48 protein-coding genes (1 of these 48 cut by a window edge) are annotated in these 57,671 nt (G+C 36.8%); 21 read left to right on the forward strand and 27 right to left on the reverse strand.

The window, feature by feature from the left end:
* The first annotated feature begins 157 nt into the window (after positions 1-157).
* On the forward strand, positions 158-1,012 hold the full coding sequence (gene rpoH, locus KO509_RS02515) for an RNA polymerase sigma factor RpoH (protein WP_215971712.1): 855 nt from the start codon (positions 158-160) through the stop codon (positions 1,010-1,012).
* Between the two features lie 373 nt (positions 1,013-1,385).
* Here the strand turns inward: rpoH and yghU are convergent, their stop codons facing one another.
* Together yghU and KO509_RS02525 are read right to left on the reverse strand one after the other, a co-directional pair.
* Positions 1,386-2,243, reverse strand: a complete 858-nt coding sequence (gene yghU, locus KO509_RS02520; protein WP_215971713.1) for a glutathione-dependent disulfide-bond oxidoreductase — start codon at positions 2,241-2,243, stop codon at positions 1,386-1,388.
* A 36-nt stretch (positions 2,244-2,279) separates the two neighbouring features.
* On the reverse strand, positions 2,280-2,831 hold the full coding sequence (locus KO509_RS02525) for a carboxymuconolactone decarboxylase family protein (RefSeq protein WP_215971714.1): 552 nt from the start codon (positions 2,829-2,831) through the stop codon (positions 2,280-2,282).
* Between the two features lie 379 nt (positions 2,832-3,210).
* Between KO509_RS02525 and KO509_RS02530 the strand changes: the two genes are divergently transcribed.
* Positions 3,211-5,133, forward strand: a complete 1,923-nt coding sequence (locus KO509_RS02530; RefSeq protein WP_215971715.1) for a class I SAM-dependent methyltransferase — start codon at positions 3,211-3,213, stop codon at positions 5,131-5,133.
* A 45-nt stretch (positions 5,134-5,178) separates the two neighbouring features.
* Here KO509_RS02530 and KO509_RS02535 read toward each other — a convergent pair whose 3' ends face one another.
* The 3 genes from KO509_RS02535 to KO509_RS02545 form a co-directional block, all read right to left on the reverse strand.
* Positions 5,179-8,379, reverse strand: a complete 3,201-nt coding sequence (locus tag KO509_RS02535; protein ID WP_215971716.1) for a DEAD/DEAH box helicase — start codon at positions 8,377-8,379, stop codon at positions 5,179-5,181.
* 263 nt (positions 8,380-8,642) lie between these two features.
* A complete protein-coding gene (gene tyrS, locus KO509_RS02540) occupies positions 8,643-9,902 on the reverse strand; it encodes a tyrosine--tRNA ligase (RefSeq protein WP_215971717.1) in 1,260 nt (419 codons plus the stop codon).
* 102 nt (positions 9,903-10,004) lie between these two features.
* Positions 10,005-10,799: a helix-turn-helix transcriptional regulator gene (locus tag KO509_RS02545; protein WP_252727344.1), complete on the reverse strand. Its 795-nt coding sequence runs from the start codon at positions 10,797-10,799 to the stop codon at positions 10,005-10,007.
* Between the two features lie 290 nt (positions 10,800-11,089).
* Between KO509_RS02545 and KO509_RS02550 the strand changes: the two genes are divergently transcribed.
* Positions 11,090-11,365 (forward strand): hypothetical protein, encoded by a 276-nt coding sequence (locus tag KO509_RS02550; protein ID WP_215971718.1) that lies wholly within the window; start codon positions 11,090-11,092, stop codon positions 11,363-11,365.
* 94 nt (positions 11,366-11,459) lie between these two features.
* Here KO509_RS02550 and KO509_RS02555 read toward each other — a convergent pair whose 3' ends face one another.
* Positions 11,460-11,978 carry a TetR/AcrR family transcriptional regulator gene (locus KO509_RS02555; protein ID WP_215971719.1) on the reverse strand — a complete coding sequence of 173 codons (519 nt, stop codon included), beginning with the start codon at positions 11,976-11,978 and terminating at the stop codon, positions 11,460-11,462.
* A 500-nt stretch (positions 11,979-12,478) separates the two neighbouring features.
* Between KO509_RS02555 and KO509_RS02560 the strand changes: the two genes are divergently transcribed.
* From KO509_RS02560 to KO509_RS02570, 3 genes are all read left to right on the forward strand, one after another.
* Positions 12,479-12,847: a VOC family protein gene (locus tag KO509_RS02560; RefSeq protein ID WP_215971720.1), complete on the forward strand. Its 369-nt coding sequence runs from the start codon at positions 12,479-12,481 to the stop codon at positions 12,845-12,847.
* Positions 12,848-12,955: 108 nt separating this feature from the next.
* The gene (locus KO509_RS02565; RefSeq protein ID WP_215971721.1) at positions 12,956-13,648 is read left to right on the forward strand and encodes a cupin domain-containing protein; all 693 of its coding nucleotides are present in this window, start codon (positions 12,956-12,958) and stop codon (positions 13,646-13,648) included.
* 230 nt (positions 13,649-13,878) lie between these two features.
* A complete protein-coding gene (locus tag KO509_RS02570) occupies positions 13,879-14,217 on the forward strand; it encodes an RNA-binding S4 domain-containing protein (protein WP_215971722.1) in 339 nt (112 codons plus the stop codon).
* Positions 14,218-14,324: 107 nt separating this feature from the next.
* On the opposite strand, the gene KO509_RS02575 is transcribed toward KO509_RS02570, so the two are convergent.
* The 3 genes from KO509_RS02575 to KO509_RS02585 all read right to left on the reverse strand — a co-directional run bounded on the left by KO509_RS02575 (position 14,325) and on the right by KO509_RS02585 (position 17,300).
* Positions 14,325-15,128 carry an SDR family NAD(P)-dependent oxidoreductase gene (locus KO509_RS02575; protein ID WP_215971723.1) on the reverse strand — a complete coding sequence of 268 codons (804 nt, stop codon included), beginning with the start codon at positions 15,126-15,128 and terminating at the stop codon, positions 14,325-14,327.
* A gap of 36 nt (positions 15,129-15,164) precedes the next feature.
* A complete protein-coding gene (locus tag KO509_RS02580) occupies positions 15,165-16,133 on the reverse strand; it encodes an LLM class oxidoreductase (protein ID WP_215971724.1) in 969 nt (322 codons plus the stop codon).
* A gap of 180 nt (positions 16,134-16,313) precedes the next feature.
* Positions 16,314-17,300, reverse strand: a complete 987-nt coding sequence (locus KO509_RS02585) for a zinc-dependent alcohol dehydrogenase family protein (RefSeq protein WP_215971725.1) — start codon at positions 17,298-17,300, stop codon at positions 16,314-16,316.
* 127 nt (positions 17,301-17,427) lie between these two features.
* Between KO509_RS02585 and KO509_RS02590 the strand changes: the two genes are divergently transcribed.
* The 3 genes from KO509_RS02590 to KO509_RS02600 all read left to right on the forward strand — a co-directional run bounded on the left by KO509_RS02590 (position 17,428) and on the right by KO509_RS02600 (position 20,677).
* Positions 17,428-18,318, forward strand: a complete 891-nt coding sequence (locus KO509_RS02590) for a LysR family transcriptional regulator (protein WP_215971726.1) — start codon at positions 17,428-17,430, stop codon at positions 18,316-18,318.
* Positions 18,319-18,435: 117 nt separating this feature from the next.
* Positions 18,436-20,022 carry a YHYH protein gene (locus KO509_RS02595; protein ID WP_215971727.1) on the forward strand — a complete coding sequence of 529 codons (1,587 nt, stop codon included), beginning with the start codon at positions 18,436-18,438 and terminating at the stop codon, positions 20,020-20,022.
* Between the two features lie 106 nt (positions 20,023-20,128).
* Entirely contained in the window at positions 20,129-20,677 is a 549-nt protein-coding gene (locus KO509_RS02600; protein ID WP_252727345.1) for a hypothetical protein, read from the forward strand.
* Positions 20,678-20,769: 92 nt separating this feature from the next.
* Here KO509_RS02600 and KO509_RS02605 read toward each other — a convergent pair whose 3' ends face one another.
* Together KO509_RS02605 and KO509_RS02610 are read right to left on the reverse strand one after the other, a co-directional pair.
* A complete protein-coding gene (locus KO509_RS02605) occupies positions 20,770-21,696 on the reverse strand; it encodes an EamA family transporter (protein WP_215971728.1) in 927 nt (308 codons plus the stop codon).
* 101 nt (positions 21,697-21,797) lie between these two features.
* Complete coding sequence (locus KO509_RS02610; protein WP_215971729.1) at positions 21,798-22,505, reverse strand: AraC family transcriptional regulator; 708 nt, start codon at positions 22,503-22,505, stop codon at positions 21,798-21,800.
* 178 nt (positions 22,506-22,683) lie between these two features.
* Here KO509_RS02610 and KO509_RS02615 point away from each other — a divergent pair, with 178 nt between their 5' ends.
* On the forward strand, positions 22,684-22,914 hold the full coding sequence (locus tag KO509_RS02615; protein WP_215971730.1) for a glutaredoxin family protein: 231 nt from the start codon (positions 22,684-22,686) through the stop codon (positions 22,912-22,914).
* Between the two features lie 67 nt (positions 22,915-22,981).
* Here KO509_RS02615 and KO509_RS02620 read toward each other — a convergent pair whose 3' ends face one another.
* Entirely contained in the window at positions 22,982-23,452 is a 471-nt protein-coding gene (locus KO509_RS02620; protein WP_215971731.1) for a nuclear transport factor 2 family protein, read from the reverse strand.
* Positions 23,453-23,629: 177 nt separating this feature from the next.
* Between KO509_RS02620 and KO509_RS02625 the strand changes: the two genes are divergently transcribed.
* The gene (locus KO509_RS02625; protein ID WP_215971732.1) at positions 23,630-24,196 is read left to right on the forward strand and encodes a TetR/AcrR family transcriptional regulator; all 567 of its coding nucleotides are present in this window, start codon (positions 23,630-23,632) and stop codon (positions 24,194-24,196) included.
* Positions 24,197-24,199: 3 nt separating this feature from the next.
* Here the strand turns inward: KO509_RS02625 and KO509_RS02630 are convergent, their stop codons facing one another.
* The 4 genes from KO509_RS02630 to KO509_RS02645 form a co-directional block, all read right to left on the reverse strand.
* Positions 24,200-25,183, reverse strand: coding sequence for a two-component system response regulator (locus KO509_RS02630; protein ID WP_215971733.1), 984 nt, complete (start codon positions 25,181-25,183; stop codon positions 24,200-24,202).
* 21 nt (positions 25,184-25,204) lie between these two features.
* Positions 25,205-28,534, reverse strand: coding sequence for an MHYT domain-containing protein (locus tag KO509_RS02635; RefSeq protein ID WP_215971734.1), 3,330 nt, complete (start codon positions 28,532-28,534; stop codon positions 25,205-25,207).
* A 397-nt stretch (positions 28,535-28,931) separates the two neighbouring features.
* A complete protein-coding gene (locus KO509_RS02640; protein ID WP_215971735.1) occupies positions 28,932-29,297 on the reverse strand; it encodes an MliC family protein in 366 nt (121 codons plus the stop codon).
* 32 nt (positions 29,298-29,329) lie between these two features.
* Entirely contained in the window at positions 29,330-30,529 is a 1,200-nt protein-coding gene (locus KO509_RS02645; protein ID WP_215971898.1) for an NAD(P)/FAD-dependent oxidoreductase, read from the reverse strand.
* Between the two features lie 216 nt (positions 30,530-30,745).
* Between KO509_RS02645 and KO509_RS02650 the strand changes: the two genes are divergently transcribed.
* From KO509_RS02650 to KO509_RS02660, 3 genes are all read left to right on the forward strand, one after another.
* Positions 30,746-32,143 (forward strand): M28 family metallopeptidase, encoded by a 1,398-nt coding sequence (locus KO509_RS02650; protein ID WP_215971736.1) that lies wholly within the window; start codon positions 30,746-30,748, stop codon positions 32,141-32,143.
* A gap of 121 nt (positions 32,144-32,264) precedes the next feature.
* Positions 32,265-32,786, forward strand: coding sequence for a non-heme ferritin (ftnA, locus tag KO509_RS02655; protein WP_215971737.1), 522 nt, complete (start codon positions 32,265-32,267; stop codon positions 32,784-32,786).
* 180 nt (positions 32,787-32,966) lie between these two features.
* On the forward strand, positions 32,967-33,533 hold the full coding sequence (locus tag KO509_RS02660; RefSeq protein WP_215971738.1) for a UbiX family flavin prenyltransferase: 567 nt from the start codon (positions 32,967-32,969) through the stop codon (positions 33,531-33,533).
* A 114-nt stretch (positions 33,534-33,647) separates the two neighbouring features.
* Here KO509_RS02660 and amt read toward each other — a convergent pair whose 3' ends face one another.
* The gene (gene amt, locus KO509_RS02665; RefSeq protein WP_215971739.1) at positions 33,648-36,716 is read right to left on the reverse strand and encodes an ammonium transporter; all 3,069 of its coding nucleotides are present in this window, start codon (positions 36,714-36,716) and stop codon (positions 33,648-33,650) included.
* A gap of 730 nt (positions 36,717-37,446) precedes the next feature.
* Positions 37,447-37,932 (reverse strand): VOC family protein, encoded by a 486-nt coding sequence (locus KO509_RS02670; protein ID WP_215971740.1) that lies wholly within the window; start codon positions 37,930-37,932, stop codon positions 37,447-37,449.
* A 125-nt stretch (positions 37,933-38,057) separates the two neighbouring features.
* Between KO509_RS02670 and KO509_RS02675 the strand changes: the two genes are divergently transcribed.
* Both KO509_RS02675 and KO509_RS02680 read left to right on the forward strand, forming a co-directional pair.
* Positions 38,058-38,957 carry a LysR family transcriptional regulator gene (locus tag KO509_RS02675; protein ID WP_215971741.1) on the forward strand — a complete coding sequence of 300 codons (900 nt, stop codon included), beginning with the start codon at positions 38,058-38,060 and terminating at the stop codon, positions 38,955-38,957.
* 228 nt (positions 38,958-39,185) lie between these two features.
* Positions 39,186-40,061 carry a sel1 repeat family protein gene (locus tag KO509_RS02680; RefSeq protein ID WP_215971742.1) on the forward strand — a complete coding sequence of 292 codons (876 nt, stop codon included), beginning with the start codon at positions 39,186-39,188 and terminating at the stop codon, positions 40,059-40,061.
* Positions 40,062-40,129: 68 nt separating this feature from the next.
* On the opposite strand, the gene add is transcribed toward KO509_RS02680, so the two are convergent.
* A complete protein-coding gene (gene add / locus KO509_RS02685) occupies positions 40,130-41,152 on the reverse strand; it encodes an adenosine deaminase (RefSeq protein ID WP_215971743.1) in 1,023 nt (340 codons plus the stop codon).
* 576 nt (positions 41,153-41,728) lie between these two features.
* Positions 41,729-44,614 (reverse strand): insulinase family protein, encoded by a 2,886-nt coding sequence (locus KO509_RS02690; protein WP_215971744.1) that lies wholly within the window; start codon positions 44,612-44,614, stop codon positions 41,729-41,731.
* Positions 44,615-44,999: 385 nt separating this feature from the next.
* Between KO509_RS02690 and KO509_RS02695 the strand changes: the two genes are divergently transcribed.
* The gene (locus KO509_RS02695; protein WP_215971745.1) at positions 45,000-47,318 is read left to right on the forward strand and encodes a helix-turn-helix domain-containing protein; all 2,319 of its coding nucleotides are present in this window, start codon (positions 45,000-45,002) and stop codon (positions 47,316-47,318) included.
* 263 nt (positions 47,319-47,581) lie between these two features.
* On the opposite strand, the gene KO509_RS18175 is transcribed toward KO509_RS02695, so the two are convergent.
* The 5 genes from KO509_RS18175 to prlC form a co-directional block, all read right to left on the reverse strand.
* Entirely contained in the window at positions 47,582-47,710 is a 129-nt protein-coding gene (locus KO509_RS18175; protein WP_289847514.1) for a hypothetical protein, read from the reverse strand.
* Positions 47,711-47,791: 81 nt separating this feature from the next.
* A complete protein-coding gene (locus tag KO509_RS02700) occupies positions 47,792-48,055 on the reverse strand; it encodes a hypothetical protein (protein WP_215971746.1) in 264 nt (87 codons plus the stop codon).
* A 602-nt stretch (positions 48,056-48,657) separates the two neighbouring features.
* On the reverse strand, positions 48,658-49,386 hold the full coding sequence (locus KO509_RS02705; protein ID WP_354668411.1) for a class I SAM-dependent methyltransferase: 729 nt from the start codon (positions 49,384-49,386) through the stop codon (positions 48,658-48,660).
* A gap of 71 nt (positions 49,387-49,457) precedes the next feature.
* A complete protein-coding gene (locus KO509_RS02710; protein WP_215971748.1) occupies positions 49,458-50,213 on the reverse strand; it encodes a DNA-3-methyladenine glycosylase I in 756 nt (251 codons plus the stop codon).
* Positions 50,214-50,251: 38 nt separating this feature from the next.
* Positions 50,252-52,315, reverse strand: a complete 2,064-nt coding sequence (prlC, locus tag KO509_RS02715; RefSeq protein WP_215971749.1) for an oligopeptidase A — start codon at positions 52,313-52,315, stop codon at positions 50,252-50,254.
* Between the two features lie 218 nt (positions 52,316-52,533).
* Here prlC and gorA point away from each other — a divergent pair, with 218 nt between their 5' ends.
* Positions 52,534-53,901, forward strand: coding sequence for a glutathione-disulfide reductase (gorA, locus tag KO509_RS02720; RefSeq protein ID WP_215971750.1), 1,368 nt, complete (start codon positions 52,534-52,536; stop codon positions 53,899-53,901).
* Between the two features lie 175 nt (positions 53,902-54,076).
* Here the strand turns inward: gorA and KO509_RS02725 are convergent, their stop codons facing one another.
* Together KO509_RS02725 and KO509_RS02730 are read right to left on the reverse strand one after the other, a co-directional pair.
* The gene (locus KO509_RS02725; RefSeq protein ID WP_215971751.1) at positions 54,077-54,334 is read right to left on the reverse strand and encodes a hypothetical protein; all 258 of its coding nucleotides are present in this window, start codon (positions 54,332-54,334) and stop codon (positions 54,077-54,079) included.
* Between the two features lie 483 nt (positions 54,335-54,817).
* Positions 54,818-54,925 carry a transposase gene (locus tag KO509_RS02730; RefSeq protein WP_215971752.1) on the reverse strand — a complete coding sequence of 36 codons (108 nt, stop codon included), beginning with the start codon at positions 54,923-54,925 and terminating at the stop codon, positions 54,818-54,820.
* 181 nt (positions 54,926-55,106) lie between these two features.
* On the opposite strand from KO509_RS02730, the gene KO509_RS02735 reads away from it, so the two are divergent.
* The 3 genes from KO509_RS02735 to polA all read left to right on the forward strand — a co-directional run.
* On the forward strand, positions 55,107-56,390 hold the full coding sequence (locus tag KO509_RS02735) for a glycerophosphodiester phosphodiesterase family protein (RefSeq protein WP_215971753.1): 1,284 nt from the start codon (positions 55,107-55,109) through the stop codon (positions 56,388-56,390).
* A 75-nt stretch (positions 56,391-56,465) separates the two neighbouring features.
* A complete protein-coding gene (locus tag KO509_RS02740) occupies positions 56,466-56,870 on the forward strand; it encodes a hypothetical protein (RefSeq protein ID WP_215971754.1) in 405 nt (134 codons plus the stop codon).
* 643 nt (positions 56,871-57,513) lie between these two features.
* Positions 57,514-57,671: the 5' end (the start) of a DNA polymerase I gene (gene polA, locus KO509_RS02745; protein ID WP_215971755.1), read on the forward strand. Its footprint extends 2,656 nt past the window's final position; only the first 158 of its 2,814 coding nucleotides appear in the window; its start codon is at positions 57,514-57,516; the stop codon falls past the right edge of the window.

Below are 57,671 nucleotides of genomic sequence, written 5' to 3' on the forward strand. Positions count from 1 at the left end.
TTCATCTTGTTTTGCCCTATCTATTAAGATAATGTTTATGCTCGCTCAAGGTTGCTAGCAAGGCATCTATAGTTAACTAGCTTCATTTATGTTATAATTTCGAGTGAAGAAATCTTTTTTAAGTAAAAAAATTTGGTAAAAAACAGAGGTTATTTATATGAGTGATACAATGCAACTTACCGTACCACGAAGTGGCAGTATTGAATCTTACATGCAATCAGCATATAGCATTCCTATGCTTACCGCTGAAGAAGAGCAAGATCTCGCGACTCGCCTCTATAATGACAATGATTTACAAGCTGCACAAAAGCTTATTATGTCGCATTTACGTTTTGTTATTCATGTAGCTAAAGGTTATTCAGGCTATGGCTTAGCACAAGCCGATTTGGTACAAGAAGGCAACGTTGGCTTAATGAAAGCTGTTAAACGTTTTAACCCTGAGGTGGGTGTACGTTTAGTGTCATTTGCAGTTCATTGGATCAAAGCAGAAATTCATGAGTTTGTTTTAAAAAACTGGCGCATAGTTAAAGTTGCAACTACAAAAGCACAACGTAAATTATTCTTTAACCTACGTAAAAATAAAAAGCGTTTAGGTTGGTTCAGTAATGATGAAGTAAATACAGTTGCTGAAACATTAGGTGTAAGCACTAAAGATGTGTTGGAAATGGAAAATCGCATGAGCAGCCATGACCAAGCATTTGAATTGTCTTCAGACGAAGATGATGGCGCAAGTGCTGGAAACTTCTCTCCGGCGTTATATCTGGAAGATAAACAATCAGATTTAGCCGTTGAAGTAGAAAATGCTAACTGGGAAGATCATGCAAACACACGTTTATCGACAGCATTAGTTGCGTTAGATGAACGTAGCCAAGACATTATTAAAACGCGTTGGTTAGCAGAAGACAAAACAACGTTGCAAGATTTGGCTGACAAATACCAAATTTCTGCTGAACGTGTTCGTCAATTAGAGAAAAATGCGTTGAACAAGCTTAAAAGCACTATGGTTCTGTAAGCAACCTGTGTAAAACTTGTTTAACATAATAAAAACCGGCATTAGCCGGTTTTTTTGTTTTTATCGTCTGTACTCTTATCAATACTGTTAATACTATCGCGTTAACAGCCGTTTAAGTTGACAATTACTGGTAATATTTATGCTGAGTTGGTTAACAGCATAACTAGGTATAAATAAAGGGTAAGGCATTGTCGTTTGTTTATTCTTGCCGCGTTATTGCTGCTTTGTTATAAGCGGTAACGATGAAAACGTTATAAGGTGGTTAGGTCGCGACCAATGTGCAGATACAAAAAAGGCAAAACAACTGTAATGTTGTTTTGCCTTAGTATTTGTTGTGCTATTTCAGCTAACTTAAGTTGTTATTAAACCCAGGTTATTCAGGCTGTAGCGCTAACACCTTATCAATGTCTTCAGCGTTGTGACGGTTTTCAAGCTGTTCCCACGCTTCTCCCCAAGTTTTATTGACGATACGGCCACGTTGAAAAGCTGGACGAGCTAACATTGCTTTTGCCCAACGTTGAACATGTGTGTAATCATCTACTTGTAGGAATGTTTTAGCGCTGTAAAGCTCTCCTAATACTAGGTTGCCATACCATGGCCACGTTGCAATATCGGCGATACTTAGCTCATCACCCGCAATGAATTCATTTTTGGCTAGCTGCTTATCTAACACATCTAATTGTCGTTTAATTTCCATGGTAAAACGATCAATCGCATATTCAAATTTTTCCGGAGCATAATTATAGAAGTGTCCAAAGCCGCCACCTAAATAAGGTGCAGAGCCATGTAACCAAAATAACCAATTCATCACCTGTGCGCGCTTAACAGTGTCTTTTGGCAACAAAACATCAAACTTCTCTGCTAAGTACACTAAAATTGAGGCCGATTCAAAAACAGGCAGTGGCGTGTCATAACTGTTATCAACTAGCACTGGAATTTTAGAGTTAGGATTAATGGTTACAAAACCCGATGAAAACTGATCACCTTCACCAATTTTAATCATGTGAGCATCATATTGTGCATCTTTACCTAGTGCCAATAGCTCTTCTAGCATGATTGTTATTTTTTGGCCATTTGGCGTACCCATGGAATACAACTGTAACGGATGTTCTCCAATAGGTAAGGCTTTATCATGTGTCGCCCCAGAAACGGGACGATTGATATTGGCCCACTTACCGCCACTTTCAGCGTCATGAGTCCAAATTTCGGGTGGTATATATTGCTCTAACATTATTGTCACTCCTAAACGTAAATATGCGTTGTAGTCTTACTTTTTAGTCCAAGCAAACTGTGCAAATGCATCATCAACAGGTGTATTGCCAATGTGATTTGTGTAGTTACTAATTACTTTTTGAGCAAGGCCTAATATAATTTCTAAAACTTGTTGTTCACCATAACCAGCTTCGTAGAATTTATTCAATTCTTCTTGCGTTACATTACCACGATTACGCACAATAATAAGCGTCATATCTAATAATGCTTGTAACTTAGCTGTTGGCATTGATTCTTGATTACGTAACGCTTCTGTTAACTCAGGATTAACCTTCATTGAATGAGCAATACCTGTATGCGCTGGTACACAATAGTGACAACCGTGCTCAACATTGATTCCTTGCCAAACAACCGTTAACTCTTCTGCATCAAATGAAGTTTCACCAAATAACTTGTGAAGTATTTGATAGCCTTCAAGTGCTTGAGGAGAGCTTGCTAAAACGCCATGTAAGTTTGGTAACATGCCGAACGCCTTTACTGAACCTTCTAATAATGGCTTGCTTGCTGCTGGTGCTGATTCAATTGTGTGCGTAGTTAATGTTGTCATAATATTTTCCTATTTGTATTGATTTATATTAATTTGTACCGATCGGTATCTGTGAATTGAATGTATTGTACCTATCGGTATATTAAAGTCAACTTAGTTTAAAAACTTTTCGTGTTTACATTAGGCCCAGTTAACACTATTTCTTTATTAATTAAGGGATTAGATAATCAGGAATTCTTTATTTAGCGATTAATTTCATGAGCTCGATTTAAGAATTAGTTAAGGTATAGAGAAAATACAAGCAAGAAGCGAAGCAAATTAATATATTGATCTTAATAGCGTTTTAAAGAATTAACTTTGACAATACTGAGAAGGTTTGAGATTCTAACTAACATGGAAGAAAAATTTGTATGTTTCAGTGACACTTAGGGTTAAGTAATTGAACAATCGATTTTATAACGATAATGCTACAGGATTAGCGCAACAATACCTTTCCAAGTCGTTTGAAGAGGTTCACCAAAGTTGGTTGCAGCTTTTGCCATCAATAATTGAAAATCCTAATGCGCGTATTTTAGAGCTTGGAGCAGGCTCAGGCCGTGATGCTAAATACTTTGCTGAACTAGCTGCCCACACTCATCAAACCAACAATAATATTCAAATTTTTGCTGTTGAACCGGCACAATCATTGGCACTTATTGGGCAAAATACGACAAAAGATATCAAGGTAAAATGGCTAGACGATTCATTACCAGCACTCACCAAGGTGACTCAACAAGAAGTTAGTTTTGATTTAATTTTACTCAGTGCTGTTTGGATGCATATTCCACCGAGTGATCGCGCTCGTTCAATACGTAAATTGGCAAACCTACTTAAACCTGGTGGCAAACTCGTTATTTCACTGCGTCATGGACAAACCGCCGACGACTACAAAACCCGAAAAATGTTTGATGTGTGTGCCGATGAATTAAAACAACTGGCTGCCGACGTTGGTTTATTTACCAAGCTAGAAACCGTAAAAGAAACAGATAAACTAGGCCGTAATCATGTTTCTTGGCAAACCGTGGTGCTGCAATTACCAGACGATGGTAGCGGTGCTTTCCCTTTTATTCGCCACGTTGCCTTAAACGACGGTAAATCTGCGACACATAAGCTCGCCTTGTTAAGAGTTTTACTGCGCATTGCTGATGGTCACCCCGGTGCTGTACTTCGTAGAGAAAGCTCACCTTTTGGTGACCGAGTTATTTTACCTGCTGGTTTAGTGGCGCTTTACTGGTGTCATCAATATAAAGATTTAATTGATGACCGGAAGCTTTTTCAAACCCCGAATAAAAACCCTAATATGGGCTTTATGAAAGCCGATGGTTGGCACAAATTAACCCACAGAACCGCATCAGATTATCGTATTGGCAACTTGTTTGTCGGTGATGATGCTATTGCACTACATAAAACATTATCGGCGGCGGTAAGTAATATTAAAAATATGCCGTGTAAATACATTACCTTTCTAAATCAAGAATCTAACAGCGACAAGCCTGTATTTGAAGTAGCCAATAGAACCGTTAAAGCGAAAGACAGCTTGTTTCTTGATTTACAATCACTTGAACAATGGGGTGAATTTTCATTACCAGAATCAACTTGGTTGGCTTTTAATCGCTACGCTTGCTGGATTGAACCTGTTTTAGTCAGCGAATGGGTGAAAACCATGGCGGGTTATGCGGGGAACAGCCAACACGCATCACCTGAAAACCAATACTATTTACATCAAGCGTTAAACTGGTTAGAGCCTGTGCGCACCACCACAGAAGTACGTAAACGTTTTGAGCAAGTAAAGCACAAGTCACCTGAAGTAGCGCAATGTGTTTGGTCGGCTAAATCATTAAACGACAAATACGATATTGACCACAGCATGCCATTTTCGCGCTGGCCAAATAACGATTTATGGAATTTACTGCCCACCGATAGCGTTATCAACAATCAAAAAAGCGACCGTTTACCAACCGAACTCAAGTTAACGCAATCGAAAGAACGTATTCAACATTGGTGGCAAGCAGCATGGCTTAATGATGTGACAACTGACAATAAAAAAGCCGATATAAATACAAAAGCTGCTACAACGGCACAGAAAGATGAAGTAAATGAGATGTCCGCTGGTTATGCAATCAGCACTAAGATGTTTCCTGAAACACCAGAAATCACCGCTGAAACACAAGTTGAAAACCGCCAACTTAAACGCTTTTTTGCCGAAGCGAATATTGCCTTACCGGGGTTAAACTCAGACAATGAATCAATAGATGATTTGTTTGAAGCACTGGTAATGCAGCGCGGGCGATTGAAAGAAATGCAGCAGTTGAGAGAGTGGTAGAATCAACCTCGTAAACAACTAACTTGATGAGTTTTTAATATATAATTAACCCACCGCCAGCTTAGCTGTCTCATGCCACAAATACGCTGGCATGGGATGTTTTAATTTCCATGTAATATTCATTGGTTGGCTACCTTCATATTTTACAAAATCAACAGGGCCAAAGTTAACAAAACCCATAGTTCTACCGCTTTCATCTTTGGCTTGTTCACGTACAAATAAAATGAAAGTTTTGTTGTTTTTCTTTTGCTCGATATAACCTAAACCACGTCCAGATGTAGGTTTGGCGTTATTTTGCGTTTGCCAATGGAATAAAGTCGGACTTATTGCGTAATCGTGATACATGGTGGTTGCTGTGAACTGACTTTCACATTTATTAAGGGTAACAAAAAGCAATTCAGTATTAGCATTGGCTACATTAAGCACACCTTCACGGCTAGATGATTTTTTGCTAAAAGTACTATCACCAAAGGCCACAAGAATATGCTCTTTAGGATAACGAACGTGCATACTTAATGGTGTGCTATCGACAACGGTATTCTTCACTTTTGGCATCGCAAACTCATTTACGTCTAAACGGTCAATTAATAACGCAATAACTTCTGCTAACTCTGCTTGTAGTTCTGGATGTTTTAGCGCGGCTAAACTCTGTTCGATATTATCAAAACCAAGCTTATTACCTGCATTATCCCAAAAATCGTAATGGCACATTAATGAAAGTAACTTTGCATCTTTATTGGTGTTTTCTACTGCACTTAATGAAAAATCAGCTTGTACTAATTTCTGTAAAAAACGCAAATGTGAAATAGAAGTACAGTTTAATAAACGGTTATTAATGGCACGATAGTATGCGGCATAAACTTCTTTTTCTTGTTCTGCTATTTCTTTGTCCTTTGCCTTGTTCACTAAAGTAAACCAACCACCAAACTTGCCGACTTTTACTTTATAAAGGTCTTCAAGCGCATATTGCTCATTAATATGCAAAAAATTAGTTAGCGTTAACGGAAGTGTTGTATCTTCTGAAAATTTATTAATTAAGCTAATAAACCGATTTTGATTTAAAGATGCGCGCCTGATATTACTTAAAATCATCGCTTGTGTTTTTTCTTGTAACTCAATACGACAACCTAAAGGTAGATGAGGGAAACCTTGCTTGATCTCTTTATCAATAGATTGGTTGGTTTTACCTGTTAGTGCTCTGAACTTACTTGAAAAGTCATACTCAGGCCGCGAATTGCCAACAAAATCTAAAATGGTACAACATTCTTTGTTATCGGTTAAACGTAAACCGCGCCCAAGTTGTTGCAAAAATATGGTTAAACTTTCGGTTGGTCGTAAAAACAATAAAGTATCTAGATCTGGAATATCGACACCTTCGTTAAAAATATCAACAACAAACAAAATGTTAATTTGTTTCGATTTTAACGCCTGCTGCATTACCTCGCGATCTTTGCTGTTGTCGCTGGTTAATACGCCACAAGCAATGCCTTTTAACGTGAACTTTTGCGCCATAAATGTGGCGTGTTCTTTACTGACACAAAAAGCTAATGCGCGCATTTGTGTTATGTCGGTTACGACTTCATCAAGGCTTTGTAAAATGCGTAAAACACGTTGATCGTTATGCGTATATAAATTGGTTAACTCAGCAATATCATAACGGCCTCTAGACCATGATATTTTGGTTAGGTCGGTATCATCGTCAATAGCAAAGTATTGAAACGGTGAAAGGTGTCGTTGATTGATCGCTTCTGGTAATCGAATTTCTGCCGCGATGACGTTGCAAAAATCACTTAATATATCTGTACCGTCATGGCGCTCTGGTGTTGCCGTTAAACCGAGTAATATTTTAGGGGTAAAGTGTTTTAATACTGCACGATAGCTGCTGGCAGAAACGTGATGTACTTCATCAATAACAATGTAGTCAAAATAATCTTCACTCAAGTTAAGTGTATCTAATTGATTACTCATTTTTGAATTTAGGCTTTGAATAGAAGCAAACAAGTGTTGGTACTTATTTGGTTTGTTATTGCCAACCCATAATTCACCAAAGCTGCTATTTTTTAAAACGCCACGGTATGCACCTTGCGCTTGTTTTAAAATTTCTTCACGATGTGCAATAAATAGAAAATTAGCTTCTGGGTTATCACGGTAAAAATTGGCAAAATCAAATGCTGAAATAATAGTTTTACCTGTGCCTGTTGCGGCAACTACTAGGTTTCGGTAGCGATTATGTAATTCACGCTCAACTTGTAACTTTTCTAATATGGTTTGCTGGTGTGAATGCGGTTTTATATCAAAGTAGAAGTTAGCTGATGTATTACTAAAACTACCTTTGGCTTCTTGAAGTGCGTTAGTTAATTTTTCACGACTTTCTATTTCACCATCAAAGTATTCAAAGTCAGGTGATTCCCAGTAGGTTTCAAAGGTACTTAACGATTTTTCAATGATATGCGGAATTTCTTTAGAGGTAATTTTCAAGTTCCACTCTAAACCACTAGTTAACGCTGAATGCGATAAATTAGACGAGCCAATGTAGCCAGTATGAAAGCCCGTATTGCGCATAAACAAATAAGATTTAGCGTGTAACCGTTCGCGGTTGGTGTTGTAACTGAGTTTTACTTCGGTATTAGGAAGAGATGCTAAAAACTCAACCGCTTTGGCGTCCGTTGCACCCATATACGAGGTGGTAATTATTTTTAATTGTTTGCCACTCCGAGTAAAAGATTCTAATTCTTTTTTAAATATACGAATGCCAGCCCACTTAATAAATGATACTAGCCAATAGATTTTGTCAGATGATTGTATTTCTCTTTTAATTTCAGTTTCTAACGAGATGCCTACATTACTGCCACAAAATAACTCACTTTGCGTTAGCCCTGTTATTGGCATGATGGCGTCAACGTATTTTGGGAGATCAGCAGAGATAGGATTAGCTTTATCAAATAGCGCGGTAAGTATTTTTCCTTGGCTGTCTAACAGGTTTTCACTAATGAGTTCTTCATCTTTAATATGAGTGCTTAGCCATTTAACGATAGTATTGGCTAAGTTAATTTGATCATGAATTCGAGTGTCACCACTAGGCACTGAGTCCATAGCTATTTCAATCAAACGGGTTAAGAATCTTGATAACCATGTTGCCGCTTCGCCAGCTTCTAGTTTTCTTTCACCAACATAAAAAGCGTCGCGGTCTAAATTACTTTCAACTAACTGCGTGATTAACTGTTCGTAAATGCCAGTTTGATTCATGAAAATCCTTCTCTATTTAATACTTCTAATTGCTTAAGGCAACGTCTTCGTCTTGTTTTTGCTGCCTTCCTTTATCGTCGGAGAATTGATACTTTGAGCTTTTTTATTTGAAGAGCATGGGCTATAACTTCCTTATTACATCAAGATATCAATATACAATATATTATATGAAGCTAATTAGAACGTTAAGTATTAAATATTATTAAAACCATTAGAATCAGCTTCGTTGAAACCTAACCCTAATATTTTTAACAATTACTAAATTACTGTTTTTTGATCAGTTTAAATTGCTTTTTGCCGCGTTGGATAATCCAAAAACGGTCAAAGAGTGGAAAGTCTAACGATGCCTCTGCATGGTCGATTCGTTCGCCGTTCACTTTAATGGCATTATTGCTTATCAACTCTCTAGCAATACGCTTTGAATTAGCAAGCTTAGCGGTAACTAACAAGTCACATATATTACTATTGTGACCGATAGTGATAACGTCTAACCCGTCTAGTTCAAGTTGTGTTAGCTCTGATAAGCTTAATTGCTGCACATTGCCATTAAATAGCGAAAAACTGATACGCATTGCACTGTTTAAACCTACTTCACCATGCACAAAATGCGTGAGTTGCTCGGCCAATATTTGCTGCGCCTTAGGTTTGCCTTTACTTAATTGATCGGTACGTTGAATGTCATCAATCTCTTCATTAGACAAGAAGGTGTAGTAACGTAGGAAGTGGTATACATCGGCATCGTCGGTGTTTAACCAAAACTGGTAAAAGGCATAAGGTGAGGTTTTGCTTGGGTCAAGCCAGATTGCGCCACCTTCGGTTTTACCAAACTTGGTGCCATCTGATTTAGTAATGAGTGGCAGCGTTAACCCGTACACTTTAGTTTTATTAAGGCGACGAGTTAGATCAATACCACTCACAATATTGCCCCATTGGTCGTTACCGCCTATTTGTAAACAGCAGCCAAAACGTTTATTTAGCTCTGCAAAATCAAAAGACTGTAGTAATGAGTAACTAAATTCAGTAAACGAAAGTCCTTGCTCTGGACGCAGTAATCGTTGTTTGACCGACTCTTTATTTATCATTGCGTTAACAGAGAAATGCTTACCGACATCGCGAAAGAAATCGAGTATATTCACTGAGCCAATCCACTCGGCATTGTTTTGAATGGTTAGCGGTTGTGCTAAATGTGCCGTCATTACCTCTTGTATTTGTGCAGACAATGCATCAACCCATTGTTGAACCGTTTGCTTGGTGTTTAATGACCTTTCTGTGGCTTTAAAGCTTGGATCGCCTATTAAACCCGTTGCGCCACCAATTAAGGCAATACATTGATGGCCAGCATCTTGAAATCGTTTTAGCATCAGCAACGGCACTAAGTGTCCAATATGCAAACTTCCTGCTGTTGGATCAAAGCCACAATAAACCACTTGCGGTGTTTGTAATAGCTTACCAAGTTCTTCTTGCTGGCTGATTTGAGAAAGTAAACCGCGTTGGGATATATCGTTCAATAGTTGAGTGGTCATATTTTCGCTCTAGCTTTAACTGTTTTATTTAAGTAATGAGTAAAGCTAGGTTAAAGAAGTTAATACATCTCAACAATGTCCCTAAAGGGATAGAGAATAGAATTAATTGCGAGCGATATGATTTAAAAACAACTGAAATAATTCACTTAACGAAGCAACGTTGAGCTGTGAATATATGCGTTTTCGATGGTTTTTTACTGTGCCAATGGTTATCGACAAATGCGCGGCAACATCTTTAGAGTCATACCCTTGTACTAATAGCGCTGTTATTTCTTGCTCTCTTAACGTTAGTAGATCTTTACCAAAAGTAGCGACTCCTTCCTTGATCGCTTGGCTGATATTGCTGTGTTTAGAGCTGCCTAAAACAAAGGTGTCATGTGACCAATGCTGATAACATAAAGCTTGTATTAGCGGGTAACGATTTTTTAATTGTTGCTTTTGTTGTTTGGTAAATTTTTTTTCTGTCTGCGTGTAGCCAAAGTAAATAACAACCCATCGTGCTGCATCAATACGCACCGTTAAGCCTAATTCATCTTGCCAATTGGTTTCGTGGTAGAACGCCTGTTGGTAGTTTTTATATTCGCCAATATCTGAGATAACGTCTTGTAAGCTATATACGCCTTCAATATTATTTTGGGTTAAAGCAATATAAAACGGGTCGTAAACAAATGAATTTATTAAATAACGCTGAAAAAGTAACTCTCGTTTAGAATCAATAGAGTCATACAGGTAGATGGGATGTTTGCCCTGTCGATAACCAAGAATAAGCAGACAATCATAGTCGATAAAAGCATCAATAAATTCAACTAGTTGTTGTGAGAAATTAACACTATTAAGCGATGTTATACATTCTGCTAACAGGTTATATTCTTTATTTGTTGAATCTAACGTCATCATTTAATCTCTTGGTATGCAGCAAAGGGTAGTAAACAAGCTTTCAGTATGGGTGTTATGTGCTGTAATTGTATCGTATCTGAGTATATTGATAAGTTTAATACCCGCTTCATTAATTAAGTGAACAATTTTATACGTATAGCGTGTTGAAATATAGCAAGTCACTGAACAGGACAAGGAACAATTGGCTTAGGTGCTTGCTTGTTGATTGATATGTTTACAAACGTGTAACAACTACTTGAATATTCTTAATAATCTCCCCATATATTTTAGATGACCGATTAGGAGAGCAGATGGACTTATTAAATACAATTGATATAGATAGCATTGTTTATTACTGCTTGGTCATTTTTTTTCTTTTATTTATATTTCGAGGAATGTATAGGTTAGTGGTTTGGAGTAAGAGGATGCCCAAAGGAGCCTTTGTATTTCTAGCTATTTTCCCGCTAATATCTATTTTTCCAATTCCAGCCCAAGAAATCAAAAAACTGGAAAGAATAAAGCAGGAAGAAGTACAAAATGAGGATGAAAGCGGTGAACCGCCTAATGACAATAACGGTAATGTTTAACCTGATAATTTAGTAACAATAAGGTTCTTAATACGGAATCTCCAAGGGTAATAGCATAACGATTGAGATCCTGAATCGAGTTCAGTATGCCCAATTATTGAGTCGCAAGTGTAAAGTAGCTATGGTCGTTTAGGGCTTTGCTAATCATCATTGCACCCTCAAGTAAACTTACTGTGGTTATTGCAGCATGAGCGGGGTTAGCTTCGCCATTGGCGGTATGTGCAGCATGTAACCAAGTTAAGTTTTTATCAAAGAAGCGTTTTACTTCAACTTGCACTTTTTCTGGTAAGCTTTCGTTTTGAGCACCTAATAATCCACATAAACACATTTTATCATCAGTTAGTAATGCACCTTTGAAAATTTGAGTGTAAATATCAATAGGGTTTTCGCCTCGTGCTTTAATGTCGTCAACATCACCTAATGCCGCTAAAAAAGCGTCGGTATATTGATGTGCTAGCTCAGCCCCTAAATCAGCTTTTGTAGGAAAGTGATAATGCACACTGGCACTCTTAATGCCTACTTCATTGGCAATTTCTCTAAAACTAAAATTGTTGTAACCGCCTTGGCGTACTTTATTTTCGGCGATTTTTAAGAGCTCTTCTTTTTTACTCATGATCATCTTCCTATGACTTGACGGGCAATTATCTAACAGTAGATTGTCCATTACAAGGCATTTTACTTTGAAGAAATTGCAGTGAATTACATTAACTTTATTAACGTAATCAAGCTAGTCAGGCTTGGTGGCACTACGGATATCCAACCTTAAAAAAACACCTACCTACCAAGTGATAGTTTATGTGCATCGTGAGCTTTGTTTAAGAGAATGTCAATTTTTATTGCTAATTATTAGCCTGTCTAAACCTCTGCTTGAAAGATTTAATAATTATTTGTTTTTTATAAAATAATAAAATTAACTTTTAAATCAAGTTGTTATGTTTTGTCTTACTAGTATTTATAAGTGTTTTTTAAGAACGGATTAAAATAAATCGTTGACTACCTACTGGTAGATAGATAGTATTCCCTCGTTCGAAGCAAAATGTATTTATAAGGCTATTCCACTAACAACTTACAAATATGTTTACTCATTTAACTTATAAAATGAAGGTATTAACAATGATTGGATATACTACTATTGGTTCAAAAGACCTAGACAAAGCTGTTTCTTTTTACGATGCTTTACTTGAGCTAGTTGGCGGTAAAAGAGTAATGGAAATGGATAGAATTAAATTTTATGGAACAGAAGCTGGCGGTGCAATGTTAGCGGTATGTATTCCTCACAATAATGAAGAACAAAGTTGTGGTAATGGACAGCAAGTTGCTATTCCTGGTGGCTCTATTGAAGGTGCAAAAGCGCTTTATAATAAAGCAATTGAATTAGGCGCTACTGATGCTGGTGAACCTGGACAACGTTTTGATTTCTTCTATGGTTCATATGTTTATGATTTAGATGGAAATAAACTTTGTTTCTTCCATATGACTTAATCGTCAATAGTGAAATACACAGCAAAGGTCGATGTTTATCGACCTTTTGTTTTTATTAACTAAGTTGAGCTTAGGTTAAGTTAGGTTAATTAAATTGAGGAACTAAAAATGAAAATTGCTGCAGATTTTAGTCAACGTGTTGTTGTGCATAGCGACTCGCTTGAATGGATTGAATCACCTATGCCGGGTGTGCATAGAAGACCCCTTGATAGAGTAGGCGCTGAAGTTGCTCGTGCGACAACCATAGTACGGTATGCGCCCGGTAGTGAATTTTCACCTCATGTACACACGGGGGGTGAAGAATTTATTGTGCTTGAGGGTATATTTCAAGACGAACATGGCAGTTTTCCTGCTGGCTCTTATATTAGAAACCCACCGCAATCTAAACATCAGCCAAGTTCAGCAACGGGTTGCGTTATATTGGTAAAGTTATGGCAGTTTCAGCCTAATGATAGAACGCATGTATGCTTGCAAACAGATTTTATGGGCAGTGTTCCCCATGCAGATTTTAAGGGAATACATGTTACTCCTTTGTATAAAGACCCTATTGAAGAAGTGAGCTTATTACATTTTGAACCGGGTGCTGAAATAACACTGAATGTAGCAAAGGGCGCTGAATTACTGGTATTGTCAGGCTCATTAAATGAGCAAAAAGATACGTTAACAAAGCATAGCTGGCTACGTGTTCCTGTACATAGTGAAATTCACGCTAAAGCGGGTAAAAAAGGTGCAAAAGTTTGGCTTAAAACCGGTCATTTAATTGATATTGAAAATCAAATTATGCGTGTGCAAAGCGCTTAATTTAACAGGTGTTTTACGATAAATTTTAAGTAAATCTGTCCGTTAGTAATCATTTAAAAATTGTTTTGATATTTAGTTTTTACCCTTGGTAACTAACGTTTTGGCGTATTCTAACATTCGTTATTTACCGGATATTCTTGTTCAGCATAAAAGTATCGTTAATATAAGTTTTATGCAATGCGTGCTAGAATAGTAATAATCTTATTTTTTAGAACCATTAGGCGTATTTCATGTCTGAACACCCAACTTTCGACATTTGTGTTGAACCGATAGAACTTTTTAAACTCCTTAAAATAGCCAATATGGTTGGTGGTGGCGAAGCTAAAACCATGATCAGTGAAGGTAATGTTTTAGTAAATAATAATGTTGTTGTTCAAAAGCGTAAAAAGATTCGTCATGGCGATATTATCGAATATAACGGTAATATTATTGAAATTGCTTATAACCCCGCCAAGAAATCAGCCGAGTTTATAAATACCGTAGTATTAGCGAGTAAAAAAGAGCAAAGAAAAAAAAGAGCTAAAAGTAAAGCACGGGCTCTTTCATCTGAAACTAATACTACCCCGTAATTAGTACGCTAAAATATTACATTCGTAAAACCTATTATCTTATAGATAATTAGGTAAAGTGATAGAAATTGCCTCAAGCACACTGTTAAAGATAGCACTAATTATTGTTAGTTTAGGTTTATAATGGTTTCTATCGCTTCAATCACGGCTGCCGATTTTTTTGGATTTAACCCATCTGGGTGTGGTTGAGAAAACTGTCCAATGTCGTTATCAAAATACTCACCGGTATGTTTAGCAATACCGTCTTCTAGTGCCATACGTACTAATATTTTAGCGCCAATACTTAAATCATGGCCTTCAAAACCAAACCCTTCTTTTACCATTTTTGAGGCAAGTAAAGATCCAGGATTAACGGCAATAACTGTTGGCCCTTCGCCATTAAGTTTTTCGGCAAGCACTTTACTCCACATAGTAATGGCTAACTTGCTTTGGGCATAAGCTTCCATGTCACTTAGTTCGGCCTTGCCAAGTAATGCTTCAATGTATACAGGTGATTGGGCAGCAGAAGAAAGGTTAATAATTCGTCCTGAATTGCCAAGTAAGGATAAAAGCGCTTGAGCAAGGCTATAGGGAGAAATAGTATTAACAACAAATCGAACATCTAATCCTTCGGGTGTTGTTGTATTACTAGCTTTAAACACACCTGCATTATTAATGAGTACATCAAGGTTTTTATGTTCATTTTTAATATCTACTATCAATTTTTTAACATCAGAAAAAGCAGATAAATCAGCTAAGTAACTGTTGATGCTTCCTGCATTGGGTATTGTCGATAATAGTTTTTTAATAGTGTTTAACTTTGCAATACTACGGCCATGTATTAATAAATCATGACCAGCCGCCGCTAAAAGCTTTGCGGTTTCTAGGCCAATACCGTCGGTTGCACCTGTGATTAGAATTACTTTTTTCATGTTGTTGCCCTTAAAATAGTAAAGTTAAGTCATAAATTAAGCAGAAAAATTGGGTAATATTTCATCTGCAATACGTTTTAATGTTGCCGGAATATTCAATTGATTAAATCGTAAGTTCAGTGCAACGTGATTTACGCCAATACTTTCTAACGAGCTTAAATAATTAATAAGATGGCGAGTTCCAATCCTAAAGCCTAGGTGAATAGGCGTTGGGGGAAAGTCTGGATCATCAACTAAATCAATATAAAGTGGCTGCATAATGGGTTGAACCGCTCTACCAGCTTCTTTTACCTTGTGTTGAAAATGATTAATCACATGAGTTTGGTCGTCAAGTTTCCTTGGGTAAGTCATCCAAGCATTACTATTCTCAGCAATCCAACTGATGTTTTGTTGGCTACTTCCCGTAACAATTAAAGGAAGCTTGTTGGAAACGGGTTTAGGTAACATATTGATGTTGCCGTCAAGCTGGCCATAGTGATTATTAAAGGCTGGCTTGTCTTGCCACATTCTTTTTATATAAGAAAAACTTTCTCGAAAACGAATGCTGCGATCGTCATATGATTCATTCAATGCAGGGTATTCTTCGGGTCTATCACCAGAGGCAACGCCTAAAACTAATCGCCCTTTAGATAAAACATCGGCACTTGCCGCTGCCTTAGCAACATGGGCTGGATGCCTTGTCGGTAATACAATACTTGATACGCCAAGGGTAATGTTTTTCGTTATACCGGATAACAATCCTAAATAAACAAAAGGGTCGAATATTTGTCCGGCATCACCAAATGAAGGCACATCAAAAGGCACATCTCGCAACCATATTGATGCAAAACCTAAGTTTTCAGCGAGTTGTACACGTTCAATATGATCTTCCATGGTCGGTACAGAATTATCAGCGTAATTTTCTATAGGAATAACTAAACCAATACTTAACCGATTAGGTTTGAAAATACGATTGTAACCTCGATTAATCGAGTCAAAATCAACTTGTTCTAACGAGGTGTGCATTTCAAACTCCACTTTTGTTCATTTTATTTCTGTCAGTTTCACTTAAGAATATGGGGCAGAATTAAAAGAGTAACCTACTTAATTCTGCCCCAAAACAACTTAGGCTAAGTACCAATGCTTGCTACAAGGAAATGATTACTAATAGAGCCTTTTAGTACGCGCTTTAAGGTGAATAATTTCTTAAACGTCTACGACGACTTTACCCATGCCTTGACCACTTGAAAGGCGATCGTGTGCTTTACCTACTTCTTCTAAACTGAACGTTTGCTCATCTAACACTGGGCGTAACGCGCCAGTTTCAGCTATTCTGGTTAATGCGTTAAGAACTTGAGCATGGTTTTCACGTTTATAGTTGTGCAACATAGGGATCAACATAAATACTACATGTAATGAAAGTCCTTTAAAATGCGCAACACTTAAATCTAATTCCACCATAGCAACCGTTGAAGCAACATGACCGTTTAACGATGCTGCGTTAAATGAATTAGTCATGTTTTCGCCACCAACAGAGTCAAAAACTACATCAAACCCATGGCCGTCGGTATGTTTAGCAACGTACTCTTCAACTGTTTCGTTTTTGTAATTAATACCTTTTGCACCAAGCGTTTCAATTAAAGCGAGTTGTTTATCACCACCACCGGTAGCAAAAACATTAGCGCCCATATAGTTAGCAAGTTGAACAGCAATATGGCCAACACCACCTGAGCCACCATGTACTAAGACATTTTGACCCTTACTTGTATTGGCACGGGTTAATCCTTCGTAGGCAGTAATACCTACCAAAGGAATTGCAGCCGCTTCACGCATAGTTAAATTTTTTGCTTTTCTAGCGATTAAGTTGGCATCAGCAACGATGTATTCTGCCAATGTGCCAGGTAAATCGGCTAATCCACCAGCGCAGCCATAAACTTCATCCCCAACTGAAAATTGAGTAACACCTGCGCCTACTTCTGCAATGATACCGGCAAAGTCCATTCCTAATACTGCAGGTAATGGCGGAGAAAGCGGTAAATCATCGCCCATTTGACGAATCATAGTATCTACTGTATTTACACTGCTTGCTTTAATATTAACGAGAACATGGCCTGCTTTAACGTCAGGTTTTGCGATGTCTGCTACTTCAAACACTTCTGAGCCACCAAAACTTTTTATGATCATTGCTTTCATGAGATTTACCTTTTTTGATTAAGTCGTTAACTAATAGATGTTATTTAATGAAGTCAGTATATTTACTATTAATTGTTTTGATAATAGGCTTAAATAAAGAATCACTTTATAGTTTTTGTTGATAATAATGAATATTGAACATCTTAAACTTTTTATTAGAATTGCCGCGACTCATAATATTAGTCTAGCTGGCAGTGAGTTACGGTTATCTCCAGCCGTTGCTAGTGCGCATATTAATAAACTAGAAGCAGAATTAGGGGTTAGATTAATTCATCGAACCACCCGCAAAGTATCACTTACTGAAGAAGGGAGAGCTTTTTTGCCACATGCAGAAGATGTGATCTCTAGTATTGAAGCCGCGCGCGCTTCAGTTGGTGCGGGTAACGCATTTCCCCGAGGCACATTACGTGTTGCAGCGCCCGCCTCTTTTGGGCGAATGCATATACTGCCGGCGCTAACACAGTTTCTAACCTTATATCCCGATTTACATGTGGATTTAAAACTCTCCGATACCATAGTGGATTTGGTTGAAGGTGGCTTCGATATTGCCATTCGTAATTCTGCATTAAAAGATTCGAGTTTAATTGCTAAAAAACTTGCACCCGACACTAGAATATTATGTTCATCACCTGAGTATTTAGCCAAAAATGGAGAGCCAAAATCTCCGCAAGATTTAAATTTTCATCAATGTATTACATTAATAGGCCTAGACGATTGGGCGTTTCATACACCCAAGGGACAAGTGAACATTAAAGTGAAAGGCGTATTAAGAACCGATAATGGTGAAGCTGTTCGAGATGCTTGTGTTAATGGTTTAGGTCTTACCATTAGTTCTAAATGGAGTGTTTATAAACATCTACAAAGCGGAGAACTTGTTCAAATACTTGATAAATATCCCATTGCGACTGATACAGCAATTTGGGCTGTTTATCCTAGCTCTAGATTGCTTGCTCCAAAAGTTAGAGCTTTTATCGATTATTTTGCTGACTATTTTGGCGATAACCCTTATTGGGACTAAATTATTTGCATTAAATTGTTAAATTTAATGACCGATCATAATTTTTTCTTATTTCCACATTGTTTGCACATTTTATGGTTAGACTTCTTTTAAATTACCTTTATAAATAAATTTTGTATGAAAAAATCAATGTTGATGTTGGCGTTAATTCCTATGTTGGGATTAACCGCCTGTGGTGGTAGTGATTCAAGTGATTCAGATGATTCAACTGCACCAGTGGAAATTATTAATGAAGTGCCTGTCGTAAATGCTGGAGCCGATCAAACGGTTACATCAGCGCAAGAAGTGACTATTACTGCGTCTATCTCAGATGATGACGAAATTGTTGCCACTTGGAGCCAAACCGCTGGCACTACTGTTACGATAACCCAGGTTGATAGTACTACTATTACTTTTACAGCTCCTGAGCTTGAAAGCCAAGAAGTACTTACATTTGAACTAACAGTAGATGACGGCACTAATGCGGTTGTATCTGATAGTATTGAAATTACTGTTAATCCGCAAACCACAACTACTGTACCAAGTTTATCAAGTTGGATAATTAATAATGAACTCAGCTCGGAAAAAATTTCTTCAACCTCAGGTAGTGTTTTAGTAAACGTACAAGTTGCTGAAATGGTTACGGTAGTTGAAGATAGTGTGGATGTTGAATATGCGTATGTTGAAACAACGGGTATTCCTAAGTACGACGTAACGATCACCGAATCTATTGTAGAACAACTTAATCAACGTCCTAAAGCTGCTACCGATTTTAGCTCTGGCAGTACTTCAGCCGTAGCTGGACAAGTAGTTACCTTTGGTGAAGACATTGGTTACAACAGTAGTACTGAAAACTGTTTAGATACAGGTGGAGATGGTTACTGGCCTCCAGGTCCAGGCTGTCCTACTGAACAAACAACTCAAGCTTACTTCCCTGCAGAGCCAACAGTAATAGATGAAACTGAAGAAGCGTGTGAAACCGGTTTAGGTAAAATTGGCTTGATGGTTAATGGCACCAGTATTTATAACTGGGGTGATGGCATGAGCGAAGGCAATAACGTTTGGTATAGCCTAGCACCTGTTGCAGAGCAGTACGATGTTGATATTTGTGGTGGTCATGCGGCACAAGGTGATTATCATCATCATTTTTATACTAGTTGTTTAGCTACCTTAGTAGGTGATAGCAGCGATGCGCATTCTCCTATTTATGGTTTTGCTGCCGACGGTTATCCACTTTATGGACCATATGAAAGTGCTAATACGTTAGCCGTTAGTGGCTGGAAAGTTCGTGATTATGGTGCCGATGCAAGTGAAGGTGGTTGTAGTACCGAAGGGGAAAGAAGCTGTATTTTAGTTGACCCTACTGATATTTCTCAAGGTGTTGAAGCTGTCGACAATGGCCCTGCTATTGGCGAGAGTGTGACTACTTTATCTAGTAACGTGTTAGCAGCAGATAATGGTTATTTTTATGAAGATTATTATTATGCTAATGAAACTGTTACAGGTGCTCAGCTAGACGAGCATAATGGTCACGATACTAACGATGGCAAAGGGTATCACTATCATATTACTCTGACACAAGATGCTGACGGTACATTAATACCTGCTTATCCTTATACGATAGGGCCCGACTTTAAAGGCGAACTTGCCTCTAATTCTATAAGTCAGTGTGGTACTTCTGCTGCAGGTGGTGGTCCTCCGGGTGGCGGTCCTCCAAATGGATAATTTTTGCTGATGCCAAGGTTAACGCAGGGTAATGTCGCTGCGTTAACCTTATTTTTTTGTTGTATTGAAATATTATATGTAAATTTTAGGTGAGATTATCCAAATTATGATGAAAAATTATTTTGTTATTTTAATAATGATATTGGCTGTTGGCATAGGTGAAAGCAAAGCGCAGTCGGTAAGTAATGAACAAACTAAATCGATGCAAATGGATCATTCGCATTTACCTATTGCGGTGCCAACCAATGTAAAAGAGCCAGCATTAAGTTTGGTATTAAATAAAGATGCAATGTCGGGCTATAACCTACACCTTAAAATACAACGCTATCATTTAACACCGCCACCAAATGGCGTTTCTAGTATGGCAGATCTTATGTCTGTATCTATCGATAAACAAAGCGGCTTTGTTGAAGGTCATGCGCATTTATATATAAACGGCATAAAAATTCAGCGTGTATATGGATTAGATGTGCATTTACCTGATGAACACTTTAAAGAAGGGATAAATACAGTATCGGTAACATTGAACAATCATGGTCATATGTATTGGACAGCTCAGGATAAAAAAATTGTCTCGACACTTTATATTGACAGTAATGCACCTGAGAAGGTTAAACATAAATTTGAAAGCTTTCCGGTAAAAGGTGACGATTAATTTTACTAAGATAAATCTCCTTCAATAGGCACAAAGTGGTTATTGATTCACTGTCGTTATGTATTGCTATTGCGATAGAGCTAAAGAACATTTTATATAGTGTGAGTCATCGGTTGGGATACCGCTTTAGGCTTTATAGTTTGCATCAATAAGCATAATGAGACTAACACAAAACCTAGCCAGCCAATTACATTAAACCTTTCACCAATAATGAAAATGGCGAGTACAGTGGCGACCAAGGGTTCAATTAATGTTATTAGTGTCGCTTTACTTGCCTCAATGAAATTCAAGCCAAAACCGAACAGTAGGTAGCCTAAAAACATTGGAATTACCGCTATATACAACGATACCATAGCATTAGTTGTGCTTGAAAATAAGTTATCACCGGTAAACCATAATGAAGGGAGTAACAGTAGCGCCGCACAACCAAACAACCCTGACATTGACGATTGTGAATGAATACCTCTTTCAATTAAACGCTTTGCTGCCCATGAATAACTTGCATAAGCCAATCCTGCAATACAACCTAAAAGAATACCTACACTCTGCTGCTGAAGACTGTAGGTAGCATTATGGTGTTGCTCTGTGCCTAAAGTTAATAACGTAATACCTATAGCGCCAATGAAAAAGCTACACATCCATTGAAATGATATGCTTTTTTTACTAATTATACATTCAAGGATGGCGGCAAAAAAAGGGGCTGTAGCGATAGAAACAACCGTGCCAATAGCAACACCCGACAAACGCATAGAGGTATAAAATGCTAACGGATAGATAGCAACAGCAGCGGCACCAAAAAGTAATACGCTAGGTTGCTTAAGCATAAGTTTATAGTCAATAAGTAACTTTTTGCGCGCGCTGACAACAAGCAGTACACCACCTATCCCCATTGAGAATGCACCAATAGCTAAAGCACTTACATTGGGTGAATAGCTTGCTGCAATACCTGTGGTTCCCCAAAGAAAACTAGCAATAATAATCGCAATAACACCCGTAAAATTTTCGTGATGAATGTCCATAATGAAACCTGTAGATAATAACTTCAAGACAGAAATAGTATGCTAATTATGAAGGTTATTTTTAACAATTAAGACGCAATAGTTAACAATTCAGACTAAGTTTACTTTTTGAATTTGGTAGGCGATAAGCCAAAGTATTGTGAAAATTTCCGGCTAAATGTTGAGGGCTCTTTATAACCGATCTTTTCACCAATAATGTGTAATGGGTAATCTGTGTGGGTAAGCAAAGCTTGGGCTTTTTCCATCCGAAGTTTTGTTACATACTTCATTACGCTCATACCTGTTTGTTGCTTAAATATTTTTTTGAACTGTGTCTCACTTAGAAAAGCTGATTCGGCCAAACGCTTTATTTTAAGGTGATCAGCAATATTATTTTCTATAAAGGATATTGCCATACCAATGCGATTGTCTACTTTTGGCAATAACGCTTGTTCTGCCAGTAGTAAACTAAATAATTCGAACATTGCCTGCTCTAGTTGGGCATTAACTGTGTTTTCTAGTTGGTTTTCAATAAAAGTTAAGTAACTTCTAAGCGATGTATTAATTGTAAAAACCAGGCATTGTGAAGATGAAATATTAAACGGGAGGCTTTCCATGTCTACGACTACAAATCGAGCTTCACTATCGGCTGTGAACAAGTGTTCTTCGTTGGCTTTAACTACGACACACTCACTGGGTGCAACTTTACCACTGAAGTTACCTACAGATATGTTTATCACGCCCCGTAAAGGTAAAACCAATTGATGAAAAGAATGTGAATGCAGGGTTGGTTTTGTACTGTACGAACGAATGGATAATAAGTTTTTCATAATAGTAAATAATGTACGGTCTATTTTATCCTTATTGCAGTTATACATAGTAGAGTAATAGATAATAAAGGGAAGGATTAGTTTTTATCTATAATTGATGGTCCAGTTAATTCATTTTTGTTTTTTGTTGAGACTTCAGTAAAATAGTGAGTCTTTAATAGCTCGGTAAAGGTTAGCGATGAAACGCGTTGTTTTATATATTTCAGATAAATGTCCTCATTGTCGTGAAGCGAAAAAGTATTTAGATGATAATGGCATTAAATACCGATTGACCAATGCAAAAATGCAACGTGGTAGAAAAGAGCTTGATGCTATTGGTGCTCGCTCTGTTCCGGCACTAAAAATTGGCAATGAAGTAATGATTGGTTGGAATTTAGCAAATTTTAAGAAAATTTATGGTGCTGGTTAATACGCAATATTAGATAATTGAGTAATCAATACGAATATAGTTATTGATTACTCTTTAAGCTTATTAGTTATAGCCCTAGCTCAGTCAAACTAGGAAAATCATCTGGGCGAATTTTACCTTGCCAGGTAAATAAACGATCTTTTTCTTCAATAGCTAAATCGTTAATACAAGCATAACGATTTTTCATTAAGCCAAATTCATCAAATTCCCAGTTTTCATTGCCATATGCACGAAACCATTGACCTTCCGAATTTTTATACTCATAAGCGTAACGAACGGCAATACGGTTTTCGGTAAAAGCCCAAAGCTCTTTAATTAATTTATAGTCTATTTCTTTTTGCCATTTTTCAGTTAAGAACTCGACAATTTCATCTCTGCCATTAACAAAACTTGAACGGTTTCTCCATTGACTGTCTACGGTATAAGCCAAAGATACTTTTTGTGGATCTTTATTGTTCCAACCATTTTCTGCAGCTCTTACTTGTTCTACTGCGCTTTTTGCTGTAAATGGTGGTAAAGGTGGGCGTGTATTTTCCATACTAACTCCAATGATTGATTTAATTTGCTTTAATAACCCAATAAACAATGCCGCGAAGTATACAGACTTGTCTACCTGGTTGAGTCATAGTAGACAAGTCTGTATACTTGTGCAATATTTTATTTATCACCAAGTTAATTAGTTAGTTAACTACTTCATTCACAGTAAGAATCTAAAATGAAACAAATAGATAAGCGTCAACAACTAGTAAATACTGCGTTAAAGTTATTTTATAAAAAAGGTATTCATGCGGTAGGAATTAATGAAATTTTGGTAGAATCAGGTGTTGCTAAAAAAACCTTATATCATCACTTTACCAGTAAAGAAGCGTTAATTCAGGCTTGTATTGCTGAGCGAGATCACAGCTTTATGACATGGTTTATCCAAAAGTGTAATGATAACAGCTCAACTGAAATCTTTATTAAGCAAGTATTTGATGCGTTAGATGAGTGGATTAATGATAAATCAGTGGAGTTAGGGTCATTCAGTGGCTGTTTTTTTGTAAATTCTGCAGCAGAATATAGCGATCATCAAAATGAAATCAAAAAATTATGTTTGCAGCACAAAACACATATTAAGCATTTTTTCGAACAACAACTTGAACCATTAATACCCGATAAGAATCAGCTTAATTCGCTGGTAGGGTTATTATTGTTACTCAAAGAGGGTTGTATTAATTGCGCACATGTAATGGGAGACAAACAATCTGCTTTAAAAGCAAAGGCGCTCGCGTTAGTTTTTTAAGGGTTAATCTTTCCAGCGCTGCTTTATTTCAATAACTTTATCTAATTGCTGTATAAATAAGTCGACCAATTCAGGGTCAAAGTGTTTGCCCTTTTGCGCTTGAATAAATTCGACCGCTTTTTCTACTGACCAGGCCTCTTTGTATGGACGAACGCTAGTTAACGCGTCAAATACATCAGCTAAGGCAACAATACGGCCAGAACGTGGGATATCTGTGCCTTTTAATTGATTGGGATAACCAGTACCATCCCACTTTTCGTGATGAGTCATTGACACTATTTTAGCGAGTTCAATTAGATCAGAATCTGATTCACCTAAAATTTCAGCGCCAATTTCAGGATGCTTTTTCATTATCTCAAACTCTTCCTCGGTAAGCTTACCTGGTTTGAGCATGATGCTATCTGGAATACCAATTTTACCAATATCGTGCATTGGTGCCGCATGGAATAAGTTGTCAGCTTCTTTTTCTGTATAACCGTAAGCGAGGGCTATTATTCTTGAGTAATGGCTCATGCGCATAACATGCATGCCAGTTTCGTTATCTTTGTATTCGGATGCACGGCCTAAACGTTGTATTACTTGTAGTCTGGTGCGCTTTAGCTCTTCTGCATCAACTAGTGATAAGTGTGTTTTTACGCGTGCTCTTACGACAGGCGGGCTAACAGGTTTGGCAATGTAGTCTACAGCACCTAGGTTAAGACCTTTTGCTTCGTCTTCAGTGTCGTTTAATGCCGTCACAAAAATGATAGGAATTGATTTATATGAAGGATCACCTTTAAGGGTTTCACAGACTTCATAACCGGTCATTCCTGGCATCATAACGTCGAGTAAAATTAAATCGGGTTTGTCTTTTTTAATTAAACGTAAAGCCTCTTCGCCACTTTTAGCGAAAGTAAGCTTATAAGTATCACTAAGAATATTATTTAATACTTTTAAATTAGTCGGTTCGTCGTCTACCACTAATACATTTTGTTTGCATAATTCCATGTTCTTTCTCTGTAAAATAATTTAAATGGCCGACTTCAAGGTATCGCTTAATACGCTGATTCGATTAGCCGCGACTTCAAAATCAAAGTCATTGCAGGCTGAAATTATGTCTTTTATTTCCTTTGAGTGGGTTGAAGACATGCTTTCTAATGCTTCTAGTAAGCTCTCGTCAAACTCATTGTGTTGTACATGTTGTTCAAGTTGCAATAGCATTGTGTAAAGTTCTTGCAGGGAAACTTCTTCACCACCTGAATCGGTTATTGCATTATTTGCTGTCCCCATTTTATTAGAACAGTCAATTAATGAATTAATTTCAAGCTGAATAGCGTCTGTTGCTGTAGCCGCTTCCTCAGCTAATTCATGTAGACTTGCTTGTTCTAAGTCACTAAACATGGTCATTAACCGATTAAGGGCTAAGTTACCGGTAACTCCTTTGTACTTGTGAGCAATCGCTTTTAGTGCCGGCCAATCGCTGTTATTACGTAGTAGTGTTAGTGCTGCAATATCTTCTTCCGATTGCTGAAGGAAACGTATTATTTCATTAAATAGGGTAGTTTTATTGCCCCATAAAGCAATGCCTTTATCTAAATCAACTCTCAACTGCTCAGTAGGAATAACAACGGCTGGTTCAGGCATTATGTTTTCTGAGTCGAGCGTACGTGCTATTTCGCTGATAAGCTGATTTACATCGATTGGTTTGTTGGCAAAACCATTCATACCTGCTTCTACAGCCGATCTTTTATCTTGCGGTAATACACTGGCAGTTAAGGCAATAATTGGGAGTTTTGGTAAATCATTTGCTTGCTCAAATTCACGTCGTTTTATCGAGGCTGTTAGTCCGTCCATGACAGGCATTTGTATATCCATTAGCACTACATCAAAACAGTCGTTTTCCATTTTCAATAGTGCTTGTTCGCCATTACGCGCAACAGATACAGTATGATGGTGACGTTTTAGCACTAAGCTTAATAGGTCTATATTCTGCTCAATATCATCAACTACCAATATGCTAAGTGGTGGTAATTCAGCATGTGCTTGAACAACTTGTTTTTTAGCTGAAGCTTTAACTACTTTAATTGGAATACTAAACTCAAAGGTTGACCCTTGACCTTCCTCACTTTGTGCTGAAATGGTACCACCCATTAATTCGACAAGTTGTTTACTGATTGTTGTTCCTAAACCTGTACCACCAAAGCGACGACTCATTGATTCATCTGCTTGAGCAAAGGCATCAAAGATTGTTGCTAACTGTGGCGGTGTCATACCAATACCTGTATCTGTGATTGAAAAATGTAGCGTATCGGGCTTGGTATTGTGGATATCAATAGTAATGCTGCCTTGTTCAGTAAACTTAATTGAGTTACCGACAAGATTAGTTAACACTTGTCTTATTCTATCTGGTACACCGTTGTAAAAACGTTGCGCAGTTTTGTCGATATTTAGGTTAATAGCCAAGCCTTTATTTTGTGCTTGTAACCATAATGTTGATACGACAGAATCTACTTCTTCTACTAATGAAAAGTCTCTATATTCTAATTGAAATTTACCTTTGTCTAATTTAGCGCTATCGAGCACATCATTGAGAATATGTAATAGTGATTTCGCTGACTGATTGATGGTATTTAGGTGCTTACGATGACTTTGTTCAAGCTCTTCATCTAACAAAATATCACTGAAGCCTATAATGGCGTTCATGGGGGTGCGAATTTCATGACTCATGTTGGCTAGGAATGCCGAACGTGTTGCGGCTGCTTGTTCAGCTTTTTCTTTCGAGGCAACAAGGGCTGATTCCATAGTTTTACGTTCGGTAATATCCATGATGAAGCCGTCAAAATACACGTCGTTAGTTACTTCGTCTTTGATGGTTCTGCCATAAGCTAAGACCCATTTTTCTTTTTTATATCGGTCAATAACTCTGATTTCAACTTGGAATCCTTCAGGGTGATATAAGTTAGTATCTTCAATGATCTTCATATCATCTGGGTGTACAAAATCGCCCACACGGCACTTAGGCTCAGGTAGTAAAAAATCTTGTGCGGGGTAACCTAGCAAGTTTTCTATTTCGTCATTAATAAAAAGGCTTGGCCAGTGAATATCATCTTTATTACGATAGACAACACCAGGAATGTTCGATACTAATGAGCGTAATTTAGCTTCTTCTTGACGTAATTTATTTTCCATCGATTTGCGTTCACGTAAGTCGGAAATAAAGGCTACGAACATGTGTTGATTGTTAAGTTCGACATGCCCAATACCGAGTCGCATAGGAATAAGTTCACCACTTTTGGTTAGTGCTTCAACTTCTCGTCCAGAGCCAATAATTTTTTTCTCACGTGTTTTTATATAATTATCAATATAACTATCGTGATGAGCTTGATCAGGCATAGGCACAACCATTTTTACATTTTGACCTATCATCTCTTCTCTAGACCAACCTAACAACGTTGATACCGCATTGTTGACGCTAATAATTATTCCTTTTTCATCTATTGTGATTATGCCATCAATCGCGGTATCCATTGTCGCAATTAGGCGACGTTCATTATTTGCTGCAATGAGTGTTTGGTCTTTGTAGCGCATGATTAAATTTGCTGCGAGCACTGAGAAAATGATAGTTAAAGTAATCGCGGTGATGATCATCGCAAGATAAATAGACACTTCGCTAGTTTGCTTAGAAAGCTCAAAACCAGGCGGTAATACAAAGCGAGCCGCAGCCATACCAGTATAATGCATACTCGAAATTGCAGCGCCCATAACGAAGCTTGAAATGATGGTTTTTATGTAATTATTTAACCAGTGAATTTTAGTGTTTTTTAAGCCAAACCTAACCCATAAAGCTAGAGTTGCTAGCGCTACTGCAACTAAAATAGAGATAGCAAATATAGTGAAGTTGTAGCGTAATAATGGCGCCATTTCCATCGCCGCCATACCAACATAGTGCATGGTTCCAATACCGGAACCCACTAATACACCACCTAAAGCTAACTGCTGAAATTTTACTTCATCACGAATAATAATATTCAGTGCTATCCATGAGGCGGCAATGGCTGGAATGAGGGATAAAACAGTCAGGTTAAATTGATAGGAAACCGTGGTACAGAGCTCTACTGCTAGCATACCAATAAAGTGCATTGACCAAATACCCGCACCTAAGGCAAAGCTACCAATGAATAATGAAAAATGTTTTCGACGTGGGTTGGCATTGGCTGCTTGTGCAGCCACTTGAAACCCCATAAAGGAGGCAATAATAGCGATAGACACAGATAGAATAACTAGCCATGGATTAAACGACGTGGTAACAAAAAGATTGTAATCGTCATATAGAAAGAGCTCAGTAATTTGGTTTGGCATATATGTTTGACTCAACTAGGGAAAAATACAGAGATATCTCTAGATTACCAAGAATTCATTGTCGTTAATAAAGGGGCAATTTTAAATGGCACTGACCTATAACTAACAAGGTTATATCATTGGAATATGATGATTTCGATACTGTTATTTAAATAATGGTTTTTTTGTACGCTTTTTGCAAGTTTTTTGGCATGAAATTGTGAAAGCGCTTACTCGTAAGAAGTAAGTATCGGCAGGTGGTAAGACTTCTTTAGCTCTTTAGGCAATAAAAAATGAGCAATTAGCGATATCTATCTATAGTATTGATTATTCATTGATTAATAACTGAGAGTGACATCAGTTTTGCTATAGATTTTATTATCGCTATATTAAATATTCTATTTATTCTTAGGCTCGTTTATTGTAATTGACATGAAATACTGAACTTTTTATTAGTGCCTGAAAGCATACTGATGTGCCCGTAATCAGCCTTGGTATGCCATTCGTAGGTGATGTTGTTGCTAGATTTATTAATATAGCGAGCGCCAGAGGCAGATACTGCTTGGTAAAAATGTAATGCTTTTTTATCAACCTTAAGCTCAGACAGACTAATGTCTATGGTTGCTTCAGTCCCGTTTTTTGAATACAGCACTTTTATTAAACCTTTATCTGTACAACTAAAAATATAGGACTTAGTCGCTATATCCTTAGGCAGGCTAAGGGTCTTTACTGTACATGCACAAAGCAAAAAAACGAGGGTGGAAATGATAAATGTTTGTTTCATGGTTTTGTTCATTTTTATTATTGCATATTCACTTAAACAGCTTGTCCGCAAGCTACACCACTAGCCCAACAAAATTGGAAGTTATAGCCACCTAAGAATCCAGTGACATCAATGACTTCACCAATAAAAAATAAGCCGGCGCAATGCTTTGCTTCAAAGGTTTTTGACGAGAGTTCGTCAGTGTTCACACCGCCTAAGGTAACTTCTGCTGTTCGATAACCTTCCGTGCCATTCGGTTTTATTTGCCAGTGATGCAAGTACTTACTTAGCGCGTTAATATCAGCATGACTGAGTTGGTTGATAGCTTTGTCAGTAATTATTGTGGCGCAGATATCGTCTTGCATTATTACTTCTACGAAGCGTTTAGGCAGTATCGTCGCCAGTAAATTTTTAACAGATTTTTGCGCTTGGTGTTCACGCCAATCGTTAATGGTATCTGTTAGTTGTTGGTTGGGCAGTAAATCAATTGTAATGGCTTGGCCTGCCCGCCAAAAGGATGAAATTTGTAATATTGCAGGGCCAGATAAACCGCGGTGTGTGAAGAGAATGTTTTCTCTAAAACTGGTGCCATCTTCGCTAGTAACGTTACAGTCAATACTGATGCCAGATAAGCCATCAAAGCGTTTTTTGTCATGTTCATGTAAGGTGAATGGCACTAAGGCTGCCGTAGTTGGTAATACGTTTAAACCAAATTGTTCAGCAATTTTGTAGCCAATGGGTGAAGCACCCAGTTTTGGCATTGTTAAACCGCCTGAGGCCACAACTAAAGATTGGCATTGGTATTCTTTGTCTGACGTTTTTACTAAATAGGTTTTATCGTCATTTTGGCTAACAGAGAGTACTTCAGTACGTAAATTTAGGGTAACACCTGCCCATTCGCATTCTGTAAGCAATACATTAACAATGTCTTGAGCGCTATCATCACAAAAAAGTTGTCCTAAGGTTTTATGATGATAGTTAACGCCATGACGATCGACTAACTCAATAAAATCATCAGCACTATAACGGCTTAAAGCTGATTTAACAAAATGAGGATTTTGGCATATATAATTGCTTGGTGTTGTATTTTGATTGGTAAAATTACAACGGCCACCACCGCTGATTAAAATTTTTCGGCCAGCTTTTTTACCCATATCAACTACGGTAACGGTGCGACCACGGTATCCAGCACTAGCAGCACACATTAAGCCAGCCGCACCAGCGCCAATAATTAAAACATCAGTATGGGTTATAGTCATTTTTAAACTTGCTATTTTAGGGGATATATTTCGATGAAGAAGGGCGATAATAGCACAGAAATGCCATTCTGCGCTGTTCTTGTGTCGTCAGTTTATTGGTGATAAATTAATGGCTAATGACGAAGTTTGGCAAAAGTTATTGAATTTTAATTACATTTTAGTGCATGCCTTGTTTCTTGCCTTTTTGAAAAAACTCAATAGGAATGTTAGATGAATATAAAAACCTTGTATAAAGTTAGTTTGTTGCCGCTTGTTATTGTTGCTAGCCACTCATTGGCGAGTGATATTTCTACAACAACATCAACTGGCTCAGTGGATAATGAACAACTTCATAAAATAGCCAGTGAAGTATCTGCGAATCGTATTGAACAAGATATTAAAAAATTAGTAGGTTTTGGTACTCGCCATACTTTGTCGGAAACAGAGTCAACTACTAGAGGTATTGGCGCAGCACGTCGGTGGATTAAATCTGAGTTTGATAAAATCTCTGCCGAATGTGGTGGGTGTCTTACGGTTTACTATCAATCTGAAACCATTAGCGGTGAAAAGCGGATTCCAGATCCTACTGAGGTTGTGAGTGTTATTGCTATTCAAAAAGGTGTGTCTGATCCTAACCGTTATGTAGTTATGTCGGGTGATATTGATTCTAGAGTGTCTGATGTGATGAATTTTACTTCGGATTCTCCCGGTGCTAATGATAATGCATCAGGCTTAGCTGGAACGATTGAAGCTGCGCGAGTACTGTCGAAATATAAATTTCAGGGTAGTATTATTTATGCTGCTTTAGCGGGCGAAGAGCAAGGGTTATTTGGCGGACAAATAATGGCCAAGCAAGCGTTGAAAGATGGCTGGCGAATTAAAGCTGTTTTAAATAATGACATGATTGGCAATATTGAAGGTGTTAATGGTGTTATAAACAATACGACTGCCCGTATTTTTTCTGAAGGAACTCGCCCAACAGAAACGGCTAGTGAAGCTAAAAGTAGACGATTTACGGGTGGCGAAGTTGACTCACCTAGTCGTAATTTAGCACGTTATATAGATCGTATTGCCGATCAATACATTCCTAATTTAGATACCATGATGATTTACCGATTAGACCGATTTGGCCGCGGAGGACACCATAGACCTTTTAATCAAGTGGGTTTTCCGGCAATAAGAATTATGGAAACTAACGAAAATTATAACCGTCAACATCAAGACTTACGTACTGAAAATGGTATTGTTTATGGTGATACGCTTGATGGCGTTAATTTTGAATATGCGGCAAAATTAACGTCGCTTAACGCTGTTTCTTTAGCCTCAATGGCGATGGCACCAACCCCTCCGGCAGATGTTAAAATAGCGGGTACGGTAAAGCCGGATACAACACTTTCTTGGTCGCTGCCATTAGCTTCAGAAAATCCGCAACTTGTTGGTTTTAAAATTTACTGGCGTTTTACTGATGCTTCACAGTGGCAATTTAGCCGATTCGTGGGTAACGTAAATGAATTTACGTTAAAAAATGTTGTCATTGATAATTATTTCTTTGGTGTGGCGAGTGTTGCTGCAGACGGAACAGAAAGTCCGGTTGTTTTCCCTGGTGCAGCAGGTAGCTTTGGCGACTAGATTGAATAGCTAACTATTTCAAATGTAAAATAATGTTGTTCATGCCAGTCATAGATTTTTTTTTGTAGTAAAACGTGTAAAATGCAGGAAAAGAATTTAATAAATGTAACGGAGTAGGTATATGTTGGCAGCTACAATGGTTGAAAAGCTAAACGAACAAATAAATTTAGAGTTTTTTTCATCGAACCTTTATTTACAAATGAGTGCTTGGTGTGAAGATCGAGGTTTTGAAGGTGCTGCTGAATTTATGCAAAAGCATGCTGATGAAGAAATGGGCCACATGAAACGTTTATTTACTTACGTAAGTGAAACGGGCGCTTTACCTATTATTGGGACTATTGAAGCGCCTAAAGTTGATTTTGACTCGTTAGGTGACGTGTTTCGTGAAACTTATGAACATGAACAATTAGTGACTAAGGCGATTAATGAACTAGCGCACACTGCTTTTACTTCACAAGACTATTCAACATTTAACTTTTTACAGTGGTATGTTTCAGAGCAACATGAAGAAGAAAAGTTGTTCAAAGGCATTTTAGATAAAATTGATATGGTTGGCGAAGATGGTAAAGCTTTATTCTTTATTGACAAAGATTTAGCTGAGCTTGCTAAAGGTGCAGCGCCAAGTATTATGCAAACAGCTTAATAAAGCGCAGTAATCCTTAAATATGCTTTTCTTTAGACGTTGAAGCAGTGGTTTACCACGTTCAACGTCATCATTTTATTATTTATTATAATCACATCATTAAAACACAATTAATTGAAATCTATTTCTGTATTTTTTGCGTATATTAATCACTGTTTTTGTTTTCAAGAGGTTTTTTTCATGCGTTTAGTCATTGGTATAAGCGGCTCAAGTGGTGTGATTTACGGCATTCGCTTATTAGAAATGCTTAAAGAAATTGAGGGGGTAGAAACGCATTTAGTGATGAGCTCATATGCGCGACTTAATATTAGCATTGAAACAGAGCATTCGCTTAAATATGTTGAAGATTTAGCTGATGTTGTGCATAACAATAAGAATCAAGCTGCAAATATTTCTAGTGGTTCATTTAAAGTTGACGGTATGATCGTCGCACCATGTTCGATGAAAACACTCTCAGCCATTGTTAATTCTTATGCGGATAGTTTAATAGTGCGCGCAGCGGATGTAACACTGAAAGAGCGACGGAAATTAGTGTTAATGCCTAGAGAAGTGCCTTTGCATACAGGTCACTGCAAGCTAATGTATGAAGCTTCTCAATTGGGCGCTATTATCGCTCCCCCTATGCCAGCGTTTTATAACAAACCACAAACGGTAGATGATATTATTAACCATAGTGTGTCAAGGGTGCTTGATTTGTTTGATATCGACACAGGTACAACTAAGCGTTGGGCAGGGCAAAAGTCTTAATACGGGATCTTTTACAGCATAACATATGGGATTCTGAGTCAAGCTCAGAATGACGAAACTGCTCTGAAGGATAGGAGCTTCTTATCATGACGGAAGTTTCTCAGCGTGGCTATGTTAGTTTAGGCTAATGGGCTTTAGCTCGGTTAATGAAGGTCCATTATGTTTGGCTAGTAGCATTTCAACTCTCGCTAAAGGCAAAGGTTTATAAAAATAGTAGCCTTGAAATACATGACAACCTAACTCTATTAATGTTGATGCTTGTGATTCAGTTTCTACACCTTCTGCAACAACCGATAATCCCATCACTGAAGCTAAGTGAATAATGGCAGAGCAAATCTCACGATCTTCATCAATATCGCTGCATTCCTGTACGAAAGAACGATCAATTTTCAGGGTGTCTATCGGTAATCGTTTAAGGTAATTTAATGACGAATACCCAGTACCAAAATCATCAATTGATATGGTAACACCAAGTTTTTTGATATCTGAAAGTACACTGACACATTGCTCAATATCATGTATTAATACATGTTCAGTAATTTCAATATCTAACCATTTTCCCTGAATATTATTTTTCTTTAACTGTTGTTCAAGGTAGTGTAAGAAGTTTTCTGAAAGTATATGTCTCTCTGAAATATTAACCGATAAGGGAACAATATTAAGTCCTTCTGATAACCACTTACGCTGTTGTTCTATTGCGGTTTTAAGAACAAACTCACCGAGTTCATTTATCAAATTACTTTCTTCAGCAATGGAAATAAAGTCAGAAGGAAGAATTTCACCTTTTTCAGGATGTTCCCATCGAATAAGGGCTTCTAAACCAATGATATTGTCGGCGTTGATACTAATTTTTGGCTGATAAACTAGGGTAAATTGATTTTTTTCAATACCTTGTTTAATTTCATGCTCATAGTTAAGAGTTTTAGCCGCTTCTTTACCCATACGTTTATCATAAACTTTATAAGTATCTCGGCCGTCATCTTTAGCTTTATACATTGCAATATCAGCATTTTGAATTAAGTCATCTGCGTTGATTAGGCCTTTGGATGATATAGCAACACCAATACTAGTTTGAATTTCATAGCCTTTATTATTGATTTCAATGGGTGTTCTCATTTTTTCCAATATTTGTTTAGCTTTGTTCCTAATAATATTGTCATCAAGTTTGCCTGTTACAATAAAGATAAATTCATCGCCACCCCAACGTGAAATAATGTCGTTGTCTCTAGAGACATCATTTAAACGACGAGCGACCTCACATAATAATTTATCACCAGCCTTATGGCCTAATGTGTCATTAATTTTTTTAAATTTGTCTAAATCTAAAAAATATAAACCGACATCTAGGTTATTTTTTTGTGAAACTTTAATGGCAATGGAAAGCTCTTTCATCATATGAGCGCGATTGGATAAGCCCGTTAACGGGTCTTTATAAGCTAAAAATTGTAACCGTGATTTAAGCTTTAAATCTTTAGCTATGTCGCGAATGTGCAGGGTATATTCTGTTTTATATTTATTACCTAATTTGGCGCTTGTTATGGTTATTTCTGCAGGAAAAACTTCATTAGTAGCGCGTTTAATTTCCATTGTGGTTCGTCGATTTAGTATTAAGCCTTCAGGAGTGGTGAAGGCATGTTCAATACTATCAACTACTCTTTGTTTATCTTTATCTAAAACAAAAAGATCGGCAAAACGCTCGCCTTTAACGTGTTTTTTTAATGCGCCTAGTGTGCGTTCAGCAGAAGGGTTAAATTCGATGATCAAGCCACGCCAATCAATAATGATAATACAATCCATAGAAGAGTCTAAAATGGAGCTTTTACGCTTTTCACTCACTTTAAATTGTCCTATTGCTTCATCGCGACTTGTCATTTCACTGCTTACGCGCTGAATTACTTGATTATACTTACTGGCTATTTGTCCTACTTCGGTGAAGGGTTCTTCTTTGACGGGGCTGGTAAAATCTCCTTTGCTCTGTTGGTGTTCCATATCAGTCAGCAGATCGATTAATTCTGTACTGGCTTTATGTTCAGTAATATTTAATCCTTTGCTTTCATCTGTTAACGAAACTCTTAAAGGAGAATAAAAGTTGATTATTCGAATTAAGGCATAACTTAGCGTAAAGCTATATAAACCAATAACAACAATACCAATAGCTTGCGCAAGTAATTGTGCACCAATACTTAACTCAGTATCTCCAAACAAAGCGACGGCTAAAGTCCCCCAAATACCAGCGAAAAGATGAGCAGGAACAACCCCTAGAGCATCATCTATTTCTAATTTTTCAAACCATAAATTGCCCTGGTACATAATAATGCTGCCAATAACGGCAATGAATGCAGCTTCAGCAGGTTCAACAATATGACATGCAGCGGTCACTGAAACTAACCCAGCAATAATACCGTTTAAGGTAATACTAATATTAAGATATTTATCACGGTAATAACTAATAGCTGTTACCGTAAGTCCTCCCCATACTGCGGCAAGCATAGTATTTAATATGATTTTTGGCACACTCTCATCAAATGTTAATGTGCTACCGCCATTAAAGCCGAACCAACCAAACCAAATAAGAAAAACACCAAAAGCAGCCATGGGTATATTATTGCCAGAAGGGAATAAGTGACCTTTAGTAAAACGACCTGTACGTGGACCAATAACTAATATTGCGGCTAATGCCACCCAACCACCAACAGAATGAACGACTGTAGAGCCGGCAAAATCAATAAAGCCTAATGCCTCTAACCAGCCGGTATTTTTATCATTAAATGCGCTTGCCCATGCCCAATGACCAATAATAGGGTAAATGATAGTACTCAAAATTACGGTAATGTAGGCATAACCAATAAATGTCATACGCTCTGCTACTGCACCAGAGGTTAAAGTTGCTGCTGTTCCGCAAAACATAAGTTGAAAAAGAAAAAATGCAATCTGAAAAGCAGTATGCTCGCTATTAAAAACAAAGCCGCTTAAACCAATAATACCCATGAATGAATCACCAAACATGAAGCCAAAACCAATTAACCAAAATACAGAGGCGGATAAAATAAAATCAATAATGTTTTTTGCCGCGACATTGATATTATTTTTACTGCGGGTGCGACCACTCTCTAAGCAGAGAAAACCTGCTTGCATAGCAAAAACAAATAAGGCAGATATTATCAGCCATAGATTATCAATCATAATATTCCCTTTGTAGTCAGTAACTTTTTATCATAGGGCACAGCGCTATGACTAAATAATTCGGGATGTGGCAATACTTTACGTCGAATCAAAGTATTTTATTTTCACTGTTCTGTTATGGTTAATTAGAACGTTTTGTATTGTGGATAAGGCTGACCAGAGCGTGAAAACCTGGTTACAGTCTACCTTTGCTTTCTCCTTATGACGCCCTATCGCTTAGTCGTAATAGAAATTTTGTTGGAGTTAGTTGGTGAGCAAACAACATATAACCTTATATTTTATGAGTGCTCTCTATGCACTATTTATAGAAAAAGCAATAACAGTGCCATATTTATAAGAGAGATAAAAAACATAAAAGATATGCTTTAAAGCAACTACTTAATTCTGTTTTCTGCTCTTTATTTGAGTGGCAGCAGACAATTTCGTCTAATGCCAAACTTTTATTAATGAGTAACATTAGGCAAACTTTACAAGTTTAGTCGTAGAGTGTTTGTGCTCTAAAATTGAGCGTAATGTATAGTTTTGGTGCACTAAGTTATGATTATCGAGGCTCAGATATTGTTGTGTAGTGACTTGATATGAAATAATTTTATAAGTAAATATTTTGAGTTGATGCACGAATTTAAGCAAGCGATGCAGCTAAAGCACCAATTAATAGATAAAATTGTTTAGCTGTCGCTGTTAAGTGCGAAAGGGTTCTGTTTTTACCACGAACCCTGTAGTCTATTTATTATTCATAATCGGTAGCGTAAGTTTCTTCATATGAGTGTGAGTAAAGCTCAAATAAATTACCAAATGGGTCTTCGAGGTAAACCATTTTAGCCTGTTTGCTATCATCTTCTGGGTGGTATCGCATAATGTCCATTCTCACTTTGCCACCAAATTTTACTGTACGCTCAATCACACTTTGAAAGTCATCACTTTGCAGACAAAAGTGAAAAATTCCCAGTCGAGTAAAATCAACTTCATGACGTTCCTGTCGGTCTTTCATTTCAAATAGCTCTACGCCAATGCCATCAGTTGTTACTAGATGAGCAATGTTAAAGCCTTTGAATCCCTCACCAAAAACAGCAATACACATTTTACCGATAGCCGTTTCACGCTCCTCAAGCACTTTAGTATTATTCATTACAATTTTCAGCTCAAGTGCCTTTGTGTAGAACTCAACAGCCTTATCCATGTCGCCAACCATAATGCCTACGTGATTCATTTTCATCATTTACTCCAAACGTTGTTGTTTATGCGTTACTTAATTTGATAGCGTTATTTTATGATAGGAGGTTTATTATTTAAAATTATCAATTATAATCAAAATGATAATTTTAAATAATGGTGTTTAAGATGCTAAACCCAACTTGGTTGAAGACCTTTGTGACGCTTATTGATACTGGTCACTTTACTAAAACTGCTGATAAGCTATTTATGACACAGCCCGGTGTTAGCCAACACATAAATAAGCTTGAAAAGGCTTGTGGTCAGGCTCTTATTCAGCGAGATAAAAAAAGCTTCGATCTGACCGAGCAAGGGTTATTGGTTTATCAATACGCTGAACAGCTAGTAAAAAATGAACACGAATTACTAGAGCAACTCGGTTTTGATAATCCCTTTGTTGGCCATTGTCGATTAGCTTGCTCAGGTGCGCTAGCTTTGATGCTTTATCCCAAATTATTGGAGATACAAGTAGCACATTCACAGCTGATTGTTCAGTTAAAAGCTGCTCCTAACCATCAAATATTACATGAAATACAAAATGGAATAACTGATCTAGGTATTGTCACCGATGTGCCAAATAGTAGTTTATTCGATATACAAGAAATAGGTCGTGAACAGCTGTGTTTAGTGTTGCCTGCTAATGTTGAAATTGAAGATGATAGTGGTGACTTGTTAACCAAGCTTGGCCTTATTAATCACCCCGATGCCAAACATTATTTATCTTTGTATTTTGAACAAAGTCACGAATCAGATTTTAGTCACTTGAGTATTGAGCAGCTCCCTGTGACCGGTTATGTTAATCAAATTAGCCAAATATTAGAGCCTGTAGCGAAAGGGTTAGGTTTTACCGTATTGCCTAAAAGCGCCGTTGATATGTTCCAAGAGCCTCAGCGTTTAAAGGTATTTCAGCCTCAAAAACCCGTAATAGAAACCCTATACAGGGTAAAAAAGAGAAATAGAGTGTTACCCGCCCGTTTTGAAACCATGATATCAACACTACAAGGGCACTTTGATAACTTGTCTTGTTGAATATTTAGATTTTTAACTAGCTAAACAATAAGATATTAATATAGCTTTATTAAAAACCATGACATTAATATTACGAAGAGGCAGCTATATTAAATGGCTAGTTATATCGGGTGTTGTAGTAAATAACCGATAAATACAGGAAAATTGTCTTTTTTCCTTGTTAGTCGTTATTATATTTTATTCAAGCTCTGACACTTAAATTAATAGCGAAGTATAGGGATAAACTTTATGTATGTTAATAAAGCTATTACAGTACAAAGAACCTTTAGGTTTCCTCAAGTAACTACTGCATTTAAAGTGATTTTTTTCTTATTCTTATGTGTGGCTTTATCGTTAGCTTTTTTAGTGTATAAAAGCGACAATATTGAAGAAGAGCAAACTTTAGCTATTATTTCTAAGCCGAAAATCAATGATATTTACTTCTTAGACTTTAGGTTGTTAAGTGACAAATTGCGACCTAATGAAAAATATAGAATTGCCAAGGTAGTCGATATTGCTGGTGATATAATCACCTTGCTTTATGGTCGTTTTTTCTATCAATATCAGAATGCAGCAGTTAATAGTATTCAATATGGGCAATTAAGATATAAAGATTATTTTGAGTCTAAAAGATATGATATCCCGCTTAGTACAATTAAAACTATGTATAGTAATCAAGCTATTTATTTAGCCAAAAGACCGATAAGAAATAGGTTGTTTGGTAACTTCGTCAGCCCAGATAAGCCAAAAGAAACAAATAATTATTTAATTTATGGCAAAGAAGAAAATAGTAAAGGTGAAGCCTTCTTAATAGAACAGTTTAGCGAAACTAATTTAAAAACTGCTTTTGAGTTTTTTCAGGATTCATCTAAGTTGGGGTATGCGAAAGGGCAGGTTAACCTTGCAGAAATGTATATCAATGGACAGCATGTTGAAAAGGACTTTAATCAAGCCCTTTATTGGCTCAAGCAAGCATCGTTACAAAGTTATAAACCTGCAATTTTAAAATATGGAATAATTTGCAAGCAGATTGAGTCATGTAACATTGTTGACTTTTATCAAGAATTAACGGCTTCTGGTGTTAATATCAAGGTAAGAAAACTAGACTTTAAACTTAGTCAATAAAGTCTAAATTGTCATTTTAAAAGTCATACAATACGTGGTTTTTGTCTTTATCGCTTGCTACTTTATATTTAATGTAAATGCTGTGACTTGTATTCACTTACATAGCGTTGTAATTGTTGTAAATAATCCTCTTTGGTAGCGTCATCTATCCAAGCTACTTTAAATGCGTTACTTACGAGTGTAATTATTTGCTCTTGAGAGAATTTTCCTTCTTTTTGAAGTTCAATCAGGTTCTCATTTAAATAAGCTCTAAAATAGGCTGGATCATCTGAATTAATGGTGACTAACATCTCTTTGGCCAGCATTTGATGTATTTCATCAGAAGTGAGTGATTGCACTACAAATTGGTTCGATACTGGACACACGGTTAGTCCTAAGTCTTTTTCTTTAATGAGATCACATAATTCATTGCTTTCTAAAGAGTTAATTCCATGATCAATACGGTCAACCTGTACTTCATTAATACATTGCTTAATATGTACTAATGTATTTTTTTGATTAACATCGCAGTGCATAGTGAGCTTTAAACCCCATTTTTTTGCTTCAGAAAATACTTCATAAAATTTACTTGGTGGGTTATTTCTTTCATCAGAATCTAAACCGACACCAACTAACCAATCTAGATGTGGTTTTGCTAATACTAAATGCTGCATAGCGGATTCAGCACTCATATCGCGTAAAAAGCACATAATTAACTGACTTTTAATGCCTAAGTTTTTCTCAGCATCAACTTGCGCTTTGTGGATACCGGTAATAATTGTCTCAAAGCTTATCCCTCTCACGGTATGTGCTTGTGGATCGAAGAATATCTCAACATATAAGATTTCTTGGCTTCTCGCTTTACTTAAATATTGATATGTTAATTGATAGAAGTCACTTTCTTCTATCAAGACATTCATGCCAGCATAATAAATAGTTAAGAAAGAAGGGAGGTCATTAAAATCGTAAGCAGAAATTAAGGCTTCAGGTGTTTCATAACTTAATTCAACTTTGTTCTTCTTCGCTAAAGCAAAGCTCAATTCTGGTTCGAGCGTACCCTCAATATGCACATGTAATTCTGCTTTTGGCATGTTTTCAATAAAACGTTGCATGTAATCATTACTCTCTATTCATTTAATTAGTAATGAATAAGCAAACATGATACCAACAGCGCAGCGCTTTAGTTACTAGTATAGCTAGTTTATATTGGTGATTAGTGTGAGAATAAATGCACTAAAAAAGAGTACACGCACTGTGTTAGTGCGATATTTAGGACTAATGTTTAACAGAAATATTTGTCGCTATAACCATAGACTGATGTAACCATACAGTGACAAATAAATTCAATTAAAACGCACGACAAGTTAATCATGTAATAAAATTAAATGATTAAGGGGGAGCTTCAAGTGATTAAATTTATACTTTGGTTTCTAGCCAAAAGCTGACGTTAGCTTTTGTTAAACCATGATCATGTTTAGAGTAATATTAACAGGGATTCTCTGCTCGCTTGTGAGACTGGTTTAAGGCCATTTGAAAATGCTCCTTAGTTAGTGTAATTGGTATTATTGGTTAAACCTAAAATTTTCACATAAAAAATGCCAGTCAAGTTCATTGACTGGCATTTTAGTACTATGATAAATATTATTTACAACAATGGTAAGTACTTATATCAATAATAATCATAAACTTTATTTTTGATAATCAACCTTTTTAGCAACCGTTGCAGCATCTTGAATAACTATTTGATTAGCTAACGTTGCGAAAGGCTTATCTTGATATTTAGTGCCACGTAACTGCACATTCACGCGTGCAGCATTAGGGTTAGCCAATGTAGCTTTATAGAAATTTTTAATATCAGTTAAACTAACGCTTTTTACTTGCTCAATTAATTTAGCTTTTGAGTCATAGTTCCAGTTCTCTTTTTCCCAATCTGAAAACATAGGTGAAATTTCTTGATATAAATTTTTAGGCGCTTGTGTAAGACTCACTAATACGCCATCTTTAATTTTATCAAAGCTCGCTTGCGTTAAAGCATCAAGCAATACTTTATATTCAACATTAAATCTATCGAAGCGCGCTTGTGCTGCCGTTAAATCTAGCACTGGTGACTGTATATAAAGCCCAATACCTGCGTAGTTATCCATCGCCATATCAGTAGCTCCTACCGCATAACCAAGTTGCTCTTCAGTACGTAACTGATTAGAAGCTTCAAAAGTAAAGTGATTAGCTAACACTTTTGCTGTCGCAAGTGATCGGTACCCTGCTTTTGCATGAAAATACACATCAAGTAAAGCAATATCTGCTGCAGCAATATCTTGTTGGTAGCTTAATACTTGCCCTGATTTTGGTTTCAAATACACGTTTTTAGCATAACTTGTGGTTTTTTTATCCGTGCCTAAAGCCTTACTAACAAGTACTGCTACTTGTTTTAAATCTTTTTGACTGTAATTACCAAAAGCAAAAATTCTTGGTTGGTTGTTTTTAGTTACTTGAGCAACTATTTTATTAAAATCAGTTAACGTCATAACATTAGCCGCTTCAATTAATGCGCTATTTTCAAATTGATCTTTCCTAACTACTTTAGTGAAAGCACCACCAATTTGACGAACAGCAAACTGCTTTTGAATGTTAGCAATATCGCGCATATAACGATCTTTTGCTTGTAAGAAACTTTGCTCATCAACATTTGGCGTCAAATCTGTTAATAAGCTATTTAATAACGTACTTTGTTTGTCAGTAAAACCATCAACAAATAATGTCATGCCTTTACCTGCTGAGGCTTTAGTACTAATACCTGCAGCTTGCGCTTCAGACATTAACAAGCTTTGCTTTAAATTATAAACGTCTTGCCAAATAGCTAATGCTACTTGCGTATTTATATTAGCAATGGCTTCACCGCTATTAATATCAACTTTGATAATACCTTTAGGCTGTTCAGCGAATAACTGACTTGGGTAATGCCAAATTTTCACACCATTATGCTCAACTTTTAATTCAGGTTTTTGTTGGTTTGAATTTTGTGGTTTTATATCGAAATTTTCAGGTAATAAGCGATTTACTAACGGTAAAGAAAGTACTGTAGTTACGTTGTTTTTCCAGCTAGCTATTTCATCAGCGCCAATATCTTCAATACGATATTCACCTTGATAAAAGTGTTGTTTTTCAGTTACTTTTTCATTTTTACTCACATACCAAATACGTAATGTTTCTGGCGTTAATTGACTGAGTACATTTTCAATAGCTTGTGCGTCAAATTGCCCGTAATAATAAGGCGCATTAATCGCATAATTGGTTGAGTAATCTTGCATGCTATCAACCAAATTAGCGACATAGTTAAATTCATCACCTTTCTCTAAAAAGCGGAATTCGTTATCTAAAGCTGTTTTTATTTCTTTATAGTATTTTTCATCAACACCTTTCGCTTTTATTAGGTCAATGTATTGCATAATCATAGCTACTATTTCATCACGATTTGCCATACCATCATCTGTTAAATCTAATGTGATACTGAATTCACCATAATTACCGTAATGATTGGCAGAAGCGCCTGCATCTAATGAACTTATCCAACCTTTAGCTTTTAAAATTTGTGCTGGTGTACCCGGCATATCTGAGCCAAGCAAATATGAAATAAAATGATTAGGTTTAACGGTAAACTGACTCATATTATTAGCAATGGTAAAGTCTAATTTTAGTTGCTTAATATCTTGATTCGGTTTGAAATAAACTTTTTTACTACCTACTTTAGTAAAGTCTAGTGTTTGTTTAATTTCTGGTTTTTCAATATTTTTATCAATTATACTACTAAAGTGCTTAGTTGCTAAGGCTTCCATTTCATCTAATGGTAAGTTACTGACCATTGAAACTTTCATAATATTTGATGAATAGTATTTATTATAAAAATCGACAGTTTCTTTATGTAAGTTACTATTTTCTTTATCAGATAGCGTTTCTAAATTACCAATTAAAAATCGGTTAGCTGCATGTTCACCCATCATGCTACGTGACAATTTAAACTGTGCAAAAAAGTCTAACTCACCACGCATAGACCATTCTGAATTAACCGCATTACGCTCTTTGTCTGTATATTCAGGGTAAAACTTTGGTGATTTGAAAAAGTCAGAAAACCTATCAAGAGTTTCATCAAAAGCGTTATTATTCACCTTAAACATATAGTTGGTATAAGTTAACCATGTTGACGCATTTAAAGTTCCGCCATTCTCTTTGAGAAACTCAGAATACTCACTAGTTTCAGGGTATTTTTCAGTACCCAAAAATAGTAAGTGCTCAAGGTAATGCGCTAAACCTTGCTGTTCCATAGGGTCTTGTAATAAGCCTACACCAACATTTAATGCTGCTGCTGATTTTTTAGTTGTAGGGTCTGAAACCAATATCACTTCAATGTTATTACTTAGCTTAACGGTACGATAATCTCGTTGATCATTAGGGCTTACTGCAAGGTTTGTTAATGGCGCTAATACTGTAGTTGCTGCATTATTTTGCGTAGAAGGTGTTTGAGAACACGCGGTCATCATAACAAGCGCAATAGCACTGAGTGTGAATGTTTTTTTCATGTTTTTTCCCTTGAAATATGAATAAATCAAGCTAACTATAGTATTGCTATTTAGCGTACCATTTACTTATTTGTTGTTAGCTTGAATAATTTGACTGATTATAATTATGTTAACAACCGCTATTTTACCAAAAAGATTGACTAAGTCGCTTACCAAAGCATTAGGATTCTATTCATCACTAAAATAAAAAACAACCCTTTGAAAATAAACAGTAAAAACAAACAAGCACAATAAAAACAGTGAATATTGACATCATAGAAGTAAACCTTATCAAAAGCTTATAATTCAATAACATTTCGAATTAACCTATTAATTAATCTATTTTTATTGCGTTATTGTTATTGAAATGTTAATTTTCATTCTTGGTTATTTCTAGTAATAAAATGTGCAATATAAACTTGGTCCTTGGTTACTTTTACCTGCTCGCTGTATAATATCTTCAAAGGTTATTGAAAGAGAGTTAGATCCGCTCAGCTTTAAATTAATAACCTACTTTATCAGTCAGCCTGATCGCATTATTCCTCGCCAAGAGCTAGTAGAGAATGTATGGCAACAGAGTTTTGTTGATGATAATGCAATTAATCGTGCGATATCAGAACTTAGAAAGCAGTTAACTCATCCTGAGCATAAAGCCCCTTTAATCAAAACGCATTACCGTAAAGGCTACTCTCTCACAGTAACACCAAAAAAAGTCATTAATGACGCTGAAAATATCACCGCTCATACCGCGGTAACTACAGACTTAGCTACCGATTTGGATACCACTCAAATCACAACAAATGAAGTGTTAGATAATAGCAATGACATAAAAGAAAAATCGCCTAAAGTAATAAACACTGAAAGTACTATTACGGCGAATACAACTCAAACCAAAACACTAAAACCTGCTATTAAATTTTCTTCTTATCGTTGGTTATTAATATTACTGGTATTGTTACTGACCATTAATCTTTTTATCGACTTTAATATCGACGTTAAGGTAGTTAACGATGAACCTAACACGCCATTGGCAATCACAACGCAGACGAATAAGAGTGATATTGAAACATTACAAAAAATAACGCCTGTTATAGCAAAAAATGTAAATATTACCGCCGCAACATGGAATATAGGCTCTGAAACACATCCTTTAGTTTCGCCAGATAAAAATATTTTTGCATATACAAATAAAAATAACGGCATAACCAGTAGTTATATAAAAAGCTTAAGTAACCAACAAGAAATAAAACTCACTTATAACGATTTGCATATAAGCGCTATGTCGTGGCAGCCTAACAGTCGTATTTTACTGGTCGAAACTACTGATTTAAAATCTCAGTGCCACTACGCAACGTTTGATTTGAGTAATATTAACAATATTCCAGAACCGCGGTTTATCAAAGAGTGTGATAAGCAAGCACGTAGCATGGCGCAGTTAAGTATTGACGGTAATACCATGTTTTATATTGAATTAGATGAAAAAAAGCTAGGACAGGAAATATACCAATATAATATTAAAACCCAAAAAAGCACAGTATTAGTTCCTTCTGGTGATGCTCAATATGGTGTAACTAACATGCTTATTTCACCTAACGGTAAACAATTACTTTACCGTTGGTATGAACGAAATAGTCCCGCAAAGCTTTATTTACTGGATATTGCGACACGTGAGCAACGCGTACTATATGAGCAAGCCGAAGAATTATCGAGTGTAACAATCGCCTGGCTGCCTGACGGCGAACATATTGGGGTATTACAAGAAAAAACATTAAGTTTTATTAATATTCACAATCGAGCTTTGAATTCAATAGAGCTACCAATAAAAAAATATTTAAGTCGAATGAGCTTCCTCGATAGCAATCAACTGTTTTCATCTGAGGCTGCTAGCACACAAGCACAAGTGGCCCAAATTGATAATATATTTTCAAAAGGTGAAAAAAAGGTAACTATGCTCCATCGTTCTGATAGTAACGACTATTACCCTACTTACTCTAGAAAACAGCAAAACTCACATTATTTTATCTCTAGTAGAACAAATCAATATCAAATTTGGCAAGCTGATGACAGTACAGAAAAGCAAATTAGTAATTTTTCAACAGAAGAACAACAGGCTATTTACGTTTTAGTCTTATCAGACAATGAAGAGTACTTATTATTTAATCGTAATAATCAACTTGAATTTATTGATTTAAAAACAGGAGTATTACATAGCATACCTGAATTAGATCAAGCTAAAGTAAGTAGTTATGTATGGTCAAATAACGATAAAACTATTCTTTATTCCACAATAAAAGATAAAGTAAGTCAAATATGGCAATTTAATTTGCTCACAAGAGAAAATACACAGCTAACATTTGAAGGTGGTCAAAAATTACTTAAAAATGAGCGAGGAGAGGTTTTTTATATTAATGATAATACATTATTTAACTTAACGTATGAGCAAGATAAAAATACGCAGAATGCGTTTACCAAGAAAATAACGATTACACTAGCTCAGTGTTGGTGTTCAATTGCTTTGCGCGATGATTATTTTTATAGCCTTGGCGATCCTTTATCATTAGCAAGAATGCATATATTAACAGGTGAAGTAGAAGAAATAGCCTTGCCTCAAGATTCAATGGGCATAGTTCTAAAAGCTGCATCTAACAAGCTTTTAACCACACTAACTAATGAAAGAAGTACACAAGTACAACGCATTTCTTGGTCTGCTACACCGTTGCCCTAACCATAGCCAGTAGCGGCTCTGCGAGCGTATCACCATTCAGGTATAGTGTACCTTTGTGTAAACGATACCTGCGTTCAAGGAGCGCTTAAATTCAACTATCAGCACTATCAGCACTATCTGGGTTCATTAAAGTATTCCATGCGAGTGCTCAACTCTGGTCACACAATACGATGTATCTGATAAGCTGATTTTTTGTGAACGGGCCTTTGCATAACAGTATCTACACTTCGCTAAGTAAGGCTCATTAAAATGTCAGCAAACTATTATGGATGGCCTGATAAACTTGTACCGCTGACATAAATAACATCGCTATTTTTTGAAACTTTCCATACAGAAGACTCTGCGCTAGCGGTATTAGCAAAAGTAATACTTGCACATAAGCTAGCTAGCACCGTCACTTTTTATGGTAAATATTACATAACATTCCCTTTATTTTACGATTTAAAATAGGCTTGCTGCCCTAATTATTGAATTTATTTACTTGAAGTTGGCAATAGCAACGTTGCTAGTGTTTGGCTTTGGCTTGTTGTTATATTCGTTTGATTTTCCGCTACAACATCCGCAATAATTTTAGGCATAGTCGATTCAATATCGACTTTTGCAGACTTAATTAGTTGATATTTTTGTTCATTTGTTATTTGAGCACCAATTGCCGATTGACAAAATGATGCTAATAAAATGGCAAAGCTAACCATTGCTAATTTGTTATGGATTGCTGAATTAATACTATTGATCATGATAAAGTCTTTCTCTATTTAGAGTAATTAAATGATAGAAATATAAGTAGCCATAGCAATTACTCACGAGCCTTTATTACCCAGAAGAGTTAAGTGCTGTTGACGAGTACAAGATTAAATAGATTACTAAAGAATGTCGCTTATCAAAGCCATAGCAATATATTCATGAGATCAATAAAATATAAACGACTGATATTAAACAATTTAAATAAAACCTTATCAAAACATTATTAGAGAAAAATAACTAATCAGTTGAATTACGCAGAAAAAGTAATATGAGGAGACTGTATAATTGAGCTGTTAACACCTCTATATCTGATAAATATACCCAAACCACTTGAATATGCCGTTTCAGAGCTAAGCTAGGAAATTAGCTCAAGGCGCAGTACGAAGACAATGGTTATTCCCTTATCAAAATCAATAACGCAGCATAAAGCGTTTCTAAACCAGCCCTTGCATAAGGTTGAGCAAATCATACTCTGCGTTACATTTCTTTTTCAGGGAACAACCCTTCATAAAAAAATGAGCCTTGATAATGAATCGCTCAGACATACTGAAACGAGCATCTTCAAGTGGAACGGGTATCCATGTGCTCAAGTGTTTTAAACTTTTGGTATCGCTCGCTTAACATAAACATCGAATCTGTTTTTCTTCATTTTGATTGAAGTACTTGGTTTAATATTGTTAAGTGGTGGCGCATAGCTAGGGCGTTTAACTACCACGCGATATTTAGCTAGGGCTAAGGCAGGTTCAAGTAGTGCATCTGCATCGAGGTCTTCACCTACTAATGATTGAAATACGCGCATTTCTTTTTTTACTGCCGCTGATTTTTCACGGTGTGGGTACATAGGATCAAGATAAACCACATCGACTTGCTGTGCTAAGTCCATGTTTTCAATCGATGAAGCATGCACAAGTGTCATGCGGTTAGCTATTTCACTTACTTCGCTGTTGAGTTTTGCGCGTTCTATGCCATCATCGAGTAAAGCTGCCACTATCGGCATACGCTCCATTAAGGTGACTTGGCAACCTAAGCCCGCTAGCACAAAAGCATCTCTGCCAAGGCCAGCAGTGGCATCTAACACATGTGGGGTAAATCCGTGTTTTAAGCCAATTGCTTTGGCAATATCTTGACCTCTGCCGCCGCCAAATTTCCTGCGATGTGCTACAGCACCTTCAACAAAGTCTACTTTAACGCCACCAAGTTTAGGCTCGTCTAATTTTAAAAGCTCTAAGGCTTGTAGATTAAGCTGTAATAGAAAATGTAACTGTGGTTGTTTATTGGCTGCTGCCGCATCGCCTATGTAGTTTAGGTTCCATTTCTTGGCAATACGTTTACATTGATCGCTGTTAACGGCATCACAATACGCTACAGCAACATTTGGGAGGAGTGAATTAGTCATTAAGCTTGTACAACATGAACGTAATTATCGCCACTAGCAAGCGCGATTAAACGGCTTAATTGAGTAAGACTGTAACCCGACTCTTGTTGTAGCTGATTAAAGTAAGTTTGAATGGCCGTTAAGCTTTTTTTACTTTGTAAGCCACCATCAATCACTTTTTGAGCTCTGAGATAAGCTTCAACGTCTGAACTAAGAATAAAAGTGTCTTTGCCTAGCAAGCGTAAAGCATAAGGGCCGGTATTCCCGCCAAGGCGTTGACCGTGTTTTTTCAAAAAAGTCCATAAACCAATGATATCGGTAGTTGGCCACTCGGCAATAAACTGAGCAAAGCTGGTATTATGTTCTGTTTGGTGTTCAAAAATCATTTGCGCATTGGCTTGAATAGTTTTTACTTTGTTGTAATTGCGAATTATTTTAGGATCGGCAGCCTTTTTCTCTAACATTTCTTCAGGCATCATTAACACTTTTTCAATGTTGAAATTGAAAAAGCTGTCTTCAAAGTCTGGCCATTTATTTTCTACCACACGCCAAACAAAACCTGATTTAAAAATTTGTTTGGTAAAAGCCGATAAAATACGGTCATCAGTTAAATTTGACACATTTTCTTGAGCAGCACTATCAGGCAATAATTTTTTGCCAACAATTTTTTGTCCAAGTAATACTTCCAACGCATGCGTGCCACCTTTTCTTTCTGCAGCACGCTGGTATAAATGGCTAAATTTTTCTGTGGTATTAATGTGTGTATCTATAGTCATTATTTTTGTTCAGCTTATATTTCAGTTTATGCTTTAATTTATGTTTTAATACCGCAGTGACGTAGCAAGGCTTCTATTTCTGGCGGTCTACCTCTAAACGCTTTAAATAATTCGCTTGGCTCTTTACTACCGCCTTTTTCAAGAATATTGGTTAAAAAGGCTTGTCCGGTATCTGTATTGAAAATGCCTTGCTCCTCAAATAAACCAAAAGCATCGGCAGATAATACTTCTGCCCATTTATAGCTGTAATAGCCTGCAGCATAACCACCTGCAAATATATGGCTGAAACCGTGTTGGAAACGATTAAATTCAGGTGCTTTAACTACAGCATATTGTTCGCGTACTTTATTTAACGCATCTTGAATGTAGGTGTTGTTATTTTCTGCATCAGGCTGGTAATTAGCATGCATAGTAAAATCAAAAATACTGAATTCTAATTGACGTAGCATTTGCATCGCCGACTGAAAGTTTTTCGCGGCTAACATTTTATCAAGCATTTCTTGTGGTAATGGCTCGCCTGTTTCAAAGTGCCCTGATATAAAAGCAAGTGCTTCTGGCTGCCAGCACCAGTTTTCTAAAAATTGACTTGGTAACTCAACTGCATCCCAAGGAACACCACTAATACCTGAGACACCACTTACATTAATTTGTGTCAGCATATGATGTAAACCGTGACCAAACTCATGGAAAAGAGTAACTACTTCATCATGAGTGAAAAGTGCAGGTGTATCACCAATAGGGCCATTAAAATTACAAGTGAGGTAAGCAACAGGATATTGAATATCGCCGTTAGCTAATTGCTGACGACCAACACATTCATCCATCCACGCACCACCACGCTTTTTAGCACGAGCATATAAGTCTAAGTAGAAGCTGCCGCGTAATTCACCGGCTTTATCGAAAACGTCATAAAAAGACACATCTTTATGCCAGGTATCTACATTTTCACGTACTTTAATTGTTAAACCAAATAGTTTATGAACAACGTCGAATAAGCCATTGACTACTTTGTCTTTCGGGAAATAAGGGCGTAGTTCTTCGTCAGAAATAGCATAACGATTATGTTTTAATTTTTCACTGTAATAAGCTAAATCCCAAGCCTGCAGCTCGGTTTGGTTATATTCACTTTGTGCAAAGTCTGTTAACTCTTGCATGTCTTGTTCGCCTTGATGCTGAGACTTTACTGCTAATCCTTGCAAAAAGCTCATTACTTCATCGGTACTATTCGCCATTTTAGTGGCTAGAGATTTTTCACCGTAGTTAGAGAAACCAAGTAAGTTTGCCAGTTCATGACGTAGTGCTAACGTTTCATTCATGATGGCACTATTATCAAACTCTCCTGCATTAGGTCCTTGATCGGAAGCACGGGTAACAAAGGCGCTGTACATTTTTTCACGTAAATCACGATTATCGCAATAGGTCATAACTGGTAAATAGCTAGGAAAATCTAGCGTAAATGAATAACCTGTTTCGTCTTTGCTTTCTGCTAAGGCTTTAGCAGCAGCTAGCGCACTTTTAGGTAATCCAGACAAATCTTTTTCATCTGTAATATTTACAGTGAAGGCGTGAGTCGCATCTAAAACATTATTACTATAATTTGAGCTTAAGTCTGATAAGCGGCTCACAATTTCGCCGTAACGTTTTTTATCTTCATCATTAAGGGCGATGCCTGATAATTTAAAGTCACGTAGGGCATTAGTGATAACTTTTTGTTGAGCGGTATCTAAATTTTTAAATGATTCACCATCTTTTAAGCTTTGGTAGGCTTGGTATAATTTTTGGTTTTGACCAACAAAAGTACCGTATTCTGATAATAAAGGTAAGCAAGACTCGTAAGCTTCACGCAATTCATCACTGCTTAGTACGGAATTCATATGAGAAACGGGTGACCATAATTTAGATAAAACGTCATCTACCTCGTCTATTGGTAAAACTAAATTTTCCCATGTAAACAATGTGTTATTGCTTAATGTGTCACTAATGACTTTTTTACAATCAGCTATAGCTTGCTCTACCGCAGGCTTAATATGCGCTGGTTTTATTTGTGAGAAGGCAGGTAAATCAAGATTTTTTATAGCTTGCGGTAATAAAGGATTAGTCATAATAGTCAGTATAAATAGATGAACGATACTAAAGTATGTGATGACAAATATTCAATATTCAAGTGAAATTTACTTAGCGATGACAATTGTGCAGCCAATTCATCACAAATTTTTGATTAATTTGTTATTGTTGAGTGAGAAATTCAATTGAATAATTGTGTTTTATCCCCAGATATAACAACATAAGCAATATAAATTAACTTTTTTTGGAACATACAATGACACAACATTTTGATTACTTAGCAATAGGCGCGGGTAGTGGTGGAATCGCATCAGCGAATAGAGCCGCACGATTAGGTAAAAAGGCCGCGGTGATAGAAGCACAATATATAGGTGGCACTTGTGTAAATGTTGGCTGTGTTCCTAAAAAAGCGATGTGGTATGCAGGACAAATTAGTGATGCATTAAAATATGCTCACGATTATGGTTTTAATTTAGGTGATTTTAAAATAGAAAATAACGGCTTTGATTGGGGTCGTTTGGTTAAAAACCGAGAAGCTTACATTGAGCGTATTCATGCTGCTTATCAGCGTGGTTTTGATGCTAATGATGTTACTGTTATTCAAGGTTTTGCTAAATTTGTAGACAAAAATACGGTAGAGGTTGATGGTACTTTATATACTGCAGATCATATCACTATTGCTACTGGAGGCCGTCCGTCAATTCCAAACATTGAAGGTGCTGAATTTGGTCTTAATTCTGATGGATTTTTTGCGCTAACAGAGCAACCTAAATCAGTCGCGGTTATTGGTGCTGGTTATATTGCGGTTGAATTAGCGGGTGTTTTTCATGGTTTGGGTACAGAAACACATTTATTAGTTAGAAATGAGAAACCATTACGTACGTTTGATGAAATGCTAAGTGATACCTTAGTTGAGCAAATGGCAAAACATGGTCCAACGTTACATAATCACAGTACACCTGAACGTATTGAAAAATTAGCTGACGGACAATTGGTAGTACACCTTACCAATGGCAAGTCTATTGGCCCTGTAGAGCAAGTAGTGTGGGCTATTGGTAGAGAGCCAGCAACTGATAATATCAATTTAGACCTTGCAGGCGTAGAGCTTGATAAACGAGGCTTCATCGTAACAGATAAATATCAAAACACTAACGTACCAGGTATTTATGCCGTAGGCGATAATACGGGGCGTGCACAGCTGACTCCCGTTGCAGTGGCAGCAGGCCGACGTTTATGTGAACGTTTGTTTAACAACAAACCTGACCTACATTTAGACTATACAGGTATTGCTACCGTAGTATTCAGTCATCCCGTTATTGGTACGGTTGGTTTAACAGAAAAAGAAGCTATTGAAGAATATGGTGAAGCGAATGTCACTGTGTATAACTCACAGTTTACAGCACTTTACCAAGCAGTGACGGAAGATTATCGTGACCCTACTCGTATGAAACTTATTTGTGCTGGTGCTGAAGAAAAAGTGGTTGGTTTACATAGCATTGGTTTTGGCAGTGATGAGTTACTACAAGGCTTTGCAGTGGCAATGAAAATGGGCGCAACTAAAGCTGATTTTGATAACACCATTGCAATTCATCCTACGTCAGCAGAAGAGTTTGTTACCCTATAGGGTTTATGCTGAAAATAAGTGTTTAAAAAGGATAGTTCGGTTCTCTATTTGAGCTATCCTCAGCTTTTCCCATCATATTGAACCTCCTTTACTCTATACCCCTTTGTTATTCTGAGCCGCACTAGATCATCCTAAAGTCCCACACCGTCATCCTGAACTTGATTCTATCTCTTGATCACAAGTCGAGAGATAGGCTCATTTCATAACCCTCAACAAGCATATCCAATTTTTTCCACCCTTCCCATAATGCTTCCCAACCGACAATATTATTATTTTTACTATTTTGCCAGCCACCTAATTTACCTAATGAGAGGTAAGCCCACTCTACGCTTGGCGTGAAGTTTTTCGCTGCCTTCTTGCTTTCAGTCTTAGCCCATAATAGCCGCCATTGAAGGCTGTTAAATATGCCGGTACACTTTTCTTTTGCAAGCATTCTATCGCGACCAACTTCTCGTAGCTCAAGTCCATAATAGCAGTGCGTTGTTTACGTCCTCCGCGTTGCGCAACAACCACATCATAAGTCCCGCAAGGCGTTATATCTTCAGCATAATCATACAATCGAGCACCATTTTCTAAAGGTCTATTAAACGTGGCTCTAACAAGATATCGTTGATTATTATCAACTTTATATTGAAGGTATTCGATAATATCAGCCTCTCTATCACACAGTGAAATGGTTTTATTGATGGTGTCACCTAGTCGTTAAGACATATTTTCAGAAGCTGTTATCCACTTATAACTTTCTTTCTCTTCAAAGGGGCGGTTAGCTCGCGTTTTTCTACAGCCAAAAGTGTCCGAATCACGCACTCATCTATTTTGCTCAATAAGCCCTAACGTTTTATTTGAATCGGCATCAACCATCAAAATCGAGTGGATAAGCATACCTTTCGCCTTTGCGTTTATTGAATTACCGATATTACTTGCCAACTTTGCACTTAATTAAGCGCTTTGTTCTTCTAGGGTCACCAAGCTCGCTACGGCCAAATGTAAAATTAGCCCATTCATTAACATCTGAAATAAACATACGCATCACCTAAATATATTATTTTTAGATCAGATCAACAAAAAGCTATTTAGTTCCCTTCTTGTGTATAAGAGATAGAACTTGATTCAGGATCTCGAGTATTCATTAAACTGCCATAATTATTATCTATTCTGCAGAATATTAAGTAATATTTTATTAAGCGTAAATACAAGGTTCAACTATGTTTATCTGTTTTCTTAAAAAATACAAATTTGTTCTTTTTTTAGTCGCTTCTTTTGTTTTAGCGGGCTGTAGTCGTCATGTTACCAACTCAATCAATGAAGTAAGCAACAATGTGGTGGATAAAGTTGTTGCTAAAGTTGGGGTAAGGCCCTTATTTTTAATTAACGAAATGCAAGACAGTGAGTTAAAAACCAAATTAGAGCAGTGTAAAAACAATACCTTTTATCGTTCTGATTTTTCAATAGGGCATCGTGGCGCTCCGCTGTTATTTCCAGAGCATACTCGTGAGTCTTATCAAGCCGCGATAGACTCAGGGGCGGGCATAGTAGAGTGTGATGTTACTTTTACTTCAGACCAAGCCTTAGTCTGTCGTCATTCTCAATGCGACTTAGCAACCACAACAAATATATTGGCTATCCCTGAGCTTGCCAAACAATGTTCACAGCCCTTTACTCCAGCCGATCCAATTAATGGTATTGCTGCCAGCGCTATGTGTTGTACTAGTGATATTACACTAGCGCAATTTAAAACACTTAAAGGAAAAATGGATGGTGCCAATACCCAAGCTACCACGGTAGAAGAATACTTGGCGGGTACACCAAATTGGCGAACAGATTTGTACTCGGGCAAAGGCACATTAATGACGCATGCTGAAAGTATCGATATGTTTAAAAAAGCAGGGGTTAAAATGTCACCTGAATTAAAATCTGCCAGTGTAAAAATGCCTTTTAACGGTTTTAGTCAAGCCGATTATGCACAAAAAATGTTAAACGAATATATAGCTGCGGGCGTTCCGGCTGATCAAGTGTACCCACAATCATTTAATCTGGCGGATGTAAAATATTGGATAACGCAGACACCGTTATTTGGTAAACAAGCTATATTTCTTGATGAAAGAAATATAGCGGCTGATTTTGATCCTGATAACCCAAAGACGTGGGTACCTAGTATGCAGGAATTAAAAAATCAAGGTGTTGAATATATAGCACCGCCTTTATGGATGTTAGTAACGTTAGACTCTCAAGGGACAATCATTCCATCACCATATGCCAAGGCCGCTAAAGCTGCAGAGCTTAAGATTATTACGTGGTCACTTGAACGGTCAGGTTTGCTTGCTAATGGTGGAGGTTGGTATTACCAAAGCATAACAGAGGCAATAAGTAGCGAAGCTGATGTACTGGTGTTGTTAGATGTTTTAGCAAAGCAGGTAGGTGTCGTCGGTGTATTTTCGGATTGGCCGGCAACGGTGACTTATTATGCAAATTGTATGGCGATGGATTAGTAGCAATTATAGGTTTGTAGGAATTAAGGTATCATTCCCATTTATTTTTAATGTTGCGATGGAATAACTGAATAAATGATTTCAAAAAAAGTAAGAGAGCTATTTTCCTCACTAATGGAAGCTGGCGATGGCTCACCTGTTTCTTATGATATTGAAACTGAGCAGTACACTGGTTATTTTAATGAATCGGTTGTTAACAAGTTTGTAGATGAAGGTGTGGTAGAGCTTGTACATAATGATGATGGGTTGGTTTGTTTGAGGCTTATTAATAGAGAAGACTTTTTAAGTGGTTTTGCATCAGGTGTTAACGAAGCGCGCTTAGGGCGAGATCAATATTATGCAGATTACAATGCAAGTCCCTTCGCTTTTTCGATAGGCTATGAACATTTTTTATATATGAATAAAAAGCCTAAGTTACTTATTGGTTATATTTGTCACGGATTTATCAATGAGACAACAGGTGAAGTACACAACCAATAGTCTCAAGCTGAAGATAGTTTGATGCTAGGTTAGGTTCGCAAAATTGAATGCGTAAATTATCACGATAAATAAGTATTATGTATAAACAGATTTTATCATGCTGTTATGGGGAAAAATTGCGTGATAAAATATCCAGACTAAGTGGGAAAAATTTATATTCTCACCTATATCATCGTTAATTTTTGAAAATAAAAAATAATTTTTCATCGCTAAAATTTAATAGTTAGTTTGAAAGTCTTGTTACTAAAGGCTTATATTTTTTTGTTATTTTAATTGGTAATAAATCCTTAAAAAAAGTTTAACAATGTACTGGTAAAGCTGTGGAATTCTGATAATCTCTGTTGACGTTAGTTGCTTGGTTGCTGTTTATATAATCAAAAACGTCACGTAGATAAATTTATTTATCCACAAAAATAAAAATAAAAAATATTGTGCATTAAAAAGATCTCGTTCCTATCTTTTTTCAATAAAATCATTAACATGAATATAATCACCAGAATAGTGACAATCACTTTTCTGGCGCTTTTTTATGCTTATTAACAAAGTTATCCACATTCATCTTGTGACAAATGTCATAGTGTAGTAGAGCTATAGCGCGCTTTATGGCATCCTTACGCTATATTATTGTTTAGACAAATTTCTTATGACAACTTCGACAGAAAATTCACCATTATCACCTTTAATTCTAGTGGATGGTTCTTCGTATTTATTCCGCGCTTATCATGTTCCATATTTACAAGCTTTATCAACAGCGAGTGGTCAACCGACGGGAGCGATCACTGGTGTTTTGAATATGATCCG

Source organism: Colwellia sp. C2M11, assembly GCF_018860915.1.
In the GTDB taxonomy this organism is placed as follows: Bacteria; Pseudomonadota; Gammaproteobacteria; order Enterobacterales; family Alteromonadaceae; genus Colwellia.

Coding starts and splice junctions, on each gene's coding strand:
- KO509_RS02535 (WP_215971716.1), bottom strand. CDS start 8,379: ATGAATCAAACTGGCATTTACGAACAGTTAATCACGCAGTTAGTTGAA.
- KO509_RS02605 (WP_215971728.1), bottom strand. CDS start 21,696: ATGGACATTCATCACGAAAATTTTACGGGTGTTATTGCGATTATTATT.
- KO509_RS02625 (WP_215971732.1), top strand. CDS start 23,630: ATGAAACAAATAGATAAGCGTCAACAACTAGTAAATACTGCGTTAAAG.
- KO509_RS02600 (WP_252727345.1), top strand. CDS start 20,129: ATGATGAAAAATTATTTTGTTATTTTAATAATGATATTGGCTGTTGGC.
- KO509_RS02630 (WP_215971733.1), bottom strand. CDS start 25,183: ATGGAATTATGCAAACAAAATGTATTAGTGGTAGACGACGAACCGACT.
- KO509_RS02580 (WP_215971724.1), bottom strand. CDS start 16,133: ATGCACACCTCGTTAGAACAAGTTGATTTTGACTCGATTAATCGAGGT.
- KO509_RS02565 (WP_215971721.1), top strand. CDS start 12,956: ATGAAAATTGCTGCAGATTTTAGTCAACGTGTTGTTGTGCATAGCGAC.
- KO509_RS02690 (WP_215971744.1), bottom strand. CDS start 44,614: ATGAAAAAAACATTCACACTCAGTGCTATTGCGCTTGTTATGATGACC.
- rpoH (WP_215971712.1), top strand. CDS start 158: ATGAGTGATACAATGCAACTTACCGTACCACGAAGTGGCAGTATTGAA.
- amt (WP_215971739.1), bottom strand. CDS start 36,716: ATGATTGATAATCTATGGCTGATAATATCTGCCTTATTTGTTTTTGCT.
- yghU (WP_215971713.1), bottom strand. CDS start 2,243: ATGTTAGAGCAATATATACCACCCGAAATTTGGACTCATGACGCTGAA.
- KO509_RS02570 (WP_215971722.1), top strand. CDS start 13,879: ATGTCTGAACACCCAACTTTCGACATTTGTGTTGAACCGATAGAACTT.
- KO509_RS02610 (WP_215971729.1), bottom strand. CDS start 22,505: ATGAAAAACTTATTATCCATTCGTTCGTACAGTACAAAACCAACCCTG.
- add (WP_215971743.1), bottom strand. CDS start 41,152: ATGCAACGTTTTATTGAAAACATGCCAAAAGCAGAATTACATGTGCAT.
- KO509_RS02735 (WP_215971753.1), top strand. CDS start 55,107: ATGTTTATCTGTTTTCTTAAAAAATACAAATTTGTTCTTTTTTTAGTC.
- KO509_RS02650 (WP_215971736.1), top strand. CDS start 30,746: ATGAATATAAAAACCTTGTATAAAGTTAGTTTGTTGCCGCTTGTTATT.
- KO509_RS02700 (WP_215971746.1), bottom strand. CDS start 48,055: ATGATCAATAGTATTAATTCAGCAATCCATAACAAATTAGCAATGGTT.
- KO509_RS02615 (WP_215971730.1), top strand. CDS start 22,684: ATGAAACGCGTTGTTTTATATATTTCAGATAAATGTCCTCATTGTCGT.
- gorA (WP_215971750.1), top strand. CDS start 52,534: ATGACACAACATTTTGATTACTTAGCAATAGGCGCGGGTAGTGGTGGA.
- KO509_RS02560 (WP_215971720.1), top strand. CDS start 12,479: ATGATTGGATATACTACTATTGGTTCAAAAGACCTAGACAAAGCTGTT.
- KO509_RS02525 (WP_215971714.1), bottom strand. CDS start 2,831: ATGACAACATTAACTACGCACACAATTGAATCAGCACCAGCAGCAAGC.
- KO509_RS02660 (WP_215971738.1), top strand. CDS start 32,967: ATGCGTTTAGTCATTGGTATAAGCGGCTCAAGTGGTGTGATTTACGGC.
- prlC (WP_215971749.1), bottom strand. CDS start 52,315: ATGACTAATCCTTTATTACCGCAAGCTATAAAAAATCTTGATTTACCT.
- KO509_RS02595 (WP_215971727.1), top strand. CDS start 18,436: ATGAAAAAATCAATGTTGATGTTGGCGTTAATTCCTATGTTGGGATTA.
- KO509_RS02675 (WP_215971741.1), top strand. CDS start 38,058: ATGCTAAACCCAACTTGGTTGAAGACCTTTGTGACGCTTATTGATACT.
- KO509_RS02545 (WP_252727344.1), bottom strand. CDS start 10,799: ATGATGACGTTAGATTCAACAAATAAAGAATATAACCTGTTAGCAGAA.
- KO509_RS02555 (WP_215971719.1), bottom strand. CDS start 11,978: ATGAGTAAAAAAGAAGAGCTCTTAAAAATCGCCGAAAATAAAGTACGC.
- KO509_RS02575 (WP_215971723.1), bottom strand. CDS start 15,128: ATGAAAAAAGTAATTCTAATCACAGGTGCAACCGACGGTATTGGCCTA.
- KO509_RS02640 (WP_215971735.1), bottom strand. CDS start 29,297: ATGAAACAAACATTTATCATTTCCACCCTCGTTTTTTTGCTTTGTGCA.
- tyrS (WP_215971717.1), bottom strand. CDS start 9,902: ATGACCACTCAACTATTGAACGATATATCCCAACGCGGTTTACTTTCT.
- KO509_RS02550 (WP_215971718.1), top strand. CDS start 11,090: ATGGACTTATTAAATACAATTGATATAGATAGCATTGTTTATTACTGC.
- KO509_RS02680 (WP_215971742.1), top strand. CDS start 39,186: ATGTATGTTAATAAAGCTATTACAGTACAAAGAACCTTTAGGTTTCCT.
- KO509_RS02725 (WP_215971751.1), bottom strand. CDS start 54,334: ATGCTTGCAAAAGAAAAGTGTACCGGCATATTTAACAGCCTTCAATGG.
- KO509_RS02740 (WP_215971754.1), top strand. CDS start 56,466: ATGATTTCAAAAAAAGTAAGAGAGCTATTTTCCTCACTAATGGAAGCT.
- KO509_RS02670 (WP_215971740.1), bottom strand. CDS start 37,932: ATGAAAATGAATCACGTAGGCATTATGGTTGGCGACATGGATAAGGCT.
- KO509_RS02730 (WP_215971752.1), bottom strand. CDS start 54,925: ATGTTTATTTCAGATGTTAATGAATGGGCTAATTTTACATTTGGCCGT.
- KO509_RS02590 (WP_215971726.1), top strand. CDS start 17,428: ATGAATATTGAACATCTTAAACTTTTTATTAGAATTGCCGCGACTCAT.
- KO509_RS02620 (WP_215971731.1), bottom strand. CDS start 23,452: ATGGAAAATACACGCCCACCTTTACCACCATTTACAGCAAAAAGCGCA.
- ftnA (WP_215971737.1), top strand. CDS start 32,265: ATGTTGGCAGCTACAATGGTTGAAAAGCTAAACGAACAAATAAATTTA.
- KO509_RS02710 (WP_215971748.1), bottom strand. CDS start 50,213: ATGACTATAGATACACACATTAATACCACAGAAAAATTTAGCCATTTA.
- KO509_RS02635 (WP_215971734.1), bottom strand. CDS start 28,534: ATGCCAAACCAAATTACTGAGCTCTTTCTATATGACGATTACAATCTT.
- KO509_RS02585 (WP_215971725.1), bottom strand. CDS start 17,300: ATGAAAGCAATGATCATAAAAAGTTTTGGTGGCTCAGAAGTGTTTGAA.